This is a genomic window from Pseudomonas sp. HC1(2025) (genome assembly GCF_058742075.1).
This window is the reverse complement of sequence record NZ_CP196017.1, coordinates 3,029,514-3,087,184: the sequence shown is the minus strand read 5'-3', so window position 1 is coordinate 3,087,184 and position 57,671 is coordinate 3,029,514. Positions and strand designations below refer to the sequence as shown.

Genomic DNA, 57,671 nt, shown 5'->3' with positions numbered 1-57,671 from the left:
CTGGCAGGTGGGCCACGGCCGGATCACAACCCAGGTGGCCGGGCCGGTAGCGGTTCAGTTCGCCAATCAATTGGCCCAGGGGCAGGTTGTCGGCCAGCAGCACACCCCGGCTCCACGCCTCGCGGGTGGCGGATGCCGCGACCGTACTGCGGATCGTGCGCCGATCGAACACCGCCTGTTGCCCGGTCTCGATAATGCGCACCTGCTGGCTATCGGCGGTGCGCACTTCTACCCGGCCGTCGAAGACATTCAGGTGGGTGCCGTCCTCGCCTTGCAACACACTGAAGCGGGTGCCTAGGGCGTGCAGGCGGCCGTGCTCGGTGTCGACCAGGAACGGGCGCTGGAGGTCCTTGGCGGTGTCGATCAGCACTTCGCCAAAACGCAGTTGCAGCAGGCGCTGCCGGGCGTCGAACCGCACGTCCATGGCGCTCAGGGCGTTGAGCCAGATATGGGTGCCGTCGGTGAGCACGGCATCGCGGATCTCGCCGCTGGCCGTGGCGTAGTCAGCGCTCCAGCCGCCGACCACCCGGGGCAGGGCGGTGCTGCGCCAGGTGCCCCAGGTCAATGCTGAACCTGCGCCCAGCACCAGTAGCGTCTTGAGGGTTTGCCGCCGGCTGCTGCGCAGGGCGCGGCCAGCGCCGATGGGTTCGTCGGTCAGGGGTGCGAAGCGTTGGCTGACGCGCTCGACGTAACGCCAGGCGGCCTGGTGCTCGGGGTTCTGCCCCAGCCATATTTGCCAATGCTGCTGCGCCTGGCTGTCGCCTTGCGGGTCTTGCAGGCGCACATACCATTGGGCTGCCTGCTGCAGGCTGGCGTGGCTGAGTTTTGCGCTGGAGTTCATTCCACCAGCAACCCGTCGAGTTCGGCTTCCAGCACCGCGCAGTGCAACAGCGCCTGGGCCATGTATTTTTTCACCATGCGCTCACAGACCCCCAGTTGCACGGCGATTTGCTTGTAGGTCAGGCCATGCAGTTGCGCCAGCAGGAACGCGTCGCTGACCTTGCGCGGCAGGCGCGCGAGCATGGCGTCTACTTCGTACAGGGTTTCGACGATGATCGCCCGCTGTTCCGGCGATGGCTGCACCGCTTGCGGGCGCTCGGCGAGGCTTTGCAGCCAGGCCTGTTCCAGTTGACGGCGGCGCCAATGGTCGATGCACAGGCCCCGGGCGATGGTTGCCAGGTAGGAGCGCTCACGCACGGCATCGGCCTGGTCGGGCGGGCGCTTGAGGACGCGGATAAAGGTGTCTTGCGCCAGATCGGCGGCATCCCAGCGATTGCTCAGGCGCCGGCGCAACAGGCCGAGCAGCCAGGAGTGGTGGCTGCCGTAGAGCTGACTGAATGGCGTGGGGGAAGTCGACACAATATCCAACCGGCGCTGATGCCATGACGTGAATAGGAATTGGTCGCGATTAAAGCAAAGGCCTGCGGCCAGCGCAAATGATATTGGTTTGCTTTTGCGAAAGAGGTTGCCTGCAGATCTGCACAGATCAAATTGATGCCGAGCGCGAAAAACTCGCGCTTTAATCTGAGATAAATGACTTCAGATTCTTTTTGCACCCATTGCAACAGAATATCAAAACAGGCCGGCAGGCTCGGCCTGAATATCCCAGCTAAAGATCAGAACCTCCTTTGCATCACTCCCCGCACCACCCCCCGACCGTGTACTTGATATCGGTACTCTCCATGTGAAAGCCGGCAAATACCCTGCGAATGTCAGGATGATCATTGAGGCTAATAATGGCCTCATACTGTTCCAGACCGAAAGGAACACCCTAGCCCCGCGTCTGCCAGTACGGAGGGTCGCAGTAGAACAGCGTATGTTCACGGTCATACTTCTTCATTACCTCCTGCCAGCCAAGATGCGCTGCTGATAGAGTCTCCTCGCTCCGTAGCAAGTTCAGTCCTGGTGACGTGGTAGTCGCCGTACCGTAGGTCTGACCATCAACGCGGCCCCCGAGGGCAGACTGCTGTAGGTAATAGAATCTGGCGGCCCGCTGGATATCAGTCAGCGTTCCCGGTCTGGTTATTTGCAACCACTTAAACACCTGGCGGCTCGACAAAGCCTACTTGAACTGCCTGACAAACTCTTCCAGTTGGTTCTGTACAACTCGGTAAAGGTTGATTAGATCGCCGTTAACGTCATTTAGCACTTCGACGTCTGCCGGTACCGGCCGTAGGAAGAACAGTGCGCTGGCTGGAAGTGATGCGCACAGCCTGGGCCAATGAGTGGCCCAGGGCTTTTAAACGAGTTTAAAAAGTGTTGATGTTTTTTAGAAAACTGCCGGTTAAAAGTGACTAAATTTTCCGTAATGAATTAGGTATAGCGCCTAAAGGTCCATCTGTGATGATAAAGCTCACTCGATCTCCTACCTTAAAGTAACTACTGCGCAAGCTAGGCCAGGGTGATATAGAGCCTTCCACAGTGGGCCGTCCTAAATCGGACTTTGTAATAACACTCGGTTCGTCTGGTAAAGGAAATGGATCTATAGCGTCGCCATCAAAATCCTCCGGTCCATAGTTGGAACCTATATCGAAAATCACATCTTTACTTCCTCCATCGGGTTTTACGACCGCAGACTTCGTAGGAGGTTTTTCTGGCTCTCCCCAAACTATAGCTATCTGAGGGTAGTCACCAATTGATGTAATGACGCCAGTGTAATTAGTCGTTGTAGTAGGCTTTGCCATGCTCGCTCTCCTTGCCAAAACTGGATTCGTGAGTATTGCCTGCAAAAATGAGGCACTGCAGGAGAGATGACACAACACTAATGGAAAGCCGGCTACTGTCAAAATTGACAGGCCAGGCTGTTGTTTCGAGCAAATTCCCTACCATTCGTCTCTTTCAGCGTTGGTCTGGCTGGCCAGCTCGGCGGCAATGCTGCGCATCAGCAGCTCCGGCAGGCGGGGGCTATTGAGTTCGACAGTGATCATTGCAGTCTCCTAGGCGGCCTCTTGTTTGCGTTTGAACATGTCCGCCAACCCGGTACCAGGGGCATGGTTAAAGCCTGGGTCCGTGCGGAACGTGATCGGTTTTCCTGCCGCGTCGGTGGTGCGCACCAGCGTCACCTGGGCGGTTCTGATTTCGCCCGTGCGTTTGTCGGTGCCGGTATCGACGGTTTGGCGGCGGCCTCGTTACGTAGCGTGGTCATTTTCATTGCACTGGCTGCAACTCTATTTCAGAACTCCGCTCACCATGGACCGTTTTATCCCGGAGTGTCCCAGGTTTATCTCGCACCGCCCCTGGTATTTATCTCAGTCCTAAACATCAAGTGTGGGAGGCAGCGGTGGATCCCGCCCCCCCCAGCATCAAGCCAGATCAGATACGCGAAGTCGGCACCAGGAACGCGGCCTCCAGCAGCTGCCGGGTATAGGCATGCTGCGGATCGGCGAAGATCGTCTTGGCATCCCCCTGTTCCACCACCTGGCCCTGCTTGACCACCATCAACTGATGGCTCAGGGCCTTGACCACCGCCAGGTCGTGGCTGATGAACAGGTAGGTCAGGTTGTACTTGGCTTGCAGGTTGCGCAGCAGTTCCACCACCTGGCGCTGTACCGTGCGGTCCAGGGCCGAGGTCGGTTCGTCCAGCAGGATCAGGCGTGGCTTGAGCACCAGGGCGCGGGCGATGGCGATGCGTTGGCGTTGGCCGCCGGAGAATTCGTGGGGGTAACGGTGGCGGGTCTGCGGGTCCAGCCCCACTTCCTTGAGCGCCGCGATAATCGCCGCTTCCTGTTCGCCAGCGGTGCCGATCTTATGGATGCGCAAGCCTTCGCCGACGATCTCGCTGACGCACATGCGTGGGCTCAGGCTGCCAAACGGGTCCTGGAACACCACCTGCATTTCCCGGCGCAATGGCCGTACCTGTTGTTGGGTCAGTTGGTCCAGTTGCTGGCCTTCAAAACGGATCCCGCCCTTGCTGCCGATCAGCCGCAGGATCGCCAGGCCGAGGGTGGATTTGCCCGAGCCGCTTTCACCGACAATGCCCAGGGTCTGGCCCTGGGGCAGGCTGAAGTGGATACCGTCCACGGCCTTGACGTAGTCGACGGTGTTGCGCAAAAAGCCTTTCTTGATCGGGAACCAGACCTTGAGGTCGTCGACTTCCAGCAGCGGCGGGCCAATCGCATTGGTCGCCGGCCCGCCACTGGGCTCGGCGGCCAGCAGTTCCTGGGTGTAAGGGTGCTGCGGGGAGCGGAACAGCGCCTCACAGGACGCCTGCTCGACAATGCAACCGCGCTGCATCACACACACGCGGTGGGCAATGCGCCGCACCAGGTTCAAGTCATGGCTGATCAGCAGCAGCGCCATGCCCAGGCGCGCCTGCAACTCCTTGAGCAGTTCGAGGATCTTCAACTGCACGGTCACGTCCAGGGCGGTGGTCGGCTCGTCGGCGATCAGCAGTTCCGGCTCGTTGGCCAGGGCCATGGCGATCATCACCCGCTGGCGCTGGCCGCCAGACAATTCATGGGGCAGGGCCTTGAGGCGCTTGTGCGGTTCGGGGATGCCCACCAGGTCCAGTAGCTCCAGGGTGCGCAGGGTCGCGGCCTTGCCGGTCAGGCCCTTGTGCAGGCCCAGCACTTCGTTGATCTGCTTTTCGATGGAGTGCAGCGGGTTCAGCGAGGTCATCGGCTCCTGGAAGATCATCGCAATGCGGTTGCCGCGAATCTGGCGCAAGGGCTTTTCTTTCAGGGTCAGCAGATCCTGCCCGGCATACTCGATGGTGCCGGATGGATGCCGCGCCAGGGGGTAGGGCAACAGGCGCAGGATCGAGTGGGCGGTCACCGATTTGCCGGAACCGCTTTCGCCGACCAGGGCCAGGGTTTCACCACGGCGAATATCGAAGCTGATGTTTTCCACCACGCGCTGATGCTGCTCGCCGGTGACGAACTCGACGCTGAGGTCGCGGACTTCGATCAGATTGTCCTGATTCATCTCATTTCCTCGGGTCGAAGGCATCGCGAGCGGACTCGCCGATAAACACCAGCAAACTCAGCATGATCGCCAGCACCGCAAAGGCGCTGATGCCCAGCCATGGCGCCTGCAGGTTGGATTTGCCCTGGGCCACCAACTCGCCCAGGGACGGCGAGCCGGCGGGCAGGCCGAAGCCCAGGAAGTCCAGGGCAGTCAGGGTGCCAATCGCGCCGGTGAGGATGAAAGGCATGAAGGTCATGGTCGAGACCATGGCGTTGGGCAGGATATGGCGGAACATGATCGCGCCGTTCTGCATGCCCAGGGCCCGGGCCGCGCGCACGTATTCCAGGTTGCGCCCGCGCAGGAACTCGGCGCGCACCACGTCCACCAGGCTCATCCAGGAAAACAGCAGCATGATCCCCAGCAACCACCAGAAGTTCGGCTGCACGAAGCTGGCAAGGATGATCAGCAGGTAAAGCACCGGCAGCCCGGACCAGATTTCCAGGAAGCGCTGGCCGGCCAGGTCGACCCAGCCGCCATAGAATCCCTGCAAGGCCCCGGCCGCCACGCCGATGATCGAACTCAATACCGTGAGGGTCAGGGCAAACAGCACCGAGACCCGAAAGCCATAGATCACCCGTGCGAGCACGTCGCGGCCCTGGTCGTCGGTGCCCAGCAGGTTGTCGGCCGACGGCGGGGCCGGGGCCGGGACTTTCAGGTCGTAATTGATGCTCTGGTAGCTGTAGGGGATCGGCGCCCAGAGCGTCCAGGCATCCTTGGCCTTGAGCAGTTCGCGGATGTACGGGCTTTTGTAGTTGGCTTCCAGGGGGAATTCGCCGCCGAAGGTGGTTTCTGGGTAGCGCTTGAGCGCCGGGAAGTACCAGTCGCCGTCGTAATGCACGGCCAGCGGCTTGTCGTTGGCGATCAACTCGGCTCCCAGGCTCAGGCCAAACAGGATCAGGAACAGCCACAGCGACCACCAGCCGCGTTTGTTGGCCTTGAAGCGTTCGAAGCGGCGGCGATTGAGGGGGGATAGATTCATCTCAATGCTCCCGGCTTTCGAAGTCGATGCGTGGGTCGACCAGGGTGTAGGTCAAATCGCCCATCAGTTTTACCACCAGGCCCAGCAGGGTGAAGATAAACAGGGTGCCGAACACCACCGGGTAATCGCGATTGATCGCCGCTTCAAAACTCATCAGGCCCAGGCCGTCGAGGGAGAAAATCACCTCCACCAGCAGCGAGCCGGTAAAGAAGATGCCGATAAAGGCCGAAGGGAACCCGGCGATCACCAGCAGCATGGCGTTGCGGAACACGTGGCCGTAGAGCACGCGGTGATTGGTCAGGCCCTTGGCCTTGGCGGTGATTACGTACTGCTTGTTGATTTCGTCGAGAAAGCTGTTCTTGGTCAGCAGGGTCATGGTGGCGAAGTTACCGATCACCAGAGCCGTGACCGGTAGCGCCAGGTGCCAGAAGTAGTCGAGGATCTTGGCGCCCCAGCTCAGCTCCTCGAAGTTGTTGGACGTCAGCCCGCGTAGCGGAAACCAGTCGAAATAGCTGCCACCGGCAAACACCACGATCAACAGGATGGCAAACAGGAACGCCGGGATCGCATAGCCGACGATGATTGCCGAACTGGTCCATACGTCAAAATGGCTACCATGGCGGGTGGCCTTGGCGATCCCCAGGGGGATCGACACCAGGTACATGATCAGAGTGCTCCACAGCCCGAGGGAGATGGACACCGGCATCTTCTCCTTGATCAGGTCGATGACCTTGGCATCGCGAAAGAAGCTGTCGCCAAAATCCAGCTGGGCGTAGTTCTTGACCATGATCCACAAGCGTTCCGGCGCCGACTTGTCGAAGCCGTACATCTTTTCGATTTCCTTGATCAGCGTCGGGTCCAGGCCCTGGGCCCCCCGGTAGCTGGAGCCGGCCACCGACACTTCGGCACCGCCACCGGCGATGCGGCTGGTGGCGCCTTCAAAGCCTTCGAGCTTGGCGATCATTTGCTCCACCGGGCCGCCGGGCGCGGCCTGGATGATGACAAAGTTGATCAGCAAAATGCCGAACAGCGTCGGGATGATCAGCAGCAACCTGCGAAAAATATAAGCCAGCATGTCAGTCGCCTCCGCTCGCCGGGTCGGCGCTGGTGTCGATGGGTGGCGTTGTGGCCGGCGGTGTGTCGGGTTTGATCCACCAGGTGTTGATGCCTACGTCGTAGCGCGGCGGGACCTTGGGGTGGCCGAGGTGATTCCAATAGGCCACGCGGTAGGTTTTGATATGCCAGTTGGGGATCACGTAGTAGCCAAACTGCAGTACCCGATCCAGAGCCTTGGCGTGGGCCACCAGGCTGTTGCGTGAGTCGGCGTTGATCAACTGTTCCACCAATTCGTCGATGGCCGGGTCCTTGAGGCCGATGTAGTTGCGGCTGCCGGGGTTGTCGGCACTGCCCGATTGCCAGAATTCACGCTGCTCGTTACCCGGTGACGAGGACTGTGGGAAGCTGCCGACCATCATGTCGAAATCCCGCGAGCGCACGCGGTTGACGTACTGCGAGACATCGACCCGGCGGATCACCAGCTCGATGCCCAGGTCTGCCAGGTTACGCTTGAAGGGCAGCAGGACGCGCTCGAAGTCGGTCTGGAACAGCATGAACTCGATGCTCACCGGCTTGCCGGTGGTGTCGACCATCTTGTCGTCAACGATGCGCCAGCCGGCATCCTGCAACAGTTGGTAGGCTTCGCGCTGCTGGGTGCGGATCATGCCGCTGGCATCGGTTTTCGGTGGAGCGAAGGCCTGGGTGAAGGCTTGCGCCGGGATGCTGCCGCGCAGCGGTTCGAGAATCGCCAGCTCGGCCGGGCCCGGCAGGCCGGTGGCGGCCATGTCCGAGTTTTCAAAATAGCTGCGGGTGCGGGTGTAGGCGCCGTTGAACAGCTGCTTGTTGGTCCATTCAAAGTCCATCAACAGGCTGATAGCCTTGCGCACCCGCACGTCCTGGAACATTGGCTTGCGGATATTGAACACAAAACCCTGCATCCCGGTGGGATTGCCGTTGGGCAGTTCTTCCTTGATCAGCCGGCCTTCGGCCACGGCCGGGACGTTGTAGGCATTGGCCCAGTTTTTGGCCGTCATTTCCTGCCAGTAATCGAACTGCCCAGCCTTGAGCGCCTCCAGGGCCACGGTGTTATCGCGGTAGTAATCGCTGATGCGGTAATCGAAGTTGTACAGGCCCTTGTTGATCGGCAGGTCCTTGCCCCAGTAGTCCTTGACCCGCTCGTAGCGGATCGAGCGCCCCGGCTTGACCTCGGCCACTTTGTACGGCCCGCTGCCCAGCGGGACCTCCAGGCTGCTCTTGGCAAAATCACGGCCGGCCCACCAGTGCTTGGGCAGCACCGGCAACTGGCCAAGGATCAACGGCAGCTCACGGTTGCTGGTGTGCTTGAACTTGAACAACACCCGCAGCGGGTCTTCGGCCACCACTTCGGCGACGTCGGCGTAGTAGGTGCGGTAGATCGGCGTGCCTTGCTTGATCAGGGTTTCAAAGGTGAACACCACATCTTCGGCACGTACTGGATGGCCATCGTGGAAGCGCGCTTCGGGCCGCAGGTAAAAACGCACCCAGCTGTTATCCGGAGCTTTTTCGATCTTGCCGGCGATCAGGCCATATTCGGTGATGGGTTCGTCCAGGCCCTGCTGGGCCAGGGTGTCGTAGACCAGGGTGATGTTATCGGCCGGCACGCCCTTGCTGATAAACGGGTTGAGGCTGTCGAAGCTGCCCATGGCCGACTCACGGAAGGTGCCGCCCTTGGGTGCGTCCGGGTTGACGTAGTCGACGTGCTTGAAGTTGGCCGGGTACTTGGGCGGCTCGTCATACAGGGTCAAGGCATGTTGAGGGGCAGCAACAGCCTGGGTGCACAACAGCAGGCCACTGATAATTGCAGTACGCAAAGCCATCATTGGGGTTTCTCCGATGCTTTCAGCCACCACGCGCTCAGGCCCAGGCTGTAGGGCGGCGTGGTCACGAAGGCGAACCGGTTACGGTACGCCAGGCGATGATAGTTGAGATACCAATTGGGAATACTGTAGTGCTGCCACAGCAGGACCCGATCCAGGGCCCGGCCGGCGGCGACTTGCTGGTCGCGGGTTTGGGCGGCGAGCAACTGCTCGAGCAGGTGATCGACCACCGGGTTGGCGATGCCCGCGTAGTTCTTGCTGCCCTTGATCCCGGCCTGGCTGGAGTGGAAGTACTGCCACTGCTCAAGGCCGGGGCTGAGGGTCTGGTTGAGGGTCATCAGGATCATGTCGAAGTCGAACTGGTCGAGGCGCTGCTTGTACTGCGCACGGTCCACGGTGCGCAAGCGCGCATCGACGCCGATACTGCGCAGGTTTTCCACATACGGTTGCAGGATGCGCTCCAGGTTCGGGTTGACCAGCAGGATTTCAAACCGCAGCGGCTGCCCATCGCTGTTGAGCAGGCGTTGCCCGGAAAGTTTCCAGCCACCTTCGGCCAGTAGGCCGAGGGCCCGGCGCAAGGTTTCCCGGGGGATGCCGCGCCCCTCGGTCTGCGGCAGGCTGAACGCCTGGGTAAACAGATTGGCCGGCAGTTGCTCGCGGTAGGGCGAAAGCATCAGCCATTCATGGCCCACCGGCAGGCCGCTGGCGGAGAATTCGCTGTTGGGGTAGTAGCTCAGGGTGCGTTTATAGGCGCCGCTGAACAGGGTGCGGTTGGTCCACTCGAAATCGAACATCAGCCCCAGCGCTTCGCGCACCTTGGCCTGGCTGAAAGTGGCGCGCCGGCTGTTCATGAACAGGCCCTGGCTCTGGGTCGGGATCTGGTGGGCAATCTGCGCCTTGATCACTTCGCCGCGATTGACTGCCGGGAAGTTGTAGCCATTGGCCCAGTTCTTGGCCTGGTGTTCGATGTAAATGTCGAACTCGCCGGCTTTGAATGCTTCGAAGGCCACGTCGCTGTCGCGGTAGAACTCGACTTCGACCTTGTCGTAGTTGTAGAAACCGCGATTGACCGGCAGGTCCTTGCCCCAATAGTCCTTGACCCGTTCGAACACCAATTGCCGGCCCGGTTGGACCTGGCTGATCCGGTAGGGCCCGCTGCCTAGCGGCGGCTCGAAGGTGGTGGCCTTGAAGTCGCGGTTTTTCCAGTAATGCTGGGGCAGCACCGGCAACTCGCCCAGGCGCAGGATCAGCAACGGGTTGCCGGCGCGCTTGAACACGAAGCGAATGCGGTGGGGGTTGAGTACATCCACCCGGGCCACTTCCTGCAGGTTGGTGCGGTATTGCGGATGGCCTTCGGTCAGCAACGTGCGGTAGGAAAACGCCACGTCGTCGGCGGTAATGGGCTTGCCGTCGTGGAAACGCGCTTGCGGGCGCAGGTTGAACACCACCCAACTGCGGTCTTCGCTGTACTCCACCGATCGGGCAATCAGGCCGTAGCTGGACGTGGGCTCGTCGCCGGACGGCGCGTACTGGCCGGTGCCAACCATCAGCGGCTCGTTGAGCTCATTGACCCCGTATTGCAGGAAATTGGCGGTGGAGACCGGGCTTGAGCCCTTGAAAGTATAGGGGTTGAGGGTGTCAAACGTGCCAAAGGCCATGACCCGCAAGGTGCCTCCCTTGGGCGCTGCGGGGTTTACCCAATCGAAGTGGGTGAATTTGGCCGGGTACTTGAGCGTACCGAACTGCGCATAACCGTGGTTTTCGGTAATGGTCGCATTCGCGCAAAAGCTCAAGGCCAGACTTATTAGTAGAAGGAGGGGACGCTTCAAGTCAGAGATCCGATCCGGGCGGCTTGGGCTTTATGATCGGTACAGTAACAGCTTGTTCCACTTGGAAAAAGACTGTTGAAAAGGCCATTTTCAGGCGCGGCGGGATCTTGAGCGGTGCACAGATCAAATGTGGGAGCTGGCTGGCCTGCGATGCACGCACCGCGGTGAATCAGTTACACCGCGTCGATGCAATTGCAGGCCAGCCAGCTCCCACACAAGCCTGCTTGCGCTTGGTTTATCTTGGTCCGGAGACCACCAGCATCTGCCCCGGCTTCAACGCCTGGCCAGTGCGAGGGTTCCAGCGCTTGAGATGTTGCATCTCGACGTTGAAGCGCTTGGCAACCATGTACAGCGAGTCACCTTTCTTGACCTTGTACTGCACCGGCTTCTTGCCGCCAGCCTTGGCCACCAGCTTGCGGGTGTCCTGCATCACCAGGGTCTGGCCGACTTTCAAGGCCTGGCCATTGAGCTTGTTCCAACGCTGCAGGTCATGCACGTCGACCTTGTTGGCCTTGGCAATCAGCGTCAGGTTGTCGCCGCTCTTGACCTTGTAGCTGCGCGAACGGCCGGCCACGGCCTTGTGCTCGACTTCGTCAAACACTGGCTTTTTCGGGCGCAGGCTCAACAATTCCTCGGGGTTCATCGAGGACAGGCTACTGGCCAGCAATTGCGCCTTGGAGGTGGGCACCAGCAAATGCTGGGGGCCATCCAGGGTGGTGCGTTGCTTGAAGGCCGGGTTGAGCTGGAACAGTTCGTCTTCGTCGATCTCGGCCAGCGCGGCGACCCGGGACAGGTCCATGCTTTGCTTGACTTCAACCATCTCGAAGTACGGCGTGTTGGCAATCGGGTTCAGGTTGACGCCGTAGGCCTCAGGGGCCAGCACCACTTGGGACAGCGCCAGGAACTTGGGCACGTAGTCCTTGGTTTCCTGGGGCAGCGGCAGGTTCCAGTAGTCGGTGGGCAGGCCGAGTTTCTCGTTGCGCTCGATGGCCCGGCTGACCGTGCCTTCACCGGCGTTATAGGCCGCCAGGGCCAGCAGCCAGTCGCCGTTGAACATGTCATGCAGACGCGTCAGATAGTCCAGGGCCGCGGTGGTGGAGGCGGTGATATCGCGGCGGCCATCATAGGCGCGGGTCTGGCGCAGGTTGAAGTAGCGCCCGGTGGAGGGGATGAACTGCCACAGGCCGACCGCATCGCTGCGCGAATAGGCCATTGGGTTGTAGGCACTTTCAATCACTGGCAGCAGCGCCAGCTCCAGGGGCATGTTGCGTTCTTCAAGGCGTTCGACGATGTAGTGAATATAGAGGCTGCCGCGTTCGCCGGCGTTCTCCAGGAACGATGGGTTGCTGGCGAACCACAGGCGCTGTTGCTCGATACGCGGGTTGACGCCGACACCGTCCTGCAATTGAAACCCCTGGCGCATGCGCTCCCAGACATCCTGGGGCACCTGCGGGCTTGGCTTCTCTGAGAGCCACAGGGGTTTTTGCTTGATCTTGGCAGTAAAAACGGGTTTGGGTTGCACGGTGGATTGTGCAGCGAAATGAGTGGTTTGGCAGCCCGCCAGAGTTGCGGAAACGGCCACCGCAATGGCTTGAGCCAGGCGGGTCAATGCGTCTGAATGGTTGGATTTACGAATAGATGACGACATTGGCTGGAAGTTAGTTCCGGGCAAAAATGTCGGGCGATTCTAGAAAGCGCTTTGGTTCCGGTCAACCATTCAGAAATTTCGTATCAGAAGCTGTCTGCTTAGAACGTATCTTTCCAAGCCCGCAAGCTAGCAAACACCTCGCTCCCAGGGCGGTTGTCGCGGCCATTCCGCTCGTCCGCTTTTTGTTTAACGGATGTTTCCGCGGTACGTAAGAAAGGGTTAGTCAATTTTTCCAGGGCCAGGGTCGACGGTAAGGTCATCTTGCCGGCTGCCCGCAGTTCGCCGACTTTTGCTACACGTTCGGCGATATCTGCGTTATCCGGTTCCACGGCCTGGGCAAAGCGCAGGTTACTTTGTGTGTATTCGTGGGTGCAGTACACCAGCGTATCAACTGGCAGGGCGGCCAGGCGTTCCAGGGAGTTGTACATCTGTTCTGGCGTGCCCTCGAACAAACGCCCGCAGCCGGCGGCGAAAAGGGTGTCGCCGCAGAACAGCAAGCCGTGATGATAAAAGGCTATATGTCCCAAGGTGTGTCCGGGCACGGCGAACACATCGAGGTCCCAGCCCAGCACCTGGATACGGTCGTTATCGTTGAGCGCGACGTCACGGGCCGGGATCTTTTCGTTGGCCGGGCCATACACCTTGGCGCCCGAGACTTGCTTGAGCTGCTCCACACCGCCGACATGGTCGTGGTGATGGTGGGTCACCAGGATGTCACTGAGGGTCCAGTCTGGATGCTGTTCAAGCCACGCCAGCACAGGCGCGGCGTCACCGGGATCGACCACCGCGCAGCGATGGCTGCGATGGTCTTGTAACAACCAGATGTAGTTATCGGTGAAGGCGGGCAGGGCACTGATCTGTATCATTCTTCTATTCGCCAAGCTGAACACATTGGTGCATCTTAGAACGTCTTGGCGAGTTGGAGAATGCAATGACTGATAAAGCGTTCGCCCAGGCCGATCCCGAGTGGCTGGCCTTGATCAGCGCAGCCCGTGAATGGCTGTCCGGGCCGATCGGGCAATTTCTGCTGGAACAAGAGCGGCTTATGCTCGAAGAAGAGCTGGAGCGCTTCTTTGGCGGCTACCTGGTGCACTACGGCCCTTCGGCCCAGAATCCGCCGCCTGCGCCCCAGGTGCAGCGCAATGTACGCCTGGGCGCGCCGTTGCCGGGGGTGGAGATTGTCTGCGAGGAACAGGCCTGGCCCTTGAGCGAGCATGCTGCCGATGTAGTGGTGATGCAGCATGGCCTGGATTTTTGCCTGTCGCCCCATGGCTTGCTGCGTGAAGCGGCGAGCGCCGTGCGCCCGGGCGGCCATTTGTTGATCGTTGGTATCAACCCCTGGAGTTCATGGGGCCTGCGGCACGTCTTCGCCCATGATGCGCTGCGCCAGGCCCGCTGCATCTCGCCCTCGCGGGTCAGCGACTGGTTGAACCTGCTGGGCTTCGCGCTGGAGAAACGCCGCTTCGGGTGCTATCGTCCGCCGCTTGCCTCGCCCAAGTGGCAGGGCCGTTTGGCTGGCTGGGAGCGCCGGGCTGGGGCCTGGCAGTTGTCCGGCGGCGGTTTCTACCTGCTGGTGGCCCGCAAGATCGTGGTCGGGCTGCGGCCGGTGAGCCAGGTACGGCGCGAGCCCATGGGCAAGTTGGTGCCGATGCCCCTGGCCAAGGTCAACCGTCGCTCCAGCGAGCCATAAATCACTTTTCTGGAATTCAGGTCGCAGTGTTCGACCTCGGGAGCTGCCGGTCGATTACCGGCAACCCGCTTTGATGGATAGCGTAATGACCGATAGCGTAGAACTCTTTACCGACGGCGCCTGCAAGGGCAATCCTGGTCCTGGCGGCTGGGGCGCCTTGCTGGTGTGCAAGGGCGTGGAGAAGGAGTTGTGGGGCGGCGAAGCCAACACCACCAATAACCGCATGGAACTGATGGGCGCCATTCGCGGCCTGGAAGAGCTCAAGCGCCGTTGCGATGTATTGCTGGTGACGGACTCGCAATACGTGATGAAAGGCATCAACGAGTGGATGGTCAACTGGAAAAAGCGCGGCTGGAAAACTGCAGCCAAAGAGCCGGTAAAAAACGCCGACCTGTGGCAGTTGCTGGATGAGCAGTGCAACCGCCACAACATCACCTGGAAGTGGGTACGCGGGCATATCGGTCACCCAGGCAACGAGCGGGCCGACCAGTTGGCCAATCGCGGCGTGGATGAAGTGCGCGGTTACAAACAGAGCTGACCGTCAGTCACACCGCAGCGGCCATTCGAGCTGCTGCTTCACGCCTCGCATCGCGCGGGGCGAATCCACCAGCACCGCATCGATTTTACGGCACGCCGCTGCTCGATAATCATCTTGGGTGTTAATGCCAATCGCCAGGATATGTACCTTGCCCCTGGACTGGAAACAGTCGATGGCAGGCCTTGTCCATAGCTTGGCATTCACCGGTGAGCGTGCTTCCCCAAGGGTGAAGGTTTCCACCAGCTCGACCTTGCGCTGATACTCAAACGCCACCCAACTTCCCGCTTCGGGGGCGGGCTGGCAGTTGTGGGCCAGGGCGACGTTGGCCAAGCGGTCGCGTGTTCGGTCCCTGGATTCGAACAGGCGGGCCTGGGGGTACTGGGCAAACGCGTGTTGGTAGCTGGCGTCCGTGGAGTAGATCAACACCCGGCCCCACGCATGGTTTTGCTCCAGTACCCGGGCCACGGCCCTGGCCTGGGTGTCGGCGGGCAGGGCTTTCATATCGAGGATGATCGGCGTGGTAGCCGGGATTACGGTCAACGCTTGCTGCAATGAAGGCAGCGGCACGGGACGGGTACGGTAGGGGTAGGTCACCTGGCCATTGGCCCCGTCCTGCTTGAATTGCCAGCCGGCATTGAGCTGTTGCAACTGGGCCAGGGTTTTTCCGGCCACGGCGCCGGTGCCGTCGGTATTGGCGCTCAGGTCTGTCGGTCGATACAACACCGGTACCTGGTCCAGGCTCAACTGCACCGTGAGCCATAGCACATCCACGTTATTGGCCAAGGCCTGGTCGATAGCCAGCAAGGTATTTTCCGGGAAGTCCGCCGTGCCCCCGCGATGGGCGACGATCTGCGGCAGCTGGCCAGTGGCGGCGGGCGGGGATGCGCAACCTGCCAAAAGAAGGCTGGTGACCAGCAGTACAACGGGATATCGGGTATCAATCATGGGTGTTTGCGTTCATCTATCACAGAATCAGGATCGCACCGGCGAGTTGCTCGTCAGTATCGCGTAAATCCGGCAGGGTGCGGCGAATATGCTGCAATGCCGATTCCAACTGAACGCCGCGTACCTTGCCCTGGCTGGCGACAAACGCTGCCGCATCGTCCTTTGCCGCCAGTACGACCTTGTCATCCTTGAAGCTGCTGCTGGTGCCTTTGGTGGCACTCATCGAGAGGCTGACCAAGGCGTCGGTGGTCATCACAAAGCTGGTGGCCTGGGCAGTGGCGGCGCCGATCAGGCACAGGGCGAGCAGGTGTTTTGGCTTGAGCATGGGCTGGTTTTTACGCATAGAAAGGAGCAGCGCAGGCTAACAAGGGCGGTGCAGGCAAACTGCGCAAGCTTTGCTAAACCTTGTAAAAAACTGTTGGACCAGGGTGCAAGGTGTCTGTCCATGGAGCGCTTGGGTTATAGAGCGTGCTAATATCCCGGCCCTTGAAATACACACACCGTTGAGAGCTGAACCCTGATGGCCATCCGATCCGTTGTACTCGATACCGAAACCACCGGCATGCCGGTGACCGATGGCCACCGGATCATCGAAATCGGCTGTGTCGAACTGATGGGTCGCCGCCTCACGGGCCGGCATTTCCACGTGTACCTGCAACCGGACCGGGAAAGTGACGAAGGCGCCATTGGCGTCCACGGCATCACCAACGAATTTTTGGTGGGCAAGCCGCGCTTTGCGGAAGTCGCCGATGAGTTTTTCGAGTTCATCAATGGCGCGCAGTTGATCATCCATAACGCGGCGTTCGACGTTGGTTTCATCAACAACGAATTCGCCCTGATGGGCCAGACGGATCGGGCCGACATCACCCGTCATTGCTCGATCCTCGACACCTTGATGATGGCCCGTGAGCGCCACCCGGGCCAGCGCAACAGCCTCGATGCCTTGTGCAAACGCTATGGCGTCGACAACTCTGGCCGTGAACTGCACGGCGCCTTGCTCGACTCCGAGATCCTTGCGGACGTCTACCTGACCATGACCGGCGGGCAGACCAGCCTGTCCCTGGCCGGCAACGCCTCCGACGGTAACGGTTCGGCCGAGGGTTCGGGCAACCGGCCTTCGGAAATCCGCCGTCTGCCGGCAGATCGAAAGCCCACCACCATCATCCGTGCCAGCGAGCAGGACATGGCCGAGCACGCGGCACGCCTGGAAGCCATCGCCAAATCGGCGGGTGCGCCAGCCTTGTGGACCCAGTTGACCCAACACTGAGTCGGGCTCATCACGGCCTGAAAGTGTGGGAGCGGGCAAGCCCGCTCCTACAAAAACCTTATCTCCATTCGCCACATTCGCTCCCAGCTTCTACCCTGAGTACATCGCCCTCAGGACGCCAAGCCCTCATGTACAAAGACCTGAAGTTCCCGATCCTGATCGTGCACCGCGACATCAAGGCCGACACCGTCGCCGGTGATCGGGTCCGGGGTATCGCCCGGGAGTTGGAGCAAGAGGGTTTCAGCATCTTTTCCGCTGTGGACTACGCCGAAGGCCGGCTGGTGGCCTCGACCCATCATGGCCTGGCGTGCATGCTGATCGCCGCTGAAGGCGCCGGGGAAAATACCCATCTGCTGCAAAATATGGTGGAGCTGATCCGGCTGGCACGCCTGCGTGCGCCCAACCTGCCGATCTTTGCCCTGGGCGAGCAAGTCACCCTGGAAAACGCCCCGGCCGATGCCATGAGCGAGCTCAACCAACTGCGCGGCATTCTCTACCTGTTCGAAGACACGGTGCCGTTCCTTGCCCGGCAGGTGGCCCGTGCGGCGCGCACTTACCTCGATGGCCTGTTGCCGCCATTCTTCAAGGCCCTGGTGCAACACACAGCCGACTCCAATTACTCCTGGCATACCCCCGGCCACGGTGGCGGCGTGGCCTATCGCAAAAGCCCGGTGGGGCAGGCGTTTCATCAGTTCTTTGGGGAAAATACCCTGCGTTCGGACCTGTCGGTGTCAGTGCCGGAACTGGGCTCGCTACTGGATCACACCGGGCCCCTGGCAGAAGCCGAAGCCCGCGCGGCGCGCAACTTTGGCGCCGACCACACATTCTTTGTGATCAACGGCACCTCCACCGCCAACAAGATCGTCTGGCACTCCATGGTCGGGCGCGATGACCTGGTGCTGGTGGACCGCAATTGCCATAAGTCGGTGCTGCATTCGATCATCATGACCGGCGCGATCCCCCTGTACTTGTGCCCGGAGCGCAATGAACTGGGGATTATCGGTCCGATCCCGCTGACCGAGTTCAGCCGCGAATCGATTCGCGCAAAGATCGAGGCCAGCCCCTTGACCCGCGGTCGCGAGCCCAAGGTCAAGCTGGCGGTGGTGACCAACTCGACCTACGACGGCCTGTGTTACAACGCCGAGTTGATCAAGCAGCAATTGGGCAACAGCGTCGAAGTCCTGCACTTTGACGAGGCCTGGTACGCCTACGCGGCCTTCCACGAGTTTTTCGCCGGGCGCTATGGCATGGGTACCTCGCGCACGCCCGATAGCCCGCTGGTGTTCACCACGCACTCGACCCACAAGTTGCTGGCGGCGTTCAGCCAGGCGTCGATGATCCATGTGCAGGACGGCGGGGCGCGGCAATTGGATCGTGATCGTTTCAATGAGGCGTTCATGATGCATATCTCTACCTCGCCGCAGTACAGCATCATCGCCTCGCTGGATGTGGCGTCGGCCATGATGGAAGGGCCCGCCGGGCGTTCGCTGCTTCAGGAAATGTTCGATGAGGCCCTGAGCTTTCGCCGGGCCCTGGCCAATTTGCGCCAGCACATCGCCGCCGATGATTGGTGGTTTTCCATCTGGCAACCGCCCTCGGTGGCCGGTATCGACCGGGTCGCGACCGCTGACTGGTTGTTGCAGCCGGAGGCCGACTGGCATGGCTTTGGGGATATCGCCGAAGACTATGTGTTGCTCGACCCGATCAAGGTCACCCTGGTCATGCCCGGCTTGACGGCGGGTGGCGCCTTGAGTGACTGCGGCATTCCGGCAGCGGTAGTCAGTAAATTCCTCTGGGAGCGTGGCCTGGTGGTGGAAAAAACCGGGTTGTATTCGTTCCTGGTGTTGTTCTCCATGGGCATTACCAAAGGCAAGTGGAGTACCCTGCTCACCGAACTGCTGGAGTTCAAGCGCAGCTACGACGCCAATATCAGCCTGGCCAGTTGCCTGCCATCGGTGTTCCAGCAAGGCCCGGCACGCTATCAGGGCATGGGCTTGCAGGATTTGTGCGACCAATTGCACGGCTGCTATCGCAGCAACGCCACGGCCAAGCACCTCAAGCGCATGTACACGGTGTTACCGGAAATCGCCATGAAGCCGGCCGATGCCTATGACCAGTTGGTGCGCGGTGAAGTCGAGGCCGTGTCCATCGATGCCTTGCCAGGGCGTATCGCAGCCGTGATGCTGGTGCCTTATCCGCCAGGCATTCCGCTGATCATGCCGGGGGAGCGCTTTACCGAGTCGACGCGATCGATCATTGACTACCTGGCCTTTGCCCGGGAGTTCGATAGCAGTTTCCCAGGGTTTGTCGCCGATGTGCATGGCTTACAACACGAAGACGACGGCAACGGTCGTTGTTACACCGTCGATTGCATCAAGTGTTAAGGATGGTTATGCAAGCTGTAATGAATCCGAAGTACCCGGGGCTCAGTGTACGAGTCGCCGACGAGGGATTTGACGCCTACGTATGGGGCAATGATTTCAGCTTCGAGGTGTGCGTGTATGGCACGCCCGAACTGGGCAAGCCTGTCGATCAGTGGGCGGTGGAGCAGATTTTGCCGTACCGCAAATGCTACGGCATCGACCCCGAGGAGTTCGCCAGCTACCGCAATGCCAGCGACAGCGCGGTATTCATGGCGTACCTGGATGATCGACCGGTGGGCCATATCGTCGTCAGTACCAATTGGAACGGTTATGCCCATGTCGATGAGTTGGCGGTGGTGCTCCCAGCCCGCCGGCATGGCGTGGCCAAGGCCCTGCTTGATGTGGCGCAGTTCTGGAGCCGCAAGAAAAACCTGCCGGGGATGATGCTGGAGACCCAGAACAATAACCTGGGAGCGTGCCGATTGTATGAACGCAGCGGCTACGTCATGGGCGGTATCGACCACCTGCGTTATCGCGGGATTGATCCACAGACGCGGGAAGTGGCGATTTTCTGGTATCGCTTGTTCAGCTGACACTCAAGACAGCAGGTCTTGGGCCTTCTGCGTGACAATCTCCAGCAATGCATTCAGCGCCGGGCTCGGGCTGCTGTCCCTGACCGTCAACCCATACAGGCTCACCAGGATCGGCGGTGACAGCGGGCAGGTATCCAGCCCCGCCTCCCGCGCGCCGCTGGCAGTGAACGGATCGACCACCGCCAGCCCTTCGCCGGCCTCGACCATGCTGCGCATCATCTGGTAGGTCTGCACCCGTGTCTGGATCACTGGCAACGGCCGCAGCGCTTGCAACTTACTGTCCAGCAACTGGCTCAGCGGGTCCTGGCCCTCCAGGCCGATCATCGACTGGCCGGCCAGTTCTTGCAGGGCGATGTATTTCTGCCGTGGCTTGAGCCAGCCATGGGGCGCCAGCAGTTGCAGCTTGCCTTGGGCCAGCACGGTGCTGGTGATTTGCGGGTGTTCGGGGTCATGCAGGCTCAGGCCCAGGTCGGCCTCATGCAGCAACAGGCTCTTGACGATGTCACGGGTCGGTTGGCTGGAAAGGTTGCAGGGCGTGTCCTGGAAACGGCGGCGCAACAACGCGATGCTTTGCGGCAGCAGTTGGTTGGCCAAGGGCGGCGTACACAGCGTGCGCAACGGCGGGGCGTGATGGTGCTTGAGGCTGCTGGCCAGGCGCTGGATCGGTTCCAGGGCCTCGTAGAGGTGGGCGATCTGTGCCTGCATGGCCAGGGTTTCACGGGTGGCCTGCAACCGTCCGCGGACGCTGGCGAACAGCATGAAGCCCAGTTGCTGTTCAGCGTCCTTGAGGGTGGCGTCCACATCGGACACAGCCAATTGCAACCATTCGGCGGCGGTGCCGAGGTGTCCGGTCTGCAAAATGGCTTGAATCACTTCGATATGACGTAAACGCATGCATGAAGTCCATGTTCAGCAGGTAAGGGATTCACCGGGTGAATCCTAACCCAACTCCGTTCATATGACTTCTGCCTGGAGGCACAGCCTTATCAAACAGGCGTGTTTTCGGGTTCGCGGGTCAGGGAGATCTGCGACTGAACCAGGACGAAGGTGTTGTCATCAACTTTGTTGACCCGGTCACCAATCGCCAGTTTGTAGGAGATTACAGGTTCTGAACCACCGTCCGACGGAGTGGAGTCCTGGAATTCATGCACGGAATAAACGCGGCCTTCCGCGTCACGAGCATGGAATTGTCCGACAAGTACTGCTGCCATCTGTTTAGAACCTCTGGAGAAAACACCGATTTGCGGTTCTGTAGACCGTCTTTAACGCGGGTAGTTTACCTACATAGAAAAAATACTATTCGTTGATATTCCGCTTATTTTTCCTACAAACAAAAACATCCGCCGATTGGCTACTACCTGCTGGTGATCGCCCGGCGAAGGCTCTATAACTACAAATTCCCTTAGTCAGATGTCAGGAAAGCCCCATGAGCAAGGTCTACACGATTGCCGTACTGGTCGGCAGCTTGAGAAAAGAGTCGATCAACCGCAAGGTCGCCCAGGCATTGGCGCAGTTGGCGCCGGCCAACCTCAAGCTCAGCATCGTCGAACTTGGCGAATTGCCGCTCTACAACGAAGACCTTGATAGCGCAACGCCGCCTGCGACCTACACCACGTTCCGCCAGCAGGTGGCGGCGGCCGATGGGGTGCTGTTCGTCACTCCTGAATACAACCGTTCGGTGCCGGCGGCCTTGAAAAATGCCATTGATGTAGGCTCGCGCCCATACGGCAAGAGCGTCTGGAGCGGCAAGCCAGGTGCGGTCATCAGCGTTTCGCCGGGGGCGATTGGTGGCTTTGGTGCCAACCATCATTTGCGCCAGTCCCTGGTGTTTCTGGATGTGCCGTGCATGCAGCAGCCGGAAGCCTACCTGGGTGGCGCGGGCAGTGCGTTTGATGAGTCGGGCAAGCTGTCGGAGAAAACCCAGCCGTTCCTGCAGGCGTTCATCGATGCCTACGGTCGCTGGGTCGCCAAGCAGAAGGGCTGAGCAGATCTGCCCGTTGCCTGCTAGGCCGGTTTCGCCCTCGCGCCCATGGCCCTTGCGCCGCGCATAAAAAAGCCCCGAAACCTGCGAGCCAGGTTTCGGGGCTTTTTGTTTCGCATCAGGGTCTAGCGACGACGGAATAGCGGCAACGGTTCATCCGTAGCCGCCTGGTACGTCACCGAGAAGTCCTTGAGGCTTTCCAGCGCTTCATACGGGTCTTTGTCGGCGCGCAAGGCGTAGGCGTCAAACCCGCAGCGGTGCAGGTAGAACAGCTGGTCGCGCAGCACATCGCCAATCGCCCGTAGTTCGCCCTTGTAGCCATAACGGTCACGCAGCAGGCGCGCGTTGGAGTAGTTGCGCCCGTCGGTGAAGGCCGGGAAGTTCAGGGCGATGACCTGGAAGTGTTCCACGTCGGCGCCAATCTCTTCGGCTTCTTCATCGGCGTCCAGCCACACGCCCAGGCCACCATCACGGGCCTTGAGGGCGTGCCCGTGTTCACGCCACAAGGCCAGCGGCACGATCAGGTCGTCACAGTTGGAGATGCCATCGAACGACGCATCCTTGGGCAGCAGGTGCCAGGTTTCGTCGACGACTTGGTTGTTCTTAATGATTCGCTGCATAGACGCGCTCCTTGAACAGGTCAATGCCGATGCGCTGGTAGGTATCGATGAAGCGCTCATCTTCGGTGCGCTGCTCGACGTAGACGTCGATCAGCTTGCCGATCACCTCGGGCATGGCTTCCTGGGCGAAGGATGGGCCGAGGATCTTGCCCAGGCTCGCATCGCGGCTGGCGCTGCCACCCAGGGACACTTGGTAGAATTCTTCGCCTTTCTTGTCCACCCCGAGGATGCCGATGTGGCCAACGTGGTGGTGGCCACAGGCGTTCATGCAGCCGGAGATGTTCAAGTCCAGCTCGCCAATGTCGAACAGGTAGTCCAGGTCGTCGAAACGGCGCTGGATCGATTCGGCAATGGGAATTGACTTGGCGTTGGCCAGGGAGCAGAAGTCGCCACCCGGGCAGCAGATGATATCGGTCAGCAGGCCGATGTTCGGCGTGGCGAAACCACCTTCGCGCAGCTCGCCCCATAGGGTGAACAATTGGCTCTGTTCAACGTCCGCAAGGATGATGTTCTGCTCGTGGGAGGTGCGCAGTTGGCCAAAGCTGTAGCGGTCGGCCAGGTCAGCAACGGCGTCCAGTTGCTTGTCGGTGATATCGCCAGGCGCTACCCCGGTCGGTTTGAGCGACAGGGTCACTGCGACATACCCCGGCTGCTTGTGCGCCAGGGTGTTGCGCGTGCGCCAGCGGGCAAAGCCTGGGTGCTGCTGGTCGAGCGCCGCCAGTTCGGCAGCCTGGTTGCCCAGGGCCTTGTAGTCCGGATCGACGAAGTGCTTGGCCACCCGATGCACTTCGGCGTCGGTCAGAGTGGTCTGGCCGCCGCGCAGGTGTTCCATCTCGGCGTCGACCTTCTGGGCAAATACCTCGGGGGTGAGGGCCTTGACCAGGATCTTGATGCGCGCCTTGTACTTGTTGTCACGGCGGCCATAGCGGTTGTACACACGCAGGATGGCGTCGAGGTAGCTCAACAGGTCTTGCCAAGGCAAAAATTCATTGATGAACGCGCCGACCACCGGGGTGCGCCCCAGGCCGCCGCCCACCAGGACGCGGAAGCCCAGTTCGCCTGCGGCGTTGTACACCGGCTCCAGGCCGATGTCGTGGACTTCGATCGCGGCGCGGTCAGACGTCGAGCCATTGATGGCGATCTTGAATTTACGCGGCAGGTAGGCAAATTCCGGGTGGAACGTGGTCCACTGACGAACAATCTCGCACCAAGGGCGCGGGTCGATCACTTCATCGGCGGCCACGCCAGCGAACTGGTCGGTGGTCACGTTGCGCAGGCAGTTACCGCTGGTCTGAATGGCGTGCATCTGCACGGTGGCCAGTTCAGCCAGGATGTCCGGCACGTCTTCCAGGGCCGGCCAGTTGAACTGCACGTTCTGGCGGGTGCTGATATGGGCGTAGCCCTTGTCGAAGTCACGGGCGATCTTGGCCATCATGCGCGTCTGGCGCGAAGTCAGTTGGCCGTAAGGCACGGCCACCCGCAGCATCGGCGCAAAGCGCTGAACGTAAAGGCCATTTTGCAGGCGCAGAGGGCGGAACTCTTCTTCGCTCAGTTCACCTGCCAGATAGCGTCGGGTCTGATCACGGAACTGCTTGACGCGGTCCTCGATGATGCGCTGATCGTATTCGTCGTATACGTACATATAGGTCCTGTTCTCGGCAAATCTGCGCGCACGGCCGCGCACTCCCAACGGAGCCGGCGCACGATACCAGCTTGCGTTTATGCGCAAAAGTGATGTTTTAGTATATGCAAAGAACCAAATCGACTAATGAGAACGGTTATCGCGATACCCACATTTGTCATGCGGGCAATCATCGACTTTACTGTGGACGAGTCTTAATGCAATCAGCCATAAAACCGACAAGAGGCGATGCGATGAGCAATCCAACCAAAGCCCGTAAACCCGACAGTACCGTGGACGCCTGGGCGATTCTGTTCCTGATTATCCTGGTGGTTTCCACCGCCGTGTTCTGGGTCAGCCATCAGTAAAGGGAACTGATCGCCACCAAACTGTCCGATCTGCCGTTAAATAGCCAAGATCAAAAGGCTTATTGCCACTATTATGATCTGTCAATTTCCGGGGTTCGGGCAGTAATGTTGAAGGTTCTCTGCGGGTGCTTGTGGTGGGTGGGGATGGCGTTCGGGACGATGGCCCATGCAACGGCGGTGGTGTTTCTCAACCCAGGTCTGTCTACTGAAACCTTCTGGATCAGCTATGCGCAATTCATGCAGGCCGCGGCCAAGGACCTCGGCCTGGATTTACGCGTGCGTTATTCCGAGCGTGATCCGCAAAACACCTTGCTGCAGGCCCGCGAAGCATTGCAGGGCCCGCAGCGCCCGGATTACCTGGTGCTGGTCAACGAGCAGTACATCGCCCCGCAGATCCTGCGCATGGCCCAGGGTAGCCAGGTCAAGCTACTGTTGGTCAATAACGCCCTGACCCCGAACCAGATGCAACTGCTGGACGCCGGGAAGTACCCGAACTGGATGGGCAGCCTCACGACCAACGACGAGGAGGGCGGGTACCTGATGCTCAAGGAGCTGCTGCGTCAACATGGCCCTGTGCCGTCCGGTGGCACCCTTGAGTTGCTGGCGTTTTCCGGCGCCAAGTACACACCGACCTCTCAGGCGCGCGAGCAGGGCTTGCAGCGGGCCTTGCGCGAACACCCCGAAGTGCATCTGCGCCAGTTGGTGTATGGCGAATGGAGCCGCCAGCGCGCATTCGAGCAGGCGACCCAGATGTTCAAGCGCTACCCCCGGGCTACCCTGGTCTGGTCGGCCAATGATGAAATGGCCCTCGGCGCCATGCAGGCCTTGAATGGCAGTGGCCGTGCACCCGGCAAGGACGTGTTGTTCAGCGCGATCAACAGCTCTCCCGATGTCCTCCAGGCGCGGCTGCAAGGGCGGATCAGTGCGCTGGTGGCCGGGCACTTTACGGTCGGTGGCTGGGCCATGGTGCTGCTGCACGACGATGCCGTGGGCGTGGACATCCAAAGCCATGGCGGGCGCGAGCGCCAGGTGAAACTGTTCCAACTGATTGACGGGCCACAGGCCCAGCGCTTGCTGGACCTGCGTAACCACGAGGGCGACGGTGTGGATTTTCGTGCACTGTCGGCCCAGGGCAAGCCTGCGGCCTACCAATACCCCTTCAGCATGCAGTTGCTGTTGAAGTGACCGGGCCTAGACCCCGGCCAGATGCAGCACCAGCTTGACGATGGCAAAGAGCGCCAGGGCAAATACGGCGGTAAACAAAATGCCCAGCACGACAAAATGGCTGGGCTTGCCATGGGTAAAATCCCGCGCGCGGTTCTTCCCGCTCTGCACGCCAAATGCAGCAGCCATCACGCTATGAAGCATCTGCCAGAAGGTCGGCGGTTTGTTGTTCGGGTCGTCCATGAGTCCTCCTGCGAGGTCTGGGGGGAGTTGCTGCTCCCAACAGGATAGACGTAGTTACCGCGATTGGCCGTGACCCCCATGGTGTGCTGGGCCTCCTTTTCCCGGAGCCGCATCATGACCGACTTGCCCCCATTGCCGGCAACGCCCAGCATCCATCGCCCGTTATTGATCAGCGCCACGCCGCAATGGTTGATCGATAGCACAACCTCACGCCGCATGGCCCTCAAGCACAACCACAGCCCGCTGCCGCCAGCCTATTGGCATGCGACACCCGAGCAGCGCGAGCTATTGCACGACTGTTTTATCGCAAGTTTTACCGCCCAGACGGCTCTGGACCAAAGCCTGTCTGCCTTGCAGGACATCGACACGTTTGCCAGGCCGCTGCTGCTCCAGGCGCTCAAGGAGCAGTACGACGTTACCTTGGCCCCCCACGTCGCCACTTGGCTGAGCCTGCGAAAGGCCCTGCACATCACCGATCTGAACCTTGAAGCGCGAACCTACGACTTTTTGCAGCTGGAGCTGCTGCAGGCAGCGCTGCACAACTTCGAAGAGTCCGAGTCCGCAGAGGGGGCCTTTCACTCATCGTCGGGTTTTCGCTGGCAGGTGTCATCGCCTGGCGCCGCCGTCGCCCCGTTGCTGCCGGTCCGATTGGGGAGCCTCACGGTCTATCAGTTCATAGGGCTGTGCCGCCGCCTTGATCTGGGCGGGCAGTACCAGGCCTATCTCGCGGACTTTTTTTCCACCCACGAAACCACCCTGCGCCAACAATTCATTGCCAGCCAAAAGGCCGCGATGCGGGCGGCGGCCGAGTTGGCCCTGTTGCACGAGGACATTACCCAAGACGATTACCGCATGGTGCTATCGTTGATCGCCGGCGAACGCGCGCCGCAGATGGGGGGGCAACCGGTATGGCTCTGCGACCTGGGCTTGATGAAGTTGCGCATGACCGGTTGCGTGCTGTTTCTGGCCTTCGATGATGAGCATGTCGATTCGCCAATCCTGTATATCCCCCAGGACCCATACCAGCCTCTTAAGCGCTATACCAATCATGCGCAACTGCTGGCGACCTTGAAGCAACGCTTCAGCACGCCAGGCTCAGCCTCGACCCGTGTGGAGCGCCCCACGGCCTATCAGGCTTTTTTCAGTCAGTTCGTCGAGTATGCCGAGCGCCCGCATTACTTCAGTCAGTTCACCGAGGATGCGCCAGACGCCACCCTGCGCGAGAAAATCGGCACGAACTTCCCCGGCATCGGCCAGTTCTATGAACTGCTCAGCCAGGTAACCCCGTTCAAACTGAAAAATTTTCCGCCCTTGCCCCTGGCCCCGCAGGTGCCCAACCCGGCCCCCTATTTGGCGCCCGTGGCGCTGGCTTTCAAAAACCAGGTATTTGGTAGCGACAAAGTCGACCTGTGGACCTACCTGTATGAGCGGCACCAGGACAAGTGCCTCGCCGATGCCGCCGGCCATGCCGTGCCCACCGCAGATGTCGACGCCGGGGTGCGAACGCGCAAACTGGCCATGCTGCTCAACATCGGGATGTTCGGCTTGAGTGCGCTGGTGGGGTTTGTGCCAGTGCTAGGGGAGCTGATGATGGCCGTGATGGCTGAGCAGTTGTTGAAAGAGGTGTTCGAGGCTTCGCAGCAGTGGGCCGAGGGCGATCGCAGGGCGGCCAGGGCGCACTTGATCGACCTGGCGCAAAACCTTGCGTTGCTTGGCGTGACTGCGGTGGGCGGCAAGGCCCTGAGCGCGTTGAGGCATGAGCCGGTTATCGAAGGCCTGGTCCCGGTGAAGCTACCGGATGGCCGGGTCCGCTTATGGAAGCCCGACCTGGGCGCGTACCCAAGTGAAGCCGCCCTGGCGCCCGGCAGTCAGGCCAATGCCCTGGGGCAGTACGAGGTCGATGGCAAACTCCATGTGCAGATCGATAACGTGCTCTACGAAAAGACCTTTGACCCGCAGCTCAAGCAATGGCGGATAAAACACCCGCGCGATCCGCTGGCGTACCAGCCGCTCCTCGAACACAACGGGGCCGGGGCGTGGCGGCATAGCCATGAGCGCCCCCTGACCTGGGACCGCCTGACCCTGCTGCGGCGATTGGGGCCGATTACCGAGGGTTTCACGGATGAAACCTTGAGGGTGGTTGGCAACGTCAGCGGTGTGCACGACGATCTGCTGCGCAAAGTGCATCTGGACGGTTTGCCGGTGCCCGCCGTGCTGGCCGATACCCTGGAGCGGTTCAGGGCCGACCAGGACGTTGGCGAGTTGATCGAGCGCCTGCGCCGCGGTACCGGCCTGCAGGACCGCCATGAGTATGCCTTGCCCCTCACCGTGGAAATGCCCGGCTGGCCTCCCGGGCGGGTGCTGGAGGTATTTGAGGCAGTCGCCATCGTTGAGCGCAGCCAGCCGGTATCGACCAGGCTGGGCGAGGAGCAGGCCTGGCGCCTGTTGGGCACGCCACAGCGTGGTGACCCACTTGGGGTGCCCGTGACTGATGAGTGGGACGGCGCGCGCCTGGAGCCGACAGGGCGCTCGGTTTGCTATGGCAGCCCGTTGTCGTTGGACGATAGTCGTCCGACCCTGAAAATCAGCCGCGCCGATGTGCAGCAAGGCAGGCTCGCCCAGGTGGTTCTGAGCGGCCTTGACGAGCAGGAAATCACCGCTTTGCTGGGCAGCGGCAAGCCCAGGGAACAAGCCTTCAATGAGCGCCTGGCGGACTATGCCCTGCAACGGCAGACGGCGCTGTTCGACGCCCGGCTACAGGGGAATGGCGCGCCCATGAGCGACAGCAGGCTACTGCAGCGACGGTTTCCCGCGCTGTCCAGGCGTGCTCTCGACGAGTTGCTCAACCGCGCCAGTCCACAGGAATTCAGGCGCCTGCAAGACAGTGGGCATGTCAGCGCGCGGCTCGACCACCAGGCCCGTATCAGTTTGCAGCAGGCGCGCTTGAGCCGGGCGCTCAGCGGACTGCACCGTGACCGGCTGGCCAATGCCGACAGTGACCGACTCGCCTTGCAGGGCCTCGCGCGCCTGCCCGGATGGCCCCCAGGTGTGCGCCTTGAGATGCGTCTGGAGGGCATTCACGGCCCTTTACTGGACAGCATTGGCCCGGAGCACGCTGTTGTGCGCCGATACCTGGTCAGCAGCGGCGAGGGCTTCCAGGCCTTTGATGCAGGCGGCCGCGCACTCAATAGCGCGCCTGCCCATGGACGCAATCTTTTCCAGTCGATCATCGACGCGCTGCCCGATGAGGCGTGCAGGTCGTTGGGGCTGACCGGCCAGGCCGCAGATTTGCAGCAGGTGCTGGCGACCTATGCCAGTGGGCAGCGCGAGCTCATCGCCCGGGAGATCCTCAAGCTGCGCACGCCGCGCTCTAGGCCTGCCTGGCGCCTGTCGAGCGGGCGCCTGGGGTATGAACTGTCGGGAAGGGGCGGGCTGTTCGCCATGGACGACGCGTTGATCGCCCATGCCCGTAGCGTGTATCCGAATATCAGCGAGTCCGAGGCTCAGGCGCTGATAGCTGCGCGCCGACGCGACGGCGAGAGCAATGCGCAAATCTGGCGGTTGTTTGCCAACCGCCAGCGCGAATTGACGGCCTTGCGCGCGACCCTTGAGCAATGGGCGGGGGCATATGAGAGTCGCCAGCGCACGGTTGACGACCTCATCGATTGCTGGCGCCAGGGCTTTGATCGGGACAGTCCGGCCGATAGTACTCTGAGTCTACGAGGGGAGCAGGCGCTGCCCGAGTGGCACGCCGACTTTTCCCATGTCCGCACCCTGAACCTCACCGGGAGCAGATTTCTTGCCCAGGAATCCAGCCGCTTACTGCGGCCGTTTCCCAACGTGCGGCATTTGCAACTGGATGTGCGTCCCGAGCACCTCGACGCGCTGACAGAGCATTTGGCGAGTGCTCCCGGCATCACCCAACTGTCGCTTAGCGGCCCGTCGCTCACTTATTCAGCACAAGTGCTGCGCCCGCTTGAACGCATGCCTGAACTGCGCCAGTTATCCCTGGCCGGCAACCTGCAAACCCTGGATGTCCGCGGGTTGAGCGCGTTGCGCCGTTTAACCGTGTCCGGGCTCTTGGAAACCTGGCCGCAAGGCTGTCTGGAACTTGAGCACATGGAGTTTCTGGATGTGGCCCAGACTCCGTTGCGCTCCTTGCCTGCGCCACTGTTTACCGGGCATCAACGCTTGTGGCGCGGCCTGCATATGAACTGGTCGGCCTTTGAGCCTGAGGAGTTCATGCGGGTATATGCGTACCTGCATGACAACCCGGCCCATCTGGTCGAAGAGCTGCGGCTGGTCCAGGCCTACTGCGAAGGCGCCCTGGGCAGCCTGCAGTCCGGTGGCCCGGGTTTTGTCGAGCGTGTCTTGGCCAGTTTCAAAACGCGCGGGCTGACTTCCCGCCAGCGTCTGGAGAGCGTCAACAGTGTGCGCGAAGAACACCGCCAGTTGGTCGATGACCTTGAGCAATGGTCTGATCGCGATTCAAACATTGGCAGGGTTGAGGTCGAGCGGCAGGTGGCGTCGCAAAAACTCCTTGATTGCTGGCTCGAAGGCCTGGAGCCGCGCATTGTTGGCGAGGGCCAGCCACCTGCTGGTGCCGCGATGCTGGACCTGTCAGGCGCCAACCTGATTGATTTGCCTAAGTTGCCCGCCGTGGGGTTTACCCATGTGCGCAGCCTGAACCTGAGTGACATAGGCGTGTCGCTGGAAGGCATCAATACCTGGCTTGGCCACTTCCCCCAACTCGACAGCCTGGGCCTGGCCCGCAACAATCTGACCGATCTGCCCTCGGCACTGGGCCAATGCCCTTCATTGCGCCATCTGGACCTGTCCCATAACTGGCTGGTCATCACGGCCCCGATCCAGGCGGGGTTGAGCCGGTTGACCGGCCTGGTATCGCTGCGACTGCCCTACAACCCCATCAGCCGCCTGGACGTGAGTGCGCTGCGCGAACTGCGCACCCTCGACCTTAGCCATAGCGCGCTCAGCGAGTGGCCCGAGGGTGTGCTTGCACTGCCGTTGCGCAGCCTGGACTTGAGCCACAGCGCCGTGACCTCGATCCCCGAGGCGGCGCTGCAAGGGCATGACTTCCTGCTGTCCAATACCGACTTGCGCGGCTGTCGCTTGAGTGCGACGGCCCGCGCAGAAGCCCGGGTGTTTGCGCGACGCTACGCCCGCGAGAATCCGGCCGCCCCGCTGGAAAGCCCCCTGGGCATCCCCCGCGAACTTCTGGCCCAGGGTATGACCGGGGGCGAGCCGGAGTATTTTTCCGAGGATGCGTTGCGCCGCCCCGATTTGCTGGCTGCGCTGCCGCCCACAACCGCCGAGCTGCTGCCCGCGGCGCGCCTGCAACGCCTGGACCCGGCACTGGACGCCACGCAAGCAGCGGCTTATATCGAAGAGTTACACGCCGACGGCTTGGAAACGGTGCAGATCCACGAGCGCCTGGCGCAATGGGAAGCGCAGTATGCGCAATGGGTGCCGCTGCTCAATGAGTGGATAGATGTGCATGGGTACCTGGACGGCGGCTGGATCAGCGCGTTGGACCGGCGGCGTGCAGCGGATCGGCTGCTGGAGAGCTGGCGCTACAGCCTGCGCGCCGGGTCTGTGGGGCCGGGAGTGAATGGGGTGGGGCGCCTGGATCTTTCCGGGCTGGCTATCGGCGATTTGCCGACGTTGCCTCAATATTTCGCCCACGTCAGCGAGCTGAGCCTGAACCGCGTGCGACTCACGGCCGAGGGCTCCAACGGCTTCCTGCGCGCCTTCAGCCATGTGCGCAGCTTGACGCTCAGCAACAATGGCTTGCGCGCGTTGCCCGAGGCACTCAGTGAGTTCCGCGCTCTGCGTCGGCTGGACCTGGGCCGCAATGAACTGCAGAACGCGGCGCAGTTGCAGGCCAATCTGGCGCAGATGCCCGAGCTCGAATGGCTGGACCTGGGTGACAATATTCTCAGTGAGCTGGACGTAAGCGGCCTGCTGCGGCTCGACAGCCTGTACCTGCAACGCAACTTGCTGGACGACTGGCCGATGACAGTGCTCGAGTTGCCACGCCTGCGCACCCTGGACCTGGGTGACAACTGGATCGAGACCCTGCCGGATGAGGCGTTCGAGCCGCAACGTAATTTGTTGATGGCGGGGACCAACCTATCGGGCAACCGCCTGGACCAGCCAAGCTGTGAACGCTTGCAGGAGTATCTGGCCCAGACCGGCAACGGCCTGGGGTTTTCCACCGAGCAGCTTGAAGTCATGCTTCTGGAGTATTGGGAGCGCGACGAACAAGGGGCTTTTGACTCACCTGACTACTCGCTGAACCACCCGGATATCGAAACGGCCCCGGTGCAAAAAGCCCAATGGTTTACTGACGTGCCAGCACACTCGTCAAAACACCGGATCTGGGACGAACTCAGGGCCCAGGAAGGCAGCGTCGATTTTTTCTTCACCCTCTCGCAACTGCGCAATACCGAGGACTTCCTGGAGGCGCGTGCCGAACTGACACAGCGCGTGTGGAAGGTACTGGAAGCCATCAGCCAAAACCCGGCCATGCGCCGCGACCTGTTTGCCCGGGCGACGGCGATGATGCCGGACGTCACCTGCGGCGATGGGCGGATCCTGATGTTCAATGCCCTGGAAACCCGGGTCCTGGAGTTTGATGCGCTAAAAATCGCCGAGCGTGGGCAGGACGGTGCCACGCTGCTGAAATTCGCCCGTAGCATGCTCCGCCTGGAGGCCGTGGAAGGCATCGCCAAGGCTACTGTCGAGAGCCGTCCGGATATCGACCCGGCAGAGGTCCGCCTGGCGTTGCGCATTGGGCTGGCGGCGCGCCTGGAACTGCCCCGGCAACCCGCCGGCATGCTGTACAGCGAATTGTCGCAGGTGACGCCGGCCGACCTGGATCGTGCCTATGGGACGATTGTGCAAGGCGAAAGCGCAGTGGGCTATGAAGAAAGGCTGGTGGGCCTTGAGTATTGGCGCAACTATCTGAAGAAAAAATACGCCACGAACTTCGCAGCCCTGGCCCGCGAGCTGGAGCACAAGACCGACGCGCTGGATGCGCGCTACCCTGACAATGGTGCGGATTACCTGCGCGACTATGCCGTGCTGGGCACCTGGATCAAGGAGCAGCGCGCGGCGCTGGCGATCCGCCTTACCCAGCAGGAGCGCGCAGCACTCAACCTATAAGCACAGCCGCATGCCGCTCTACTGTAGGCGCGAACTTGCTCGTGAAAAACCCAAGGGCGCCGCGTCGCCCTTGTCAGCTCGCTTCTATAAAAAGCCGGTCAGTTGTCGTAACCCAGGTTCGGTGCCAGCCAGCGCTCGGTCACGGCCAGGTCCTGGTCTTTACGGGCGGTGTAGCTCGTCACCTGGTCCTTGTCGATCTTGCCCACGGCAAAGTACTGCGCCTGCGGGTGGGCGAAGTACCAGCCGCTGACCGCCGCCGCCGGGAACATCGCGTAGTGCTCGGTGAGGAACACGCCGCTGCGGCCCGCGTGCATCTCGCGGGCCTGGGGGTCGAGCAGTTGGAACAGCTGGGCCTTCTCGGTGTGATCCGGGCACGCCGGGTAGCCGGGGGCAGGGCGGATACCGCTGTACTGCTCCTTGATCAGCGCTTCGTTGTCCAGCTCTTCATCCTTGGCATAGCCCCAGTAGTCTTTACGCACTTGCTGGTGCAGCCATTCGGCGCAGGCCTCGGCCAGGCGGTCGGCCAGGGCCTTGACCATGATCGAGTTGTAGTCGTCGCCCGCATCCTGGTAGGCCTTGGCCACTTCCTCGGCGCCGATGCCGGCGGTGGTGATAAAGCCTCCGATGTAGTCGGTCACGCCGCTGTCCTTGGGCGCCACAAAGTCGGCCAGGGAGAAGTTCGGCTTGCCGTCAGTCTTGATGATCTGCTGGCGCAGGTGATGCAGCTTGGCAATCGGCTGGCCATCGTCGCCGTACAGCTCCAGGTCATCCTCCTGCACCTGGTTGGTCGGCCAGAAGCCGAACACCGCGCGGGCGCTGATGAGTTGTTCGTCGATCAGCTTCTTGAGCATTTCCTGGGCGTCGGCGTACAGCGCGGTGGCGGCTTCACCCACCACCTCATCGGTGAGGATGCGCGGGAACTTGCCGGCCAGGTCCCAGGAAATAAAGAACGGCGTCCAGTCGATGTATTCGGCCAGCACCTTGAGGTCGATATTGTCCAGCACCTTGGCCCCGGTAAACTTAGGCTTGACCGGGGTGTAGGTGCTCCAGTCGAACTGTGGCTTCTTGGCGATGGCCGCCGCGTAGCTCAGGCGTTCGGTGCGGGCGCTGCGGTTGGAGGTGCGCTCGCGCACGTCGATGTATTCCAGGCGGGTCTTCTCGACAAACCCGGCCTTCAGCTCCTTGGACAGCAACTGCGTGGCCACGCCCACCGCACGCGAGGCGTCGGTCACGTAGATCACCGCGTCATTGCTGTACTTGGGCTCGATTTTCACCGCCGTGTGGGCCTTGGAGGTGGTAGCGCCACCGATCATCAGCGGCAGGTGGAAGTCCTGGCGCTGCATCTCGCGGGCCACGTGCACCATTTCATCCAGGGACGGGGTAATCAGCCCGGACAGGCCGATAATGTCGCACTTCTGCTCCTTGGCCACCTGCAGGATCTTCTCGGCGGGCACCATCACGCCCAGGTCGACGATGTCGTAGCCGTTGCATCCGAGCACTACGCCGACAATGTTCTTGCCGATATCGTGTACGTCGCCCTTGACCGTCGCCATGAGGATCTTGCCCTTGGCTTCCGGCTTGTCGCCTTTTTCCAGTTCGATAAACGGGATCAAGTGCGCCACGGCCTGCTTCATCACCCGTGCTGACTTCACCACCTGGGGCAGGAACATTTTACCGGCGCCAAACAGGTCGCCGACGATGTTCATGCCGGACATCAGCGGGCCTTCGATCACCTCGATCGGGCGCGCGAACGATTGCCGGGATTCTTCGGTGTCTTCGACGATATGGGTGGTAATGCCCTTGACCAGCGCATGTTCCAGGCGCTTGTTGACTTCCCAGCCACGCCACTCCTCGGTCTCGGCTTCCTTGACGCTGCCGTCGCCCTTGTACTTGTCGGCGATGGCGAGGAGGGCGTCGGTGCCGTCCGGCGTGCGGTTGAGCACCACGTCTTCCACGGCGTCACGCAGCTCGGCCGGGATCTGGTCGTAGATCTCCAGTTGGCCGGCGTTGACGATGCCCATGGTCAGGCCGTTGCGGATCGCATACAGCAGGAACACCGAGTGGATCGCCTCGCGCACCGGGTTGTTGCCCCGGAACGAGAACGACACGTTGGACACACCACCGGAGGTCAGCGCATACGGCAGCTCGTCGCGGATGTAGGCACAGGCGTTGATAAAGTCGACGGCGTAGTTGTTGTGCTCTTCGATGCCGGTGGCCACGGCGAAGATGTTCGGGTCGAAGATGATGTCTTCGGGGGGGAAGCCCACTTCATTGACCAGAATGTCGTAGGAGCGCTTGCAGATCTCTTTCTTGCGCGCCTCGGTGTCGGCCTGGCCGGCTTCGTCGAACGCCATTACCACCACCGCCGCGCCGTAGCGCTTGCACAGCTTGGCGTGGTGGATGAACTGCTCGACGCCTTCCTTCATGCTGATGGAGTTGACGATGCCCTTGCCCTGGATGCACTTGAGGCCGGCTTCGATCACTTCCCACTTGGAGGAGTCGATCATGATCGGCACGCGGGAGATATCCGGCTCGCCGGCAATCAGATTGAGGAAGGTCACCATGGCCTTCTTCGAATCGAGCATGCCCTCGTCCATGTTGATGTCGATCACCTGGGCGCCGGCTTCCACTTGCTGCAGGGCGACTTCCAGGGCTTCGGTGTAGTTGTTCTCGCGGATCAGCCGGGCGAACTTGGCGGAACCGGTGATGTTCGTGCGTTCGCCGACGTTGACGAACAACGACTGGCGATCGATGGTGAACGGCTCCAGGCCCGACAGGCGGCAGGCCTTGGGAATGTCCGGGATCTGGCGCGGCGAGTAGCCGGCCACGGCCTTGGCGATGGCCTCGATATGCCCCGGCGTGGTGCCGCAGCAGCCGCCGACGATATTGAGGAAGCCGCTTTGGGCGAACTCTTCGATGACCTTGGCGGTTTGCGCTGGCAACTCGTCGTACTCGCCGAACTCGTTGGGCAGGCCGGCGTTGGGGTGCGCGGAAACGTAAGTGTTGGCCTTGTTCGACAGTTCTTCCAGGTATGGCCGCAACTCACTGGCACCCAGGGCACAGTTCAAACCCACGGAAATCGGCTTGGCGTGGCTGATGGAGTTCCAGAACGCTTCGGTGGTTTGGCCTGACAGGGTGCGCCCGGAGGCATCGGTGATGGTCCCGGAAATCATGATCGGCAACTCGACGCCGAGTTCTTCGTACACGCCTTGCACGGCGAAGATCGCGGCCTTGGCGTTGAGGGTGTCGAAGATGGTTTCGATGAGGATCATGTCCGCACCGCCTTCGATCAGGCCTTTGGTGGCTTCGGTGTAGTTCTCCACCAGTTCATCGAAGGTGACGTTGCGGTAGCCGGGGTTGTTCACGTCGGGCGACAGCGAGCAGGTGCGGCTGGTCGGGCCGAGTACGCCGGCGACGAAGCGCGGCTTGTCGGGGGTCTCGAGGGTCTTGGCGTCGGCGACCCGGCGGGCCAGGCGTGCGCCTTCCAGGTTCAACTCGTAGGCCAGGGCCTCCATGCCGTAGTCGGCCTGGGACACCTGGGTGGCGTTGAAGGTGTTGGTCTCGAGGATATCGGCACCGGCATCCAGGTACGCTTTCTCGATCCCGCCGATCACGTCCGGGCGGCTCAGGATCAGCAGGTCATTGTTGCCCTTGACGTCGCTGGGCCAGTCGGCGAAGCGTTTGCCACGGTAATCCTCTTCCTCCAGCTTGTAGCTCTGGATCATCGTGCCCATACCGCCATCGAGGATCAGGATGCGTTCCTTGAGGGCTTGGTGGAGGGCTTGCAGGCGAGTGCTACGATCGGACATGGGACTACTCTAATCAGGCATTACGGAGGGCGTGGATCATAGCAAACCTGTGCGCTTTTAGAGCCTGCCTGGGTTTTGCATGAATATCGCTCATGTTGATGGCGGGCCGACATCGGTAGAATCGCGGCAATTTTTCAGCGCACGCATTGAATCGGGACCGGATACATGTCATTTCGCCTCATCACCAGCGCCGTCCTGGCACTGGTCGCCTGCCTAGCACAGGCCAACGGACCCGCCCCGGCGCTTTCCTATACTCGCGACATCCAACCGATCTTCACCGAGAAGTGCGTGGCCTGTCACGCCTGCTACGACTCCGCCTGCCAACTCAACCTGGGCAGTGGCGAAGGCGCGGCACGCGGCGCGAGCAAAGTGCCGGTGTACGACGGCGAGCGCAGTCAGGCTGCGCAGCCGACCCGGCTGTTTTATGACGCCTTTGGCAAGGCCGCCTGGCAGCGCCAGGGGTTTGCCTCGGTACTGGATGCCCAGGGCAGCCAGGCGGCGCTGATGGCGCGCATGCTGGAACTGGGCCATAACACCCCATTGGCGCCCAATGCCAAGCTGCCCGATGAGATTGTGCTGGGCCTCAACCGCCAAAACATGTGCCCGCTACCGGGGGAGTTCGACGCCTACGCCGGCGCGCACCCCAAGGAAGGCATGCCCCTGGCCGTCACCGGCCTGACCGACCAGCAATACCAGACCCTGCAACGCTGGCTGGCGTCCGGTGCGCCCATTGATGAGCAGGGCCTGGTGCCCAGCGCCCAGGAAGCCTTGCAGGTACAGCAATGGGAAAACCTGCTGAACCAGCCCGGCGCCCGGGAAAGCCTGGTGGCGCGTTGGTTATTCGAACACCTGTTCCTCGCCCATATCTATTTCGAGGGCGGTGAGCCGGGGCATTTTTTCCAGTGGGTACGCTCGCGTACGCCCAGCGGCCAGCCCATCGACCTGATCAACACCCGTCGCCCGAATGACGACCCCGGCACCCAGGTGTACTACCGCCTGTGGCCGGTGCAAGGGGTGATCGTGCACAAGACCCACATCACGTACCCGTTCAGTGCGGCGAAGATGGCGCGGATCAAGGCGCTGTTCTACAGCGGCGACTGGCAGGTAGTGGCGCTGCCCGGCTACGGCCCTGGCCGTCGGGCCAACCCGTTTGAAACGTTCGAGGCGATCCCGGCCAAGGCGCGCTACCAGTTCATGCTGGATAACGCCGAATACTTCGTGCGCACCTTCATTCGCGGGCCGGTGTGCCGTGGGCAGATTGCCACGGACGTGATCCGCGACAACTTCTGGACCCTGTTCCAGGACCCGGAACACGACCTGTACATCACCGATGCGCGTTATCGCGGCCAGGCCACGCCGTTGCTGGCGATGCCGGGGCAGAACGATGACGTGGGCAGTGTGTTGGGCCTATGGCTGGCCTATCGCGACAAACGCAATGAATATGAGGCCCTGCGTCGCGACAACTACGCCGACCTGCCGGCGCCAGGCTGGTCGAGCCTGTGGGAGGGCAATGACAACGCGTTGCTGAGCATCTTCCGCCATTTCGACAGCGCTTCTGTGACCAAAGGCCTGATTGGCGAAGTGCCACAGACGCTGTGGTTGTTCGATTATCCGTTGCTGGAACGCACCTATTACCAGTTGGCGGTCAATTTCGACGTGTTTGGCAACGTCTCGCACCAGGCCCAGACCCGCCTGTATTTCGACCTGATCCGTAATGGCGCCGAACAGAACTTCCTGCGTCTGATGCCGGCGGACTCGCGCGATGGGTACCTCGATGACTGGTACCAGAACAGCGGCAAGGTCAAGCTGTGGCTGGACTATGAGGCCATCGACAACGACAAGCCCACCGGCCTGAAACTGGACCCGCAGGACCCCAAGCGCGACTTTGCCAACCAGTTGCTTGCCCGTTATGGCGATTTGAATGCCAGCCCGGATCCGATCAACCGTTGCATCAGCGCCTATTGCTCGCGTCTTGGTATCGATCCGCAACTGCGCGATGCCGAACAAACCCTCAGCCGCCTGACCTCCAGGCCGGCGGCCGGGCTCAAGGTGATCGAACAATTGCCGGAAGCCACTATGCTGCGCATCCAGACCCGCAGCGGCAAACGCGAGGTCTACAGCCTGTTGCGCAACCGTGCCCACAGTAACGTGGCGTTTATGCTGGGCGAGGCTTATCGCTATCAGCCGGGCCTGGATACCCTGACGATCTACCCGGGCGTGCTCAGCAGCTACCCCAACTTCATTTTCAATGTGCCGGCCGAGGATGTGCCTGAGTTCGTCGAGGACATGGAGCTGGCCAGGGACGCCAAGCGTTTTGAACGGATTGTCGAGCGCTGGGGCATTCGCCGCAGCCACCCCCAGTTCTGGGAGTATTTCCACGATTTATCGCAGTACGTCCGTGAAACCACGCCGGTGGAAGAGGGTGTGCTGGATATGAATCGCTACGAGAACCTGTAAATGTGGATTTGCCTGACAAAAATACTAGGACTTTGTACCGTCGAGGCGATTGGCGTAAACTGCCAGCAAGCCTGTGAGGAGTTCCCATGACTGCCATAACCATTACCGACGCCGCCCACGATTACCTGGCTGACCTGCTGTCCAAGCAGAACACCCCGGGTATCGGCATCCGCGTCTTCATTACCCAGCCTGGCACCCAGTACGCAGAGACGTGCATTGCCTACTGCAAGCCGGGCGAAGAAAAGCCTGAAGACACCGCCCTGGGGCTCAAGAGCTTCACTGCGTACATCGACGCCTTCAGCGAAGCGTTCCTGGATGATGCGGTGGTCGACTACGCCACCGATCGCATGGGCGGCCAACTGACCATCAAAGCGCCCAACGCCAAGGTGCCGAACGTCAACGCTGACAGCCCGGTCAACGAGCGCATCAACTACTACCTGCAAACCGAGATCAACCCGGGCCTGGCGAGCCATGGCGGCCAGGTCAGCCTGATCGACGTGGTGGATGACGGCATCGCCGTGCTCAAGTTCGGTGGCGGCTGCCAGGGCTGCGGCCAGGCCGACGTGACCTTGCGTGAAGGCATCGAGCGTACGTTGCTGGAGCGGATTCCCGAGCTCAAGGGCGTACGTGACGTGACTGACCATACGCAGAAAGAAAACGCCTACTACTAAGGCGTTCGCTGCAAACAAAAAACGGCGCCCGTGAGCGCCGTTTTTTATTGATTTAAATTAATGAGTTACACGAGCTATCTAACAAAGAGAATCAACTGTAGGAGCGGGCTTGCCCGCGATGACGGTGTGCCAGGCGACTTATCTATCGACTGTTTCACCGCTACCGCAGGCAAGCCAGCTCCCACAGGTTGTCTTGCGTGGTGTCAGGGCCGGTAGAGGTGGGCATGGCCTGCGCGATACAGCGAGGATTCGCTAAAGCCGTCGCTGGCCAGCACCCGGCCCACCACAATCAGCGCGGTGCGCCGGAACCCCTTCGCCGCGACCTTTTCGACAATGTCCGCCAAGGTGCCAATGGCCCAGTCCTGATCCGGCCACGTTGCCCGGTGCACCACGGCAATCGGGCAATCCGCACCATAATGTGGCAGCAGTTCGGCGACGATTTTCTCCAGGTGATTGACCCCCAAGTGCACCGCCATGGTGGTGCCATGGCTGGCCAGGCTGTCGAAGGATTCCCCCGCAGGCATCGTGGTTTTGTCGGCATAGCGGGTCAGGATCACGCTTTGGGCGATATCCGGCAAAGTCAGCTCCGCCTCCAGCAGCGCGGCACACGCGGCCACCGCAGTCACCCCTGGAATGATCTGGAAGGCAATCCCCAACTGGCGCAAATGACGGATTTGCTCGCCAATCGCGCCATACAGGCTTGGATCGCCGGAGTGCACGCGCGCTACGTCCTGGCCTTTTTCATGGGCGTCCTTGATCAAGTCAATGATCTGCTCCAGGTGCAGTTCGGCACTATTGACCACCAACTGGGCCTGATGGCCTTCAAGCACCGCGGCAGGCACCAGGGAGCCGGCATAGATAATCACCGGGCAACTGCGGATCAGCCGCTGGCCTTTGACGGTAATCAGTTCCGGGTCGCCGGGGCCTGCGCCGATGAAGTAGACGGTCATGGGGACATTCCTGTGAAAAAGCGGGCAAGGCGGGCTGTAGATGAAGACCGCTCATGATCAAGGACGGGGATTATCGGGAATTCAGCCGGCGCACGCCAATGCAAAGGTGGCTTGCGGGCTTTTCTGGCGGTTGATCAACAGGCGGGCAGGGCGCTGGGCCAGCTGCGTGGCCAGGGCCAGGGCGGCGCTTTCAGCGATACCATGGCAGCCGGTATGGGCAAAGGCGACGGCAGAGCGGTGGCTCAGTTGCGCTTCATGGCTCGCCAGTTGCTGGGCACTGAAAAACTTCAGCGGCAACCCCAGGCTGGCGGCCAGGGCCAGTAAACCCGGCTCATCCTGCTTGCGGTCGATACTCGCCAGTGCGCTGATGTGCCGAGGGTCGATCCCTGCGCCAGCCAAGGCTTCATTGAACAGCGCCAATAACGCCTCGACGCTGCAACCACCCTGGCAACCCAGGCCGACCACCAGGGTCGGCCGGGTGTTGGCCGTTGTCATGCCGAGTACTGATCGTCGCGGTTACGCCGGAACAACCAGGCACTGATCAGGCCCAGGGCCAGCCAGAACGCAACGTTGGTCAGCTGCGAAGCGATCTTGAACTGTGCTTCCAGAGCTTCTGGGGCGAGCATCGAGTGCACTTCGGGCTGTGGCGCGCCAACCACATGGGGCACCGCCAGGATGGCCACGCCGAGGATCTTCAGCAGCCAGTTGCGACCAAACACAATCAGCGCAATGCCGGCGGCAGTGGAGGCTGCCGTGCCGATCCACCAGATCTGCCGTTGCGCCAGGTCCGCCGCAGCGGTGCCGGGCAGCTCCGGTGGCAGGCCGAGGGTCGGCGCCAACACAAAGGTGGCGTAGCCGGCCAGGCCCCAGAGCAGGCCCTGGGCGGTGCGAGTCGGGGCACGCAGGGTGTAGAGGCCGGCGAGCATCAGTGCAAAACCCACGGCGACCACCAGGTTGCCGCCAGTGGTGGAGAGCACGCGCTGCCAGCCATTTTCCGGCTCCCAGGCCTCGGCGTCGTGGCTGTGGGCCGTAGCGCCAGGGGCATGCTCATGTACCTCGGTCGCGGCAGGGGCGTTTTCGAAGGTTTCCGCCTGCAGGATCAACGGGGCCACCCAGAAGCTCTGCAGCAGGGTCAGCAACAGGGCGGCCAGCAGGCCGGTGAAACCTGCGGTTTGCGCAATTCGCTTGATCATGGCGGCAGGTCTCAGTGGCACGGGAAGGCGGCGCTGTGGCGCGTATCGTGGGCAGCGTTGTGCACGGCCTCGATGTGCGAGAACCCGGCGAAATACACCAGGCATGCACCGAGGATCGCCGCGCCGATGGCGGCGGTCAGGCGTTGGCTCAAGGTGGCGGAGCTGCTGGCGGTGTGTGAGGTGCTGCTGATGATCGACATGGCACGTCCCTTTCGAGTGGCAGGGTGACACGAGCGCATGAAAACCCCGCGAGCCGGGCACGCAGGGTTCTGAACAGCGCCCGCCCACCGCGGGTTTGTTATTTGATTTTTCGGGCCGGTCTCCGGGCTTGCGAGGGGGCTCTCCTGAGTCCTGAAAGCATCGCCTTCCCATGCCAAAAGCACAGTGGCTGTGACGCTTCGCTCGCTTACCGTTGCGGGGGCAGCACCGGATTGGTCATGCATGCATGATTGACCGGTTTCCCGTTTCACCCTGTAAAGGGCACCCGAAACAAGATGTGTAGGAGAGCATGGCCAGAGGGCGGGCGTCAAATAGACGAATTGACGCCTGCCTGATCAGCCAGGGCGACGCGGCGACGTGGAAACCCAATCTTCTGAGTAAAAAATACTGCCCAACCCAAATCTGTTGTCTGGTTTGCTTGGACGTGAGAGAGAGACAGGCTTTGTATCCAAATCCCAAAGCAGGTCAGGCCGCTTAAGAAGTTCTTGGGCAACTTTGGTTGCATTGTACGAAAAGTGGCGGGTGCTTCTTGTTTGGCGTGCGGCCTCTCGCAGTTCGTTAAAGTTTACATAATGATCTTTGGGACCTTTGGCAAATTCGCGAAAGTAAATTCTCGCTTGGTCCAGCAGGGCTGCATCGCTGAGACTTTTGAAGTCTCCAGCGATAAGAGCGACTTGGTCCCAGGTCACATTACCGGAGTGCGAACCAAAGAGTGACTTGACTAGTTCTGGGCGGTTGATGACCTGCTTTGCAAGCTCTACTTGCTCTTGTGTGGCATCTCGTCCGTCGTGTAGTTTGCCTCTCGCCATACTTTTAAGCTCATCCAAGCGAAAGCTGTTGGATGTTTTAGCGCCTGGGACTTCCAAATCTATGAAATGGGCCAGTAGTTTTTCGGCCAGCATCGAGTGGGTGTAGCTCTCAAAATACGGAATGTCCGATGAGATGTTTTGTGTCGGTGCTAAGGTGGGAGAAGCGTCTTTGGGGAGTGTAGTGCGAGGTGCGTTAAGCATAGGCGCACTGGGTTGAATGCTTGCTGAAGAATTCATCGTGTTTGTATCCCCATTGAATAGGTGGGCTTGGGGTTGGATTGTTTGGAAAGCTGCCTTGAGAGTGAGTGATGTTTTTCAAGGCTGCTGTTCCTCGTGCTAACTGCGAAATGGATTTCATTAAATTACAGCACCTCTTTAACTCGTGTGGGCTGGATAGCCAGGCTGGATTCAAGGCGGGCTTTTACATAAGGTGCTTTTACGGTCTGCACTACGTACAGGTCTTTGTAGTGCTGGCTAGTAACGCTCCTGAAAAGGCGATTAGGGGGCAGGTATGAGCAAACGTATAGTCAAAATTGTCCATGTCATAACGTTGAGCTGGTCTCCTGCCAGGTCAGGGTCTATCAGAAATACTATCGGCTGATGTCTACGACAAAGTACGGTGGGAAACATCATTGTTCAGTGTCTGCAAAGATGGGAGGTTATTGGTTTTAGGCGTTATAGCGAGTGATATTGGTTGAATTGCGTTTTCTGTTGGATTGATTGTCATCGTTCCAGCTAACGTGGATGCATATTCAGTGTATTCAGTGGGTTGGTGAGAGGTGCGATAGTTATGTAGTGTTCGCGGCGTGACGGTTTCACTTTGGGTCCCCAGAGGTGAGGTGCACCCTTGAGTCACTAGATGCGTTTAGCTGCGCGACGTTGACCAGCTGCCGGGCACTGCGTAGCCTTGCACGTTCGAGGTTCTTCGGCTGCGGCCGAAGCTAAGAAGGGAACGCGGTCCAAGCCGCGGCTGCCCCCGCAACTGTAAAGGGTTTATCTGACTGCCACGCCACTGCCTGTACCAGGCGGGAAGGCGCAGCCAGCGCCAGCCGCAAGGCCAGCAAGCCCCAAGCCAGGAGACCTGCCTCGCAACCGATTTTCCATTTCAACCGGGCGGGGTGATCCGGTGACGAATCCAGCACCTGCGCCGCCGCAGGGCCAGTCGTCCCGTATGCCCGCCCCAAAGGGCATCCGATGAAAACACTGGCCAAACTCCCCGTCACTATCGTCACCGGCTTTCTCGGCTCGGGCAAAACCACCTTGCTGCGCCACATGCTGGACAACGCCCAGGGCCGGCGCATTGCGGTGATCGTCAACGAATTCGGCGAACTGGGCATCGACGGCGAGATCCTCAAGCAGTGCTCCATCGGTTGCACCGAAGAAGAAGCCAACGGCCGTGTCTACGAACTGGCCAACGGCTGCCTGTGCTGCACCGTGCAGGAAGAGTTCTTCCCGGTGATGCGTGAACTGGTGGCGCGCCGTGGCGACCTCGACCATATCCTCATCGAAACCTCCGGCCTGGCCCTGCCCAAGCCGTTGGTCCAGGCCTTCCAGTGGCCGGAAATCCGCAGTGCCTGCACGGTTGACGCGGTGATCACTGTGGTCGACAGCCCGGCCGTGGCCGCCGGCACCTTCGCCGCATTCCCCGACCAGGTCGACGCCATGCGCAAACTCGACCCGAACCTGGACCACGAATCGCCACTGCACGAGCTGTTTGCCGACCAACTGGCCAGCGCCGACCTGGTGATCCTCAATAAAACCGACCTGATCAGCCCCGAAGACCTGGCCCGTGTACGCCTGGAAGTCGCCGAAGAACTGCCGCCAGCGGTGAAAATCGTCGAGGCCAGCAGCGGCCGCCTGCCCCTGGACGTGTTAATTGGCCTGGGCGCCGGCTCCGAGGAGCATATCGACGGGCGCCATAGCCATCACGATCATCACCACGAAGGTGAAGACGATCACGATCACGATCACGATGCGTTCGATTCCATCTCCATCGACTTGCCCCAGGCTGATGAAGCGCTGCTGCTCGACGCCCTGAGCCAATTGGTGGTGCAGCACGGCATCCTGCGGGTCAAAGGCTTCGCCGCGATCCCCAACAAGCCGATGCGCCTGTTGATCCAGGGCGTGGGTACGCGCTTTGACAAGCACTTCGACCGCGCCTGGGGGGCTGACGAAGCACGCATCACGCGTCTGGTGCTGATCGGCCAGGATCTGGACGCAGCAGGCCTGGAAGCGCAATTGCGCGCTGCCCTCAGCGTTTAACCCATGCATCTGCTCAGGACCCAGCCCGGTGGCTTCGTCTCCGATGACAACATCGCCGACCTTGGACAGACCCCCGCCGAGCTGGTGATCCTGTGCAGCGGTGATTCCAGCCTGGCGCTGTTGGCCGAAGCCGCCCAGCAACTGCCCGACGACTACCCGAGCCTGCGCCTGGCCAACCCGATGCAGGTGCAGAATCACGCGTCGGTGGACCTGTATGTGGACGAGGTGTTGCGCCACGCCAAGGTCATCCTGATATCCCTGCATGGCGGCATCGGCTACTGGCGCTACGGTATCCAGCGCCTGGTGGAGTTGGCCGGGCAGGGCGTGCAGTTGATCCTGGTGCCAGGGGATGACCGTCCCGACCCCGAACTCAGCGGCCTGAGCACCGTGGATGCGCAGGCGCGTGACCGCCTGTGGCATTTTCTGCGCCAGGGCGGGCTGGCGAATGCGCTGGATTTCTATCGCTGCCTGGCCAGTAGCTACCTGGGCCGCGATTACCCCTGGGCCGAACCGCAAACCCTGCCGCGCACGGCGATTTATCACCCCCGCATCGCCAATGCGCGCCTCAGTGACTGGCAGGCGGACTGGAGCACCGATTGGCCGGTGGCAGCGGTGCTGTTCTACCGCTCGCACTTGCAGGCGGCCAATACCGCTTTTATCGACGTGTTCTGCCAGCGCTTGCAGGCGGCGGGCCTGAATCCGCTGCCAATGGCGGTGGCCAGTTTGAAGGAGCCCGGCTGCCTGACGGTGGTCGAGGATCTGCTGGATGAGGTGCAGGCGGCGGTGATACTGAACACCACCGGCTTTGCCCAATCCAGCCCGGAAACGCCCCATTTGCGGCCGTTTCGCCGCAATATCCCGGTGATCCAGGCCATCTGCGCCCAGGACAACCAACCCGGTTGGGAAGCCAGCGAACAAGGCCTTGGCCCGCGCGACCTGGCGATGCACATTGCCTTGCCGGAACTGGACGGGCGCATCATCAGCCGCCCGATCAGCTTCAAGGACCTGGCCTGGCGCAGCGAGCGCAGCCAGTCGGACGTGGTGTGCTACCGCGCAGCCCCCGAACGCATGGACTTTGTGGCCGAACTGGCGCGGCGCTGGGTCGAACTGGCCCGGGTGCCGAATGCAGAGAAACGCATCGCCCTGATCCTTGCCAACTACCCGACGCGCGACGGGCGCATCGGTAACGGCGTGGGCCTGGATACGCCGGCTGCGGCTTTGAATATCCTGCTTGCCCTGCAAACCAAGGGTTATCCGCTGCCGCTCACGTTGCCGGACAGCGGCACCGCCTTGATCCACGAGCTGCTCGGCGGTGTGACCAACGACCTCGACAGCCTCGACCTGCGCCCCTGCCATCAAAGCCTGGGGCTGGACGATTACCAGGCGATGTTCAATCGCTTGCCCGAGGCCAACCGCCAGGCTGTGCTGGAACGCTGGGGCACGCCCCATAACGATCCGATGTGCCGCGACGGGCGTATGATGATCGCCGGCCTGCGCCTGGGCCTGACCTTTGTCGGCATCCAGCCGGCGCGGGGTTACCAGGTGGATGCCAGCGCGGTGTACCACGACCCGGACCTGGTGCCGCCCCACGCTTACCTGGCGTTTTATTTCTGGCTGCGCCACACCTACGGCGCCCACGGCGTGATCCACGTGGGCAAGCATGGCAACCTGGAATGGCTGCCGGGCAAAGGCGTCGGGCTGTCGGAGAACTGCTGGCCGGATGCGTTGCTGGGGCCGCTGCCCAATATCTACCCGTTTATCGTCAACGACCCGGGCGAGGGCGCCCAGGCCAAGCGCCGCACCCAGGCGGTGATCATCGATCACTTGATGCCGCCGCTGACCCGCGCCGAGACTTACGGCCCGCTGCGTAACCTGGAACTGTTGGCGGATGAGTATTACGAAGCGCAGTTGCTCGACCCGCGCCGCGCCCTGGAACTGCAAAAGGACATCCTCAAGCTGGTGCGCGAAACCCGCATCGATCAGGAGCTTGCGCTGGATAACGAGGCCGACGCAGCCGTGTGGCTGCCGCGCCTGGACACCTACCTGTGTGACCTGAAGGAATCGCAGATCCGCGACGGCCTGCATATCTTTGGCGAATCGCCCGAGGGGCGCCTGCGTATCGATACCTTGTTGGCCCTGCTGCGCATCCCGCGTGGCGACGGGCGCGGCCCGCAATCAAGCCTGCTGCGCGTGTTGGCCAAGGCCTTCGAGCTGGGCTTTGACCCGCTCGATTGCGCCCTGGCCGAACCCTGGACCGGGCGCCGCCCCGACGTGTTGCAGAAGATCGACGGGCAGTTGTGGCGCACCGCCGGCGATACTCGCGAGCGTCTGGAGCTGTACGCGGCGCGGTTGATCGAACAGGCACTGGAAGGGCCCCTCGAACAGCTTGAGGAGCCCGGCTGGGAAGATGTGAAATCCGTGGTCGAAAGCCTGCGCATCGTCGTCGCACCGCGCCTTGATGCCTGTGGCCCGGCGGAAATGCGCGGCTTGCTGGATGCCTTGGACGGTCGTTTCGTACCGGCGGGGCCTAGCGGCGCACCGAGCCGTGGGCGCCTCGATGTGCTGCCGACCGGGCGTAACTTTTTCACCGTCGATGTGCGTAACCTGCCCACCACCACTGCCTGGCGTATCGGCTTCCAGTCCGCCAACCTGATGCTTGAGCGGCACCTGCAGGACCATGGTGACCATCTGCGCCAGCTCGGGCTTTCGGTGTGGGGCACCGCGACCATGCGCACCGGCGGTGACGACATCGCCCAGGCCATGGCGTTGATGGGCGTGCGACCGGTATGGGCCACGGGCAGCCAGCGTGTCGATGACTTTGAAATCCTGCCCATCAGCTTGCTTGACCGCCCGCGAGTTGACGTTACGTTGCGGGTGTCCGGGTTCTTCCGCGATGCCTTCGCCAACCTGATCCGCTTGTTCGATGCTGCGGTGCAGGCGGTCGCGGCGCTGGATGAACCGGACGACCTAAACCCCCTGGCGGCTAAGGTGCGCAGCGAGCGCGAGGCGCTGCGCAAGTCTGGCCTGGATGAAGAGGCTGCGGCCAGGCAGGCCGGCTGGCGCATTTTCGGGGCCAAGCCCGGTGCCTATGGCGCGGGCGTGCAGGGCGCGATTGACGCTCGCCTGTGGCAAAGCCGCGCAGACCTGGCCGAGGTCTACCTCAATTGGGGTGGCTACGCCTATGGTGGCTCTGATGAAGGCACTGCGGCCCGTGAACAGTTCGCCCAGCGCCTGAGCCAGGTGCAGGCCGTGTTGCAGAACCAGGACAACCGCGAGCACGACTTGCTCGACTCCAATGACTACTACCAATTCCAGGGCGGCATGCTCGCGGCCGTGGAAACCCTCAGTGGCAGCAAGGCTGCCAGCTATCATGGCGATCACAGCCAGCCGGACCTGCCGAAGATCCGCACGCTGAAGGAAGAGCTGAACCGGGTGATCCGCTCCCGCGCGGCCAATCCCAAGTGGATCGAAGGGGTCAAGCGCCACGGCTACAAAGGCGCGTTCGAGATGGCGGCAACGGTAGACAATCTGTTTGCCTTTGACGCCACTACTGCGCTGATCGACGATCACCAATATGCACTGCTGGCCGATGCCTACCTGCTCGACCCCGACACCCGGGCGTTTGTGCAACAGCACAACCCCGACGCCTTGCGCGACATGACCGAGCGCATGCTGGAAGCCCAGCAGCGTGGCATGTGGCAGGAGCCGGGGGCCTACCGCGAGGCATTGGAAAACCTGTTGCTGGACATAGAAGAAGACAGTTGATGACTGACATCCCCCATTTCCCACTGTCGGCAGTGGTCGGCGCCGACGACCTGAAGCTTGCCCTGTGCCTGACCGCCATCGACCCGAAGATCGGTGGCGTGCTGATCGAAGGCCCGCGCGGCATGGCCAAGTCCACCCTGGCCCGTGGCTTGGCGGACCTGTTGGCCAGCGGGCAGTTCGTCACCTTGCCGTTGGGCGCCACCGAAGAGCGTTTGGTCGGCACCCTGGACCTGGATGCGGCGCTGAGCGAAGGCCGTGCGCAGTTTTCCCCGGGCGTGCTGGCCAAGGCTGACGGCGGCGTGTTGTACGTGGATGAAGTCAACCTGCTGCCCGATCACCTGGTGGACTTGTTGCTCGACGTCGCCGCCAGTGGCACCAACCTGATCGAGCGCGATGGCATCTCCCACCGGCACTCGGCGCGTTTTGTGCTGATCGGCACGATGAACCCGGAAGAGGGCGAGTTGCGTCCGCAGTTGCTGGATCGGTTTGGTTTCAACGTGGCATTGAGCGGGCAGACTTTGCCGGCCGAGCGCGGGCAGATCATTCGCCGGCGCCTGGATTTCGATAGCGACCCCGGCGCGTTCTGCGCGCAGTGGGCTGACCAGCAAGCGGCGCTGCGCGCGCGTTGCACCCAGGCCCGTGCACGCCTGGAAAGCATCGCCCTGGATGACCAGGCCCTGGCACAGATTACCGAGCGCTGCTTTGCCGCTGGTGTCGACGGCCTGCGTGCCGATCTGGTGTGGTTGCGCGGCGCGCGGGCCCATGCGGCGTGGCGTGGGGTTGCGGCCATCGCTGAAGAAGATATAGAGGCCGTTGCCGAATTTGCCTTGCGCCATCGTCGCCAGGAGCAAGCACCGCCTGCAGGCAGGTCCGATCAGGGCCAGGCGCCCCAGCCTTCAGATAGCGCGTCGGGCCAGGGCCAATGGGGCGAAATGCCCGCACCCGCATTGCCCACGGGTGCTCGCCGAGAAGTGCCTAGCTGGCCAAAAAAGCCCTAGGCATCCGCCCCCGACCTGATACGGGGGCGGATGCCCGTCCCAAAGCAGGGCGACTGGACAGGGGCCGCCAGGGCAAGGCGCGCAGCGCGCAGCAGGGCTCGGTCAACTGGCCGGGCACCCTGCTGGGGGGGCGGCCGCAATCTCGTGAAGACCTGCGCTATCACCTGCGCAGCTGTTCGGCCCATGAGTTGTGGCTGGTGATCGTGGATGCGTCGGCCTCCACCCGGCGGCATCGTGCATTAACCGACGCCAAGGGCTTGCTGGCCCAGCTGTTTGACGATGCTTATCGACAGCGCGCACGTATGGCATTGCTGACGGCCAGCGGGCAGGCGCCGAAGTGGCAGGTACAGGGGTTGAAAGCAGCGAAAGGCTTGGCGGGCTGGCTGGATCAGTTGGGCGCGGGCGGTGGTACGCCGCTGCTGGCGGCGTTGACCGAGGCTGGGCATTGGCTGGCGGCGCGGCGCAAGCGGTATCCGGCTGAGCAGCAGCGTGTGTTAGTGATTACGGATGGGCGGCTGAAAGCGATTGCCGGATGGCCGCAATTGGATTGCCCAGGGCTGCTGATTGATATCGAACGTGGGCCGATTCGGTTGGGCAAGGCTCAGGAGCTGGCGGCCGGGTTGCAGGTGGAGTATCGACATATCGATAGCCTGTCGACGCTCAATCAGATTCCGGAAGCACCCTTCTTGTAAAGTCGAATCTTCCGACATTATTCGCCGATAACAAATCTTTACTCTCTGAGCTCTCTCGCGTTCAGGAGTAAAGGGATGACTTCCAGCGTATTACCGAGCGTTTTTTTCGATCACTGCCGACACACGCTATGGGTGCGCAACGTTCCTGCCTCGCTGGACGTCCTCGCCTTCGAAGGTCAGGAGCGGCTAAGCGAACCATTCTCCTATCACATCGAATTCACCAGCACCGAACGCGACCTCCCCGCCGAAACCCTGCTCGGCCAAGACGTCTGTTTCAGCCTGCACGCGCCGCCGAAAAAGCTGCCCTTGTTAGTTTTGACGCCACCCCCGATCAAACCCCTGCGCACCCTGCACGGCGTGATCACCAGCTTCAAGCGCCAGTCCGGCTCCAACGACCAGGCCAGTTATGCAATCACCTTGCAACCACGCCTGGCCCTGCTCGCGCGCAGCCGTCAGTTCCGCATCTACCAGCACCAATCGGTGCCGCAAATCGTCGAAAGCATCCTGCGCAGCCGCCACGACTTTGAAGGCCAAGACTTTCTCTTCAGCCTCAAACGCGACTACCCCAAGCGCGAACAGGTCATGCAACACGGCGAAAGCGACCTGGCCTTCATCACCCGCCTGCTGGCGCAAGTGGGTATCTGGTACCGCTTCACCAGTGACGAGCGCCTGCGCATTGATGTGGTCGAGTTCTGCGACGATCAACGCCTCTACCAGTTCAACGTCGAACTGCCTTACCACCCACAATCCGGCCTCAGCAGCAGCGACCAGGACAGCGTGTGGAACCTGCAATCCAACCATCAGGTAGTCGAGCAACAGGTGCATTTTCGCGCCTACCACCACCGCGACGCCCGCGCGCACCTGAACGGCGACATTGACCAGACCCGCGGCGCCAAAACCACCTACGGCGAGGCCTACCACTACGCCGAACCCTACAAAGCCCTCGGCGACCGGCTGGATCAGGACGAAGACCTGCTCAGCGAAAGCGGCTATTTCTACGCGCGCCTGCGCCACGAACGCTACCTCAACGATCAGACCCAACTCAACGGCGTCACCAGCAGCGCCACCCTGGCGCCGGGCCAGGTGCTCAAAGTCACCGGCGGTGCGCCCCAGGCTTTTACACCTGGAGCGGTGATCACCGGCCTGACAACCACCGCCGCCCGTGACAGCAGCTTCATCGCCACCTTTGAGGCCATCCCCTACTCAGAAAGCGTGTGCTTTCGCCCGGCACTCAAGGACAAACCTCTGATCGCTGGCAGTATCCCCGCCCGCGTCACCAGCAACCAGGCCAACGACCCCTATGCTCATATCGACCTGGAAGGGCGCTACCGGGTGCAGTTCCTGTTCGACCGCGACAGCTGGACGCCGGGTCAGGAAAGCCTCTGGCTACGCCTGGCCCGGTCCTATGCCGGCGACACCCACGGCTTGCACCTACCGCTGATTGCCGGCACCGAAGTGGCGGTGGCCTTCGAACAAGGCGACCCCGACCGCCCCTACATCGCCCACGCCCTGCACGACAGTCAGCACGTCGACCACGTGACCTTGCGCAACTACAAACGCAACGTCCTGCGCACCCCGGCGAACAACAAACTGCGCATGGACGACACGCGGGGGCAGGAGCACGTCAAGCTGAGTACCGAGCACAGTGGCAAGAGCCAGCTCAACCTTGGGCATTTGGTGGATGGTGAGCGCCAACCGCGAGGCCAGGGAGCCGAATTGCGTACCGATGGTCATGCCGCCATCCGTGCGGGCAGCGGCATCTTCATCAGCGCTGACGCACAGCCCAAAGCGCAGGGCCAAATGCTTGAAATGAGCGCAGCGGTTGGTCGACTCCAGCAGGCGGGCGAACAGTAGGATGGGTTGTCGGTAGACGCCCAGGAAGCCCACGCAGATCCCGCCGATGTACAGGCGCAGTTGAAGTTTCTCAAGCAACACCTAGAGCAACTCAAGTCGTCCGTGCTGATGATCAGCGCGCCTGATGGTGTTGCCATGACCAGCGGCCAGCACCTGCAACTGGCCGCGCAACACGACCTCATGATCAACGCCGGGGCCGAGGCAGATATCAGCGTGGTCAAGCGGCTGTTTATCGGCGTGGGTCAAGGGATGAGCCTGTTTGTGCGCAAGCTGGGGATCAAGCTGATCGCTAATCAGGGGGCGGTAAAGATCCAGGCGCAAAACGACAAGCTGGAGTTACTCGCGCGTCACGGCTTGGAGATCACCAGTACCGAGGACGAGATTCATATCACGGCGAAAAAGAAGATCACCCTCAACGCAGGGGGCAGCTACATCACCCTCAATCCGAGCAGTATCGAGTACGGGACTCAGGGGGACTACCTCGTCAAGTCGGCGTACTTCGACTTACTGGCCCCAGCCCAACAAGCTCTGGATATGCCGCAGCTCCCTCAATTGACCGAGCATAAATCCAAGGCCAACGGGCCTGTGGATTTCTCTGGCTGATTCCTTTGCGAACCAGGAGCGAATCACATCATGGCTAACTTGTTCTCTGTGTTTTTTAACCTTCTAAACCCTGGCCGCAAGGCGCAGGTTTATGTGCCGGTTGCATTGACTTCAGCAGCGCCGCAGATACCGTTGGAAGAGGCTCCCGCGTTAACGCAAACAAATGCCAATACACTGCAACCGTTGAAAAATTGGTGCCATCCCTTTAAGGGCAAAAGCAACTCACTGCTTCAATTAACCCAAATGGCCAAGGCCGCTACGGGCTACTACCCATTGGGCCGCAATGGCCTGTGGCACGGCGGGGTGCATTTCGACGGCGGCACGGCCGGTACCTTGGATCAATCCAGCGTGCATTGCCTGGCCGACGGCGACGTGGTGGCCTACCGCATCGATGAACGCTCGCCGACCACCACTTACTTCACTGAAGAACTGTGTGTACCCAAGCCATTTTCACGTAACTTTGTGCTGGTCCGCCATCGCCTCCAAGCACCCCAGATTGAAGGGAGCCCCGACGTACCGCCGAGCCTAATCTTTTATAGCCTGTATATGCACTTGCAGGACTGGGCGGTTTATCGGAATGACCCTTCCATCCTCCGTCCGGCATTTTGGCCCGAGGGGCAGACTCGGCGGGTCAAGATGACGGTTAGTGATGTACGCACAGGTCCTCCTGAGCAACGTGGCCTGAATGTGCGTAACCAGGCGCGGGTCGGCAAGGTATTGGCGCTGCTGCCACAGGGCGCAGAAGTGACCGTCAGCGGGGAGGGTGAATACCGCAAGCTGGAAAGCACTAACGGGCCAGATATACTGAAAAAAGCCGACGGCTCACTGCTCGGTTTCCTTTCGGTTGATTATCTGGTCCCCGTCGTCGGAGATGAGTATCGGGTCAAAGCGACGCCTTCACTGCGCGTCCGCGCAGAAGCCAGCACCAGAAGCGCCGTCCTTATGGAATTACCCGACGGCACGGAAGTTACCGTGAGCGGTGAAGGTCCGTTCCGCAAGTTGGAGCGTGTTAATCAATACGTTCATTTCAACTCGCTGGAAGGCGCCCCGGAACCGCTAGCTGACCGCATCGTGGTGCTCGATCAGCCCATCCCGATCAAGGCGGGCGATTTGATCGGACACATTGGCGAGTATCAAGGCGGCAATGCCGAGCACCCGGAAAAGAAGTTGCACCTGGAAGTGTTCAGTGCCGACCACGTGGAGCCATTTATCGAGGCAAGCCGTGCCTGGGCCCAGCGACTGCCCGCCGCCAGCAAGACCTGGCTGAAATTCTCCAAGGGCACCGCAGTGGTGACGCATCAAGAGCGTTTCAACGCCACACAACCACCCACACTCAGCGCTGCCAGCACGCCCAGTGATGCTGATCTGCGGGTGCCCAAAAGCCTGATTGATGGCCTGCCGGCAGACAAAAAAATCGTAGTCACCGCAATGCCAGATCGAAGCGCCTGCAACTGGTATCGACTTGATGGGCTATTCCACGACGAGAACGGTGTGTTACTCGATGGTTGGGTGCGTGAAGAAGTGGGCGTTACACCGTGGTTCAGTCCATGGTCGTGGGAGGGCTACGACGTCGTCTTCAACTATGACTCCCCTCGGCAAACCCTGGCGTCCTTTTTTCGGGCCGTAGGCCGTTTCAGTCAGGAGCAACTCGAACGCTACGGTAACTTGGCCGATAAGTCGGATGAAGGACGAATGAAGAATCGCCTGTACGACATCATTGATCGAGAACGTGATGGAGTGGTGACGGCTGAAGAGTTACAGGCAGCGATTGCTTTACCGGCGCACGCGCAGTCGTTGTCGCAACTGATCATCCACTACGAAAGCGAGTGGCGCCACGAACCTTACAAGTGGGATGCGCTGGACGATGTAGTGGGGCATAGCGGCTCGACTCCACTTTTGAACTGGGTGGCGGAGAAGGAGCGGATCAAGGAGATCAGTTGGTGGAATGAGGTGGCACCGGAAGTGGGGTTGCCGGTGGATGGCCGGGTTTATCACTTGCATCCGGTGGGATTAGTTAATCACTTATTTATTAGTGTGCAGGGGGTTCTGAATTGCAAAAAATGCGGCGCCATGATCAATTTAACGAGAGGATTTTTTGAGGATATATGCGGCAATGCTGTCAACCCTGAATTCATTAGTGCAATGGTGGGCGCTTCCAGGAGTATGTTCAATAAATATGGTGTAAATAGTTGCGTCCAAATCACACATTTATTGGCTCAAGCAAAGAAGGAGACAGGGGGATTTGTGAGTTTTCGAGAGTCGCTGAATTACTCAAGAAGAACCTACACAGCTGATAAGCTTTATAAGCTTTCTCCGACGGTAATCAATGCAGGTTTCTCTAGGGTGGGACTCAGCTTTGTCAGTAAAGAGGAGAAGTTAAAGTGGATAGATGAGAATTTGCTGGGGAACGATGCTGCATATGGTGTGCACTGCTACGGAAGCACCGAACAGCCAGGAAAGGATTTTAGAGGGCGAGGATTGATACATCTTACTCATTATGAGACGTACAAAAAGTGCGCCAAAGAAACGGGGCTTAAAATTGATGTAATGCCGGAACTTTTAGAGAGCGACTTTGCGGTAGCTATAGAGACTGCTCTATGGTTTTGGCAAGGAAAAAATATTGCGTTAATTGCCGAAGATACTTCTCTGTCTGAGAGCGCTGCCGTAATTGCTGTGACGCGACCTATTAATGTCGGATTGGCGGGTTTGCCTGAGCGGCAACAATACAAACGAGATATTACACCTATTTTCTTTCATCACTTTGAAACTGAGTGTACTAAAAATGTTTAAGTTACTAACTTTTATGATTCTCTGTGTTTTAGTTTTGCCGGCTGCGGTGTTTGGCCGCACATGCGATGATCTTGGGGGCGGGCAAGCTTATCAACCTATGGATTTTAATGGTTCAACAGTATGCTTCGTTTTTACAAAGACTCCTACGGAGGAGGGGCAGTTGTCACGCGATCCTGATGGTATCGCAATTTACTCATTATCCAAATCTGAAAAATCAAGGCTGGTGTATGAGTTTCCATACGCAGGAACAAAAGGAAAAATCAATGATGCCTTCGCTATTTTTGTGAGTGCAGCGAGCGAAGAAATGGTTTTTTGTAATACACAGTGTGGAAGCGCCGAGAGCATGGGATGTTATAAGTGATGTTTATGATGTGAGTGTGTTTGTTTTTGAAGGCGGCGCTTTAGTTAGAGACGAGTTGCGGTCAGGTTTTTTTGATATGGGTGGAGATATGAAAGATAATGTTGGGGAGTTATCTTACGTATACCCTTATAAGGATAAGATTTCAGTCAGTAAAGCTGTGCGATCAATTTTGTTTGAGGTGGCAGGAATGCCTGTGCCCATTAGCGGTGTGGTTAAAGAAAAGTCGTTTTTATATGGTTCTGATACTGAGCCCGTGATACAGGAGCCGAGCAGAGTGTACTTGATTAAGGGTGATGAGGTAGCAGTGGAGCAATCCATGGCAGGTTGGTGCAAAGTTTCATTTGTCACAAAAGTAAAAAGGGTCCAAAAATGGATGCAATGTAAGTCAATAGCTTTTTCGGAAAGACAATGATTTGTAGGCTCTGTGAGGTTAGTTTGGTGGCTGTTTTCGGCTCGTAATGGTATGCGCCAAGCAATATGTTTAAAAGCGTATAACGATGATTGCTCTTGGGTTTTAAATGTGTTTGACAGATGTGGCTCCTGCGCAAGGTAAGTAATTTAATTGCTTCGTGAGAGAGATTAAACATGAAAAACGTTATCCGCATAGGTGACAAAACAACTGGCGGCGACACTGTTCTATCAGGATCCACTGTCATGAATTTCAGAGGCATTGGTGCCCGACCCGGTGGACTGTCTGATCCCCGGCCATGGTCGAACGGAGATTGCCGAGGGCCATCCAGCGTTTCACGACCACGGCATTCCGGTCGCGTTTCATGGGCATCGTTGCGCGTGTGGCTGCACCTTGATTTCTTCTTTGCCTCAAGTGAGTGCGAGTTAGTAATGCCGGTCAGATTGGATCAAGTCCCAGCACCGTCGCCACGACCTTCGCAGCCTAGGGGTTGGCTTTGGTTAGGCCTACTGCCACTGCTGCTTTTGCTGCTTGGTGTTTAGGACGTTTTTGTTCGGTACTCAATCGTTACGGGAGCATCCCGCGAATTTCTGGTGCATGGCTTTGGTGTAGCCGCTCTTGTGTTGGTGCTTACTGAGCTTCGGGCGTGTGTTGCTGTATTTCGTTCAACAGCAGGTCGCTGATGGGTGGGATAAGGCACGTGAAGAGGATTTAATCCAAAAAATTTGGTGCGGTCGGCGTGTGCTGCAGGTACTGGGTGTAAGTCTACACACAGCTTTGAGCGAACTGGATGCGTCGGTAACGACACTACTCAGTTCCTTGCGCGGCGAGGTCAAGGCGATCACGGCCCAGCCGTCCAGGAAAGGTCAAACTGTGTCGCGTCACAGCCGGATAGCAGGCGATGCGGATGACACTCTT

General features: G+C 60.6%; 43 protein-coding genes, 1 pseudogene and 2 riboswitches (1 of these 46 only partly in view). Of the genes and pseudogenes, 20 read left to right on the top strand and 24 right to left on the bottom strand.

Annotated elements, in window-relative coordinates; all coding sequences use genetic code 11:
• The 11 genes and pseudogenes from ACSSVH_RS13825 to gloB all read right to left on the bottom strand — a co-directional run.
• On the bottom strand, positions 1-841 hold the 5' portion of the coding sequence (locus ACSSVH_RS13825) for a FecR domain-containing protein (RefSeq protein WP_492633327.1). 128 nt of this gene lie to the left of the window's left edge; the window shows 841 of its 969 coding nt (coding positions 1-841); its start codon is at positions 839-841; its stop codon lies beyond the left edge, outside the window.
• A complete protein-coding gene (locus ACSSVH_RS13820) occupies positions 838-1,368 on the bottom strand; it encodes a sigma-70 family RNA polymerase sigma factor (RefSeq protein ID WP_169953240.1) in 531 nt (176 codons plus the stop codon). Before ACSSVH_RS13820 ends, ACSSVH_RS13825 begins: the two co-directional genes overlap by 4 nt.
• Positions 1,369-1,572: 204 nt before the next feature.
• Positions 1,573-2,191: pseudogene (locus ACSSVH_RS13815) on the bottom strand (DNA adenine methylase); the annotation flags it as partial.
• A 103-nt stretch (positions 2,192-2,294) separates the two neighbouring features.
• Entirely contained in the window at positions 2,295-2,684 is a 390-nt protein-coding gene (locus ACSSVH_RS13810; RefSeq protein ID WP_169953242.1) for a hypothetical protein, read from the bottom strand.
• Between the two features lie 628 nt (positions 2,685-3,312).
• Entirely contained in the window at positions 3,313-4,923 is a 1,611-nt protein-coding gene (locus tag ACSSVH_RS13805) for an ABC transporter ATP-binding protein (protein ID WP_169953244.1), read from the bottom strand.
• 1 nt (position 4,924) lies between these two features.
• Positions 4,925-5,944: an ABC transporter permease gene (locus tag ACSSVH_RS13800; protein ID WP_029291368.1), complete on the bottom strand. Its 1,020-nt coding sequence runs from the start codon at positions 5,942-5,944 to the stop codon at positions 4,925-4,927.
• A 1-nt stretch (position 5,945) separates the two neighbouring features.
• Positions 5,946-7,019 (bottom strand): microcin C ABC transporter permease YejB, encoded by a 1,074-nt coding sequence (locus tag ACSSVH_RS13795; RefSeq protein WP_492633326.1) that lies wholly within the window; start codon positions 7,017-7,019, stop codon positions 5,946-5,948.
• 1 nt (position 7,020) lies between these two features.
• Positions 7,021-8,859 (bottom strand): extracellular solute-binding protein, encoded by a 1,839-nt coding sequence (locus ACSSVH_RS13790; protein WP_492633325.1) that lies wholly within the window; start codon positions 8,857-8,859, stop codon positions 7,021-7,023.
• The gene (locus ACSSVH_RS13785) at positions 8,856-10,685 is read right to left on the bottom strand and encodes an extracellular solute-binding protein (protein WP_170041305.1); all 1,830 of its coding nucleotides are present in this window, start codon (positions 10,683-10,685) and stop codon (positions 8,856-8,858) included. The genes ACSSVH_RS13790 and ACSSVH_RS13785 overlap by 4 nt, the downstream gene beginning before the upstream one ends.
• Positions 10,686-10,920: 235 nt before the next feature.
• Positions 10,921-12,333 carry a lytic transglycosylase domain-containing protein gene (locus ACSSVH_RS13780; protein WP_169953252.1) on the bottom strand — a complete coding sequence of 471 codons (1,413 nt, stop codon included), beginning with the start codon at positions 12,331-12,333 and terminating at the stop codon, positions 10,921-10,923.
• A 98-nt stretch (positions 12,334-12,431) separates the two neighbouring features.
• Positions 12,432-13,199 (bottom strand): hydroxyacylglutathione hydrolase, encoded by a 768-nt coding sequence (gene gloB, locus ACSSVH_RS13775; RefSeq protein WP_172311529.1) that lies wholly within the window; start codon positions 13,197-13,199, stop codon positions 12,432-12,434.
• 65 nt (positions 13,200-13,264) lie between these two features.
• On the opposite strand from gloB, the gene ACSSVH_RS13770 reads away from it, so the two are divergent.
• Together ACSSVH_RS13770 and rnhA are read left to right on the top strand one after the other, a co-directional pair.
• Entirely contained in the window at positions 13,265-14,023 is a 759-nt protein-coding gene (locus ACSSVH_RS13770) for a class I SAM-dependent methyltransferase (protein ID WP_169953256.1), read from the top strand.
• 85 nt (positions 14,024-14,108) lie between these two features.
• Positions 14,109-14,561, top strand: coding sequence for a ribonuclease HI (gene rnhA / locus ACSSVH_RS13765; RefSeq protein WP_029291380.1), 453 nt, complete (start codon positions 14,109-14,111; stop codon positions 14,559-14,561).
• A gap of 3 nt (positions 14,562-14,564) precedes the next feature.
• On the opposite strand, the gene ACSSVH_RS13760 is transcribed toward rnhA, so the two are convergent.
• Both ACSSVH_RS13760 and ACSSVH_RS13755 read right to left on the bottom strand, forming a co-directional pair.
• Entirely contained in the window at positions 14,565-15,506 is a 942-nt protein-coding gene (locus tag ACSSVH_RS13760) for a glycerophosphodiester phosphodiesterase family protein (protein ID WP_172311527.1), read from the bottom strand.
• Between the two features lie 19 nt (positions 15,507-15,525).
• A complete protein-coding gene (locus ACSSVH_RS13755; protein ID WP_169953260.1) occupies positions 15,526-15,831 on the bottom strand; it encodes a DUF2388 domain-containing protein in 306 nt (101 codons plus the stop codon).
• A gap of 201 nt (positions 15,832-16,032) precedes the next feature.
• On the opposite strand from ACSSVH_RS13755, the gene dnaQ reads away from it, so the two are divergent.
• From dnaQ to ACSSVH_RS13740, 3 genes are all read left to right on the top strand, one after another.
• Positions 16,033-16,773 carry a DNA polymerase III subunit epsilon gene (dnaQ, locus tag ACSSVH_RS13750; protein WP_162947798.1) on the top strand — a complete coding sequence of 247 codons (741 nt, stop codon included), beginning with the start codon at positions 16,033-16,035 and terminating at the stop codon, positions 16,771-16,773.
• Between the two features lie 128 nt (positions 16,774-16,901).
• Positions 16,902-19,157 (top strand): Orn/Lys/Arg family decarboxylase, encoded by a 2,256-nt coding sequence (locus tag ACSSVH_RS13745; RefSeq protein WP_170041308.1) that lies wholly within the window; start codon positions 16,902-16,904, stop codon positions 19,155-19,157.
• A gap of 20 nt (positions 19,158-19,177) precedes the next feature.
• A complete protein-coding gene (locus tag ACSSVH_RS13740) occupies positions 19,178-19,729 on the top strand; it encodes a GNAT family N-acetyltransferase (protein WP_169953322.1) in 552 nt (183 codons plus the stop codon).
• A gap of 3 nt (positions 19,730-19,732) precedes the next feature.
• Here ACSSVH_RS13740 and ACSSVH_RS13735 read toward each other — a convergent pair whose 3' ends face one another.
• Together ACSSVH_RS13735 and ACSSVH_RS13730 are read right to left on the bottom strand one after the other, a co-directional pair.
• Entirely contained in the window at positions 19,733-20,623 is an 891-nt protein-coding gene (locus ACSSVH_RS13735; protein WP_169953263.1) for a LysR substrate-binding domain-containing protein, read from the bottom strand.
• A gap of 92 nt (positions 20,624-20,715) precedes the next feature.
• Positions 20,716-20,940: a hypothetical protein gene (locus tag ACSSVH_RS13730; RefSeq protein WP_170041309.1), complete on the bottom strand. Its 225-nt coding sequence runs from the start codon at positions 20,938-20,940 to the stop codon at positions 20,716-20,718.
• A gap of 215 nt (positions 20,941-21,155) precedes the next feature.
• On the opposite strand from ACSSVH_RS13730, the gene ACSSVH_RS13725 reads away from it, so the two are divergent.
• Positions 21,156-21,713, top strand: a complete 558-nt coding sequence (locus ACSSVH_RS13725; RefSeq protein WP_492633324.1) for an NADPH-dependent FMN reductase — start codon at positions 21,156-21,158, stop codon at positions 21,711-21,713.
• A 122-nt stretch (positions 21,714-21,835) separates the two neighbouring features.
• Here the strand turns inward: ACSSVH_RS13725 and ACSSVH_RS13720 are convergent, their stop codons facing one another.
• The gene (locus ACSSVH_RS13720) at positions 21,836-22,330 is read right to left on the bottom strand and encodes a DUF934 domain-containing protein (protein ID WP_169953269.1); all 495 of its coding nucleotides are present in this window, start codon (positions 22,328-22,330) and stop codon (positions 21,836-21,838) included.
• A complete protein-coding gene (locus ACSSVH_RS13715; RefSeq protein ID WP_170057256.1) occupies positions 22,314-23,972 on the bottom strand; it encodes a nitrite/sulfite reductase in 1,659 nt (552 codons plus the stop codon). The genes ACSSVH_RS13720 and ACSSVH_RS13715 overlap by 17 nt, the downstream gene beginning before the upstream one ends.
• Before the next feature lie 452 nt (positions 23,973-24,424).
• On the opposite strand from ACSSVH_RS13715, the gene ACSSVH_RS13710 reads away from it, so the two are divergent.
• Positions 24,425-25,504: an ABC transporter substrate-binding protein gene (locus tag ACSSVH_RS13710; protein WP_492633323.1), complete on the top strand. Its 1,080-nt coding sequence runs from the start codon at positions 24,425-24,427 to the stop codon at positions 25,502-25,504.
• Between the two features lie 6 nt (positions 25,505-25,510).
• Here ACSSVH_RS13710 and ACSSVH_RS13705 read toward each other — a convergent pair whose 3' ends face one another.
• The gene (locus tag ACSSVH_RS13705; protein ID WP_169953275.1) at positions 25,511-25,726 is read right to left on the bottom strand and encodes a DUF2970 domain-containing protein; all 216 of its coding nucleotides are present in this window, start codon (positions 25,724-25,726) and stop codon (positions 25,511-25,513) included.
• Positions 25,727-25,840: 114 nt separating this feature from the next.
• On the opposite strand from ACSSVH_RS13705, the gene ACSSVH_RS13700 reads away from it, so the two are divergent.
• Positions 25,841-32,911, top strand: coding sequence for an NEL-type E3 ubiquitin ligase domain-containing protein (locus ACSSVH_RS13700; RefSeq protein WP_492633322.1), 7,071 nt, complete (start codon positions 25,841-25,843; stop codon positions 32,909-32,911).
• 98 nt (positions 32,912-33,009) lie between these two features.
• On the opposite strand, the gene metH is transcribed toward ACSSVH_RS13700, so the two are convergent.
• Complete coding sequence (gene metH / locus ACSSVH_RS13695) at positions 33,010-36,720, bottom strand: methionine synthase (protein ID WP_492633321.1); 3,711 nt, start codon at positions 36,718-36,720, stop codon at positions 33,010-33,012.
• A gap of 165 nt (positions 36,721-36,885) precedes the next feature.
• Between metH and ACSSVH_RS13690 the strand changes: the two genes are divergently transcribed.
• Both ACSSVH_RS13690 and nfuA read left to right on the top strand, forming a co-directional pair.
• Positions 36,886-39,177, top strand: coding sequence for a fatty acid cis/trans isomerase (locus ACSSVH_RS13690; protein ID WP_492633320.1), 2,292 nt, complete (start codon positions 36,886-36,888; stop codon positions 39,175-39,177).
• Positions 39,178-39,263: 86 nt separating this feature from the next.
• On the top strand, positions 39,264-39,848 hold the full coding sequence (gene nfuA / locus ACSSVH_RS13685; protein WP_003190728.1) for a Fe-S biogenesis protein NfuA: 585 nt from the start codon (positions 39,264-39,266) through the stop codon (positions 39,846-39,848).
• 203 nt (positions 39,849-40,051) lie between these two features.
• Here nfuA and cobM read toward each other — a convergent pair whose 3' ends face one another.
• The 5 genes from cobM to ACSSVH_RS13660 form a co-directional block, all read right to left on the bottom strand.
• Complete coding sequence (gene cobM, locus ACSSVH_RS13680) at positions 40,052-40,798, bottom strand: precorrin-4 C(11)-methyltransferase (protein WP_169953283.1); 747 nt, start codon at positions 40,796-40,798, stop codon at positions 40,052-40,054.
• Positions 40,799-40,879: 81 nt separating this feature from the next.
• Positions 40,880-41,293 (bottom strand): cobalamin biosynthesis protein, encoded by a 414-nt coding sequence (locus tag ACSSVH_RS13675; protein ID WP_492633319.1) that lies wholly within the window; start codon positions 41,291-41,293, stop codon positions 40,880-40,882.
• Positions 41,290-41,991 (bottom strand): CbtA family protein, encoded by a 702-nt coding sequence (locus ACSSVH_RS13670; RefSeq protein WP_432754194.1) that lies wholly within the window; start codon positions 41,989-41,991, stop codon positions 41,290-41,292. The genes ACSSVH_RS13675 and ACSSVH_RS13670 overlap by 4 nt, the downstream gene beginning before the upstream one ends.
• Positions 41,992-42,002: 11 nt before the next feature.
• On the bottom strand, positions 42,003-42,191 hold the full coding sequence (locus tag ACSSVH_RS13665; protein ID WP_131696627.1) for a CbtB domain-containing protein: 189 nt from the start codon (positions 42,189-42,191) through the stop codon (positions 42,003-42,005).
• Positions 42,192-42,287: 96 nt separating this feature from the next.
• Positions 42,288-42,494: riboswitch (cobalamin riboswitch) on the bottom strand.
• Between the two features lie 51 nt (positions 42,495-42,545).
• Entirely contained in the window at positions 42,546-43,256 is a 711-nt protein-coding gene (locus ACSSVH_RS13660; RefSeq protein WP_492633318.1) for a hypothetical protein, read from the bottom strand.
• A gap of 664 nt (positions 43,257-43,920) precedes the next feature.
• Positions 43,921-44,122, top strand: a riboswitch (cobalamin riboswitch).
• Positions 44,123-44,213: 91 nt separating this feature from the next.
• On the opposite strand from ACSSVH_RS13660, the gene cobW reads away from it, so the two are divergent.
• The 10 genes from cobW to ACSSVH_RS13610 all read left to right on the top strand — a co-directional run bounded on the left by cobW (position 44,214) and on the right by ACSSVH_RS13610 (position 57,182).
• Positions 44,214-45,281 (top strand): cobalamin biosynthesis protein CobW, encoded by a 1,068-nt coding sequence (cobW, locus tag ACSSVH_RS13655; protein WP_170057263.1) that lies wholly within the window; start codon positions 44,214-44,216, stop codon positions 45,279-45,281.
• Between the two features lie 3 nt (positions 45,282-45,284).
• A complete protein-coding gene (gene cobN / locus ACSSVH_RS13650; protein WP_492633317.1) occupies positions 45,285-49,046 on the top strand; it encodes a cobaltochelatase subunit CobN in 3,762 nt (1,253 codons plus the stop codon).
• A complete protein-coding gene (locus tag ACSSVH_RS13645; protein WP_169953296.1) occupies positions 49,046-50,044 on the top strand; it encodes a magnesium chelatase ATPase subunit I in 999 nt (332 codons plus the stop codon). The genes cobN and ACSSVH_RS13645 overlap by 1 nt, the downstream gene beginning before the upstream one ends.
• A 53-nt stretch (positions 50,045-50,097) precedes the next feature.
• Positions 50,098-50,736 (top strand): VWA domain-containing protein, encoded by a 639-nt coding sequence (locus ACSSVH_RS13640; protein WP_169953324.1) that lies wholly within the window; start codon positions 50,098-50,100, stop codon positions 50,734-50,736.
• A 75-nt stretch (positions 50,737-50,811) separates the two neighbouring features.
• The gene (locus ACSSVH_RS13635) at positions 50,812-52,590 is read left to right on the top strand and encodes a type VI secretion system Vgr family protein (RefSeq protein WP_492633316.1); all 1,779 of its coding nucleotides are present in this window, start codon (positions 50,812-50,814) and stop codon (positions 52,588-52,590) included.
• A gap of 6 nt (positions 52,591-52,596) precedes the next feature.
• On the top strand, positions 52,597-53,193 hold the full coding sequence (locus ACSSVH_RS13630; RefSeq protein ID WP_492633315.1) for a DUF2345 domain-containing protein: 597 nt from the start codon (positions 52,597-52,599) through the stop codon (positions 53,191-53,193).
• A gap of 30 nt (positions 53,194-53,223) precedes the next feature.
• Entirely contained in the window at positions 53,224-55,983 is a 2,760-nt protein-coding gene (locus ACSSVH_RS13625; RefSeq protein WP_492633314.1) for a glycoside hydrolase family 19 protein, read from the top strand.
• Positions 55,976-56,344: a hypothetical protein gene (locus ACSSVH_RS13620; protein ID WP_492633313.1), complete on the top strand. Its 369-nt coding sequence runs from the start codon at positions 55,976-55,978 to the stop codon at positions 56,342-56,344. The genes ACSSVH_RS13625 and ACSSVH_RS13620 overlap by 8 nt, the downstream gene beginning before the upstream one ends.
• 16 nt (positions 56,345-56,360) lie before the next feature.
• Complete coding sequence (locus ACSSVH_RS13615; protein ID WP_492633312.1) at positions 56,361-56,756, top strand: hypothetical protein; 396 nt, start codon at positions 56,361-56,363, stop codon at positions 56,754-56,756.
• Positions 56,757-57,017: 261 nt separating this feature from the next.
• Positions 57,018-57,182, top strand: a complete 165-nt coding sequence (locus ACSSVH_RS13610; protein WP_346343077.1) for a PAAR domain-containing protein — start codon at positions 57,018-57,020, stop codon at positions 57,180-57,182.
• Positions 57,183-57,671 lie beyond the last annotated feature (489 nt).

Coding starts and splice junctions, on each gene's coding strand:
- ACSSVH_RS13660 (WP_492633318.1), bottom strand. CDS start 43,256: ATGAATTCTTCAGCAAGCATTCAACCCAGTGCGCCTATGCTTAACGCA.
- ACSSVH_RS13725 (WP_492633324.1), top strand. CDS start 21,156: ATGAGCAAGGTCTACACGATTGCCGTACTGGTCGGCAGCTTGAGAAAA.
- ACSSVH_RS13800 (WP_029291368.1), bottom strand. CDS start 5,944: ATGAATCTATCCCCCCTCAATCGCCGCCGCTTCGAACGCTTCAAGGCC.
- gloB (WP_172311529.1), bottom strand. CDS start 13,199: ATGATACAGATCAGTGCCCTGCCCGCCTTCACCGATAACTACATCTGG.
- ACSSVH_RS13670 (WP_432754194.1), bottom strand. CDS start 41,991: ATGATCAAGCGAATTGCGCAAACCGCAGGTTTCACCGGCCTGCTGGCC.
- ACSSVH_RS13740 (WP_169953322.1), top strand. CDS start 19,178: ATGAATCCGAAGTACCCGGGGCTCAGTGTACGAGTCGCCGACGAGGGA.
- ACSSVH_RS13625 (WP_492633314.1), top strand. CDS start 53,224: ATGGCTAACTTGTTCTCTGTGTTTTTTAACCTTCTAAACCCTGGCCGC.
- ACSSVH_RS13770 (WP_169953256.1), top strand. CDS start 13,265: ATGACTGATAAAGCGTTCGCCCAGGCCGATCCCGAGTGGCTGGCCTTG.
- ACSSVH_RS13795 (WP_492633326.1), bottom strand. CDS start 7,019: ATGCTGGCTTATATTTTTCGCAGGTTGCTGCTGATCATCCCGACGCTG.
- metH (WP_492633321.1), bottom strand. CDS start 36,720: ATGTCCGATCGTAGCACTCGCCTGCAAGCCCTCCACCAAGCCCTCAAG.
- ACSSVH_RS13705 (WP_169953275.1), bottom strand. CDS start 25,726: ATGGACGACCCGAACAACAAACCGCCGACCTTCTGGCAGATGCTTCAT.
- ACSSVH_RS13700 (WP_492633322.1), top strand. CDS start 25,841: ATGACCGACTTGCCCCCATTGCCGGCAACGCCCAGCATCCATCGCCCG.
- ACSSVH_RS13645 (WP_169953296.1), top strand. CDS start 49,046: ATGACTGACATCCCCCATTTCCCACTGTCGGCAGTGGTCGGCGCCGAC.
- ACSSVH_RS13690 (WP_492633320.1), top strand. CDS start 36,886: ATGTCATTTCGCCTCATCACCAGCGCCGTCCTGGCACTGGTCGCCTGC.
- ACSSVH_RS13720 (WP_169953269.1), bottom strand. CDS start 22,330: ATGCAGCGAATCATTAAGAACAACCAAGTCGTCGACGAAACCTGGCAC.
- cobN (WP_492633317.1), top strand. CDS start 45,285: ATGCATCTGCTCAGGACCCAGCCCGGTGGCTTCGTCTCCGATGACAAC.
- ACSSVH_RS13735 (WP_169953263.1), bottom strand. CDS start 20,623: ATGCGTTTACGTCATATCGAAGTGATTCAAGCCATTTTGCAGACCGGA.
- ACSSVH_RS13730 (WP_170041309.1), bottom strand. CDS start 20,940: ATGGCAGCAGTACTTGTCGGACAATTCCATGCTCGTGACGCGGAAGGC.
- rnhA (WP_029291380.1), top strand. CDS start 14,109: ATGACCGATAGCGTAGAACTCTTTACCGACGGCGCCTGCAAGGGCAAT.
- ACSSVH_RS13805 (WP_169953244.1), bottom strand. CDS start 4,923: ATGAATCAGGACAATCTGATCGAAGTCCGCGACCTCAGCGTCGAGTTC.
- ACSSVH_RS13635 (WP_492633316.1), top strand. CDS start 50,812: ATGACTTCCAGCGTATTACCGAGCGTTTTTTTCGATCACTGCCGACAC.
- ACSSVH_RS13755 (WP_169953260.1), bottom strand. CDS start 15,831: ATGCTCAAGCCAAAACACCTGCTCGCCCTGTGCCTGATCGGCGCCGCC.
- ACSSVH_RS13760 (WP_172311527.1), bottom strand. CDS start 15,506: ATGATTGATACCCGATATCCCGTTGTACTGCTGGTCACCAGCCTTCTT.
- ACSSVH_RS13715 (WP_170057256.1), bottom strand. CDS start 23,972: ATGTACGTATACGACGAATACGATCAGCGCATCATCGAGGACCGCGTC.
- ACSSVH_RS13810 (WP_169953242.1), bottom strand. CDS start 2,684: ATGGCAAAGCCTACTACAACGACTAATTACACTGGCGTCATTACATCA.
- ACSSVH_RS13710 (WP_492633323.1), top strand. CDS start 24,425: ATGTTGAAGGTTCTCTGCGGGTGCTTGTGGTGGGTGGGGATGGCGTTC.
- ACSSVH_RS13620 (WP_492633313.1), top strand. CDS start 55,976: ATGTTTAAGTTACTAACTTTTATGATTCTCTGTGTTTTAGTTTTGCCG.
- ACSSVH_RS13665 (WP_131696627.1), bottom strand. CDS start 42,191: ATGTCGATCATCAGCAGCACCTCACACACCGCCAGCAGCTCCGCCACC.
- ACSSVH_RS13745 (WP_170041308.1), top strand. CDS start 16,902: ATGTACAAAGACCTGAAGTTCCCGATCCTGATCGTGCACCGCGACATC.
- ACSSVH_RS13780 (WP_169953252.1), bottom strand. CDS start 12,333: ATGTCGTCATCTATTCGTAAATCCAACCATTCAGACGCATTGACCCGC.
- cobM (WP_169953283.1), bottom strand. CDS start 40,798: ATGACCGTCTACTTCATCGGCGCAGGCCCCGGCGACCCGGAACTGATT.
- cobW (WP_170057263.1), top strand. CDS start 44,214: ATGAAAACACTGGCCAAACTCCCCGTCACTATCGTCACCGGCTTTCTC.
- ACSSVH_RS13675 (WP_492633319.1), bottom strand. CDS start 41,293: ATGACAACGGCCAACACCCGGCCGACCCTGGTGGTCGGCCTGGGTTGC.
- ACSSVH_RS13790 (WP_492633325.1), bottom strand. CDS start 8,859: ATGATGGCTTTGCGTACTGCAATTATCAGTGGCCTGCTGTTGTGCACC.
- nfuA (WP_003190728.1), top strand. CDS start 39,264: ATGACTGCCATAACCATTACCGACGCCGCCCACGATTACCTGGCTGAC.